The following is a 55,515-nucleotide window of genomic DNA, read 5'->3' as shown; positions in this document are numbered from 1 at the left end:
GGAGCCATGGCTGTCTGACCGGCCGCGAGCGTGACCCATGATCGCCCTCGACATCTCCTCTTCGCACTTGATCTGCCGGAACCGATCGCGCGCCCGGTGCCGCCCGCTGTAGAGGCTCTTGCCCTTCTTGACCGTCCGCCCCGTCGCGTCCCTCTCGTCTTCCGTGTTGACGCCGATCGCGAACAGCTTCGAGTTGACGGCGACGAGAAGCTGATCCAGCGGCGTCGAGAACAGCGGACCGACGATCCGCGGGGGAAGGAGCGGCTTGCCCTCCGAGTTAACGGCGTCGAGAACGGCTTGCGGGATGGGCAGCCGTCGCTGGCCGTAGTCGGCTCCGCCCCGCTTGTTGTCCTTGTCGCTCTCGATCATCACCGAGCGCGTCACGTGATGCGCGACCACCGCGCCCGTGTGTGCGTCGATCTCGTCCTCCTCGGTCATCTCGTCGCTGCGGATGCTGTCGAGGCCGACTGGCCGAACGGACGAGGCGATGTGCCACGTGACGAGGAGCCACTCCTCGTCGCGGAAGGCGGACCGATTCGCCTTGATGGTGCGAAGATCGGCCTCGCTGTAGGGCGGACGGCGGAGGCCGTTGGTGGCGATGTCGTGCCCCTCGAAGAGGTTGACCTTGTACAGCGGGGCGTCCGACTTCCTGATGTTGTGGTTCACGGCCGCGCGGAGGTACGCGATCATCTTCTTGATGCGCTCGCCGCCGTTCGGCCCGCGGGCCTCGAACTCCGCCGCGATCAGCTTGGTCACGTCGGACCGGACGCTGGTCGCGATGGTGCGGCCACCGTTGACTTCCTTGAAGCGCACGAGGCCGCGTTCCGCCAGAGCGCGGTCGTCCTTGCTCAACCCGGCGGCCTCGACGTAGGCCGTCAACATCTCGGCATCCACGTCCCTCCGGACGACCTTGTGCAACTCTTCCCTCGCCTTCTTCGCTTCGAGGAAGGCGGGCTCGTTCCTGACGGCGTTCTCGTCGAACCGGATGACGGTTCGTCGGCGGTTCCGTTCGTGCGTTACCCGGCCGTCCGGATGCATGTGGATGATCGTGTCTTCCGTCGCGACCGACACCGTTCCATCTGCGAGAACCTTCTTCGTGTTCGGCTCCATCTGCCAGACGGACGTGAACTCGCCCCACGACTTCTCGTCGTCGGTGCGCGCCGCGTGAAACAGGAGAAGCTCCTTGTGGCGCAGGATGTACCGCTGGGCGAGCGCCTCGGCTTCGCGACGATCGCTCGTCCCGAGGGACCGCTCCTCCTCCTTCGGCCAGTCCTCGCGGTCGTAGTACAGGCAGGCGCTCTCCCGCAGGGCGGGCGGGTACTGGAATCGCAGCGACCAACGGTTGCCACGAAGCTTCAGGTAGTCGCGTTCGCCTCGGGCACGTTTCGGGGTGGACATCGGAGCCTTGTATCGCTAGAAGCACGCCATCGAGCGGCCCCGGTAGGGACACCGGCTAGGGACGCCCGTTAGGGACACCTTTAGGGACAAAGCGGCGGCGACGCCAGCTTCTTGTTCTGATTGGGAGTTCCGCCGCGGAGAGGTGGCAGAGCGGTTGAATGCACCGCACTCGAAATGCGGCATGGGCGCAAGTCCATCGGGGGTTCGAATCCCTCCCTCTCCGCCAGGCTTGCTAAAAGCTCAATCATTTCGGTAAGTTGCTGTCCCGCAACGGTTTCGTACGGCCCGCTTGGTACAAACGGGTGGTACAAATGCCCCTGCCGATGGCCCGTCCCTGGAAGCACCACAACGGCGTCTACTACGCTCGCAAGGGCGTGCCAGCTCACCTGCGCCCGCTGGTCGGCAAGTGGACCGTGATGGTCAGCCTCGGGACGAAGGACCCCGACGAAGCCCGCCGGCTGCACCCCGAGGCGATCCACGAAATTGATGAATGGCTGGCCGCGCTTGAGGCCGGCCCGAAGGCGCTGAGCGAGCGAGAGGCCCACGAACTCGCCTCCCCTGTCCGCGACGACTGGATAGCCCTCCACCGCGACAATCCGAGCCGCAACCCATGGCGGACCGATCTCTTCGAGCGCCTGTGGCGGAATAGGAGGGCCGGCCTGTGGGGTCGGCCGGACCTGATTCATCAGGTGCTCCACGGCGAGTACGCCGACCGCGGGGAGGACGGGATGGAGGTGCTCTGCTTCGAGCAGGCCGATCATCTCATCGAAAAGAAGGGCTTGGTCGTCGACAAGGACGGTCGCCGCACCCTCGCCAAGGCGGTCGGGGCGTCACTCCAGCGCGCCAGCCTGACCCTGGAGCGATTCGCGCTTGGCGATGTGGGTGACGAAGCACCGCCTGTGCGACCCCGCTCTGCAGCCTCTGTGCCCGCCACCAAGGCTTCGCCCTCGAAGGTCGAGTTCGATGAGCTCGTGGAAGGCTGGGCCGCCGAGCGCAAACCGGCCGAGAAGACGCTTTACGATTGGAAGCGCGTGATGGTGCAGCTCGCCGAATTTCTTGGGCATCGCGACGCAGCCCGGGTCACGAGTGAGGATCTGATCGCCTGGAAGAACAGCCTCGTCGGGTCCGGGCTTGCCGCTAAAACCATCCGCGAGAGTCGTTTGGCGCCCGTTCGGGCGATTCTGCGATGGGGCGTCGACAACCGCCGGCTCACCGACAATGCGGCCGAGCGGATCACGATCAGCGTCAAGCAGAAACCGGGTCAGGGTAAGCGTGGCTTCAAGGACGCTGAGGCCGCCCAGATCCTGCAGGCGGCGGCCACAGAGAGCGATCCCGTGAAGCGGTGGGTGCCACTCGTCTGCGCCTACTCGGGTGCGCGGCTGTCGGAGGTATGCCAGCTTCGCGTCCAGGATATCAGCGAGGTCGACGGAATCCCCGTCATGCACTTCGATGCCGAGGCCGGGTCGCTGAAGAATGTCGGCTCGGAGCGGACGGTGCCACTGCACTCCGCGCTCATCGCGGCCGGCTTCCTCGATTTTGTACGCCGCCAGAAGGCTGGGCCGTTGTTCCCAGATTTGCCGCCGGACAAGTTCGGCAAGCGCGGCGGCAACGGCACCAAGATCCTCGGTCGATGGGTACGCGGGCTCGGCCTGACCGATCCACGCCTCGCCCCGAATCACTCATGGCGGCACCGCTTTAAAACCCTTGCGCGGAATCATGGGCTTGCTGGCGATGTGACTGATGCGAGCACTGGACACGCGCATCGCTCTGTTGGGGATGGATATGGCGAGTATGACGTTCGTGCGATGAAGAGGGAAATCGAGAAAATTCCTACGCTATAGCTACGAGTCGTGATCCGAGTTATATCAAAAAATTATTATGTATTGATGGACAGCGTCTGTGATGTTAATATTATCTTATGTCATTTGAGCTCGTCTTCGTCACGGCTCAGCGCACATTTGAACAGGTGGCGTACCAAAACATACCCTTTACGGACTTACGAGCTGCTGCGGCTGGCTGATAGAAGGAGGTAGAAGGTAGCCGTGCGATGGTTGCAAAACACACGTCGGCATCCCGACAGTTCCAGACCTTCGACGATCGCGGCCGGAATGGGTGCTTGCCCCTCGGGAGCGGATCTTCAAAATTAGTCGGCTGCGCGCCTTACGCTCGGACGTTACCGAGCCCTGAATGAATTTCCATAGCCGAAGCTCACAGTTGACTTCGGTATCGGCCCGACACCGATCACCTCGGGGCACGCGATTCAGGAGCCCAAGTTCCGACAAAGGCTCGCCATTTAGGGCTTGCCGAAGCCGTAGAGCACTGACGGGTTGTCGACGAGGATGCGCCGCCGGGCGGCCTCGCTCGGCGCCCACTCGGCGAGGAGATCGAACAGGCCGGCATCGTCCGGCATGTGCTTCTCGCCGCGATGCGGCCAGTCGCTGCCCCAGACCATCCGCTCCGGCGCCGCCTTCGCGAAGAGCCTGGCAACCCCGGTGGCATCCGCGTAGTCCGGCGGCCCGCTCGTGGTGTTGAGATAGGCGGCCGACAGCTTCATCCAGGTCCGCCCGCCGTCGAGAAGCTTGCGGACGACCGGGACGGCGCGGTGGTTCAGCCCCTGCCCGGGCAGCAGGCGGGCGAGGTGGTCGATGACGAGCGGGGTCGGCAACCGCGCCAGCACCTCGGCATGGTCGGCGATCTGGTCGCCGGTCATGTAGACCTGGACGTGCCAGCCGAGAGGCTGGACCTTCCGGGCCATCGCCTCCAGCCGCTCCGCCGTGGTGACGCCCCAGGATTGCGGGGTCACGAAGTTGACCCGGATGCCGACCGCGCCCCGTGCGGCCATGTCCTTGAGCTCGGCCTGGGTGACGTCGAGATCGACGACCACGACGGCGCGGGCGGAGGCGCCGAGCTGCGCCACGCCGTCGAGGGTGGCGCGGTTGTCGATGCCGTAGGTCGACGGGGTGACGACGACCGTGCGGCTGGTCCCGATCCGCTGCTGGAACAGGCGGTAGGCCGCGACGTCGCTGTCGGCGACCGGCTGGCCCTTCCAGTGCGGCGAGGCGGGAAAGCGCGTCGAGAAGATGTGGATGTGAGAGTCGCAGGCGTGGGCCGGCACCGCGGACTTCGGCGGCTCGGTGCCGGCCGAGAACGGCACGGCGATCTGGGCGAGGGCATCGCCGATGGGCAAGGTGGCGGCGGCCAGAGCGCCGGCGGTCTTTAGCATGTCGCGTCGCGACGGATTGAACACAGCCGTCATGGTGACCTCCCTCCTGTTCTTCTCTGCCGTTTGGAGATTGAGCGCAGCACCCCTCTCCCGTGCGGGAGAGGGAATCCTGCGACTTGTCTTTATTGCGCCGCTTCGTCCGAGAACCCGTCAGAATCCGTAGAGCCGGGCCGGGTTCGAGACGAGGATCTTGGCCTGCACGGCAGGATCGGGCGCCCACTCCGCCAGGAGGCCGAGGAGGCCGGCATCGTCCGGCTTGCCCTCGGCCGGCGCGGTCGGGTGCGGCCAGTCGGTGCCCCAGACCAGCCGCTCGGGCGCGAGCGCGACGAAGGCGCGCGCCAGCCGGCCGCGATCGGCGTAAAGCGGCGGGCCGGACTTCGACATGATGTAGGCGCCGGTGAGCTTCACCCAGGCGCCCCGGTTCGCGATCAGGTCGGCGATCACCCGGAAGGCCGAATGGTCGGGGCCGGCAGGCTCGGGCAGATGGCCCATGTGGTCGAACACCACCGGGACCGGCAGCCGATCGAGCGCGTCGCGCAGCTCGACGATCTTCTCGCCCTCGGAAACGAGCTGGATGTGCCAACCGAGATCGGCGATCTTGCGGGCAACGGGCTCCAGATCAGTGATCGGCGCGCCACCCGGCAGCCGCGTCCCGAAGCGCACGCCGCGGATGCCGGCCTCGTCGAGGCGGCGCAGCTCGTCGGCGGTGACACTCGCATCGAGCATCGCGACGCCGCGGGCGCTCGGCCCGAAGGCCTTCACCGATTCCACCAGCAATCGGTTGTCGGTGCCGTAGGTCGAGGGCTGCACCACGACGTTGCGGGTGAGGCCGAGCCGGCGCTGGAGCGCGCGGTAATCCTCGATGCTCGCATCCGGCGGCCGCAGGGTCGCGGCCGGCGCCGGGGGGAAGCGGGCATCGTAGATGTGGTGGTGGCAATCGGTGGCGTTCGCCGGGACCGTGATCCGGGGCTTCTCGGTGCCGCTGGACCAGCGCACGGCCTGGGCCGCAGCCGGCGTGCCGCCGAGGGCGAACCCGGCCGCAACGGATCCGGTCGCCAGTAGCGCGAGGTGGTCGCGCCGCGTCATCGTGCTCATCGACACTCTCAGGCGTGGGAGAAGAGGGGCTGGCCGGGAGCCGGCATCGGCGCGGTCAGGATGCTGCCTGTGGCCGATTCGGTGATGAACAGGGTCTTTCGGTCCGGGCCGCCATACGCGACGTTGGTGGTCGAGAAGCCGGCGGGCGACTTCACCCGCAGCAGCGGCTCGGCCACCGGCGACAGGCGCCAGATCGAGCCGAAGCCGGTATGGGCGACGATCAGGCAGCCCTCCTCGTCGAGCGCGATGCCGTCCGGCCCGCCCATCCCGCCATGGAGCTGCGCGAACACCCCGACCTTCGAGACCAGCCCGCTGGTGGAGAGCGGGATGCGCCAGATCTGCTGCGCCCGGGTCACGGCGACGAACAGGCTCTTCATGGCGGTGTCGATCACGATGCCGTTGGGGCTCGGCACGGTGTCGATCAGGCAGGTCAGCTCGCCGGAGGGGCGCAGGCGGTAGACACGGCCCGTCGGGTCCTGGAGGCCGGTCTGGCCCTGGTCGGTGAAGTAGAGGTCGCCGTTGGCCGCGAAGGTGAGGTCGTTGACGCCCCGGAATCCTTCCGAGCCGGCGGTCTCGAGGAACGGCGTCACCGATCCCGTATCGGGATCGAGCAGCATGAGGCCGTTTTTGTAGCAGGTGATGAAGATCCGCCCGTCCTGGTGGATCTTCAGCCCGTTCGGCCAGCCGTCATACTCGGCGACGAGGTCCCAGGTCCCGTCCGGGGCGATCCGGAAGATGCGCCCGTGCGGGATGTCGGTGACGTAGAGCCGGCCCTGGCGGTCGAAGACCGGTCCTTCGAGGAAGGAATCGATCGCCTCGCCGCCCCGGTTGGCGGTGGCCCAGGCGGTGGGCTTTCGTACGCGGTAGCGGTCCGGCAGGCGGGTGAAGATCTCGGCGGTGACGGAAGGCGGGGGAGAGAAGTACATCGGGGGCCTCGCGAGCGTCGGGATCAGGCCGGGACCGCCTGCGCCCGCACGGTGCGGGCGTGCGAGCGGCTGATCATCACGACGCTGACCGCGGCGGCCAGGTCGAGGAGCGCCACCGGCAGGAGCCCGAGGGCGAAGCTGCCGGTCGCGGTCTTCACCAGGCCGACGACGTTCACCATCAGGCCGCCGCCGATTAGGTTGGCGATGGCGTTGATGCCGGCGAGCCCCGCCGCCAGCGTCCCGGCCGAGAGCCAGCCGGAGGAGAGCGCCCAGAACGGCCCCTTGAAGGCGTAGGCGCCCACCAGCGCGCAGGACACCGCGACGATCGTCAGGGGCAGGCCGCCCGCGAGGTTGAGGAAGGCGAGGCCGCAGCCGGCGAGCAGCAGCGGGATCGCGGTGTGCCAGGTGCGCTCGGCCTGGCGGTCCGAGTGGCGGCCCCACAGGATCATCAGCACCGTGGCGATGCCGTAGGGCACCGAGTTGACGAAGCCGGTCTGGAGGTTGGTGAGCCCGAACGCCTTGATGATCTGCGGCTGCCAGACCGAGAGCGTGCTGCCGGTGGCCGAGGCCCCGGCGCAGACCAGCGCCATGGTGAGGAAGTACTTGTTGCGCGCCAGCGCCCAGAGCGAGAGGTGGCCGACCGGGGTCTTGCCCGCCGCCTCCTCGGCGAGGCGGCCGACCAGCCAGGCCCGCTGCTCGGGCGCGAGCCAGGTCGCGTCCTTCGGCTTGTCGGTCAGCACGAACAGGCAGGCGATGCCGAGCAGCACCGTCGGCAGGCCCTCCAGCACGAACAGCCACTGCCAGCCGCGCAGGCCGAGGAGACCGTCGAGTTCGAGCAGCGAGACCGAGAGCGGCGAGCCGAGGAAGGTCGCGAGCGGGATCGAGACCGTGAAGGTGGCGAGCACCCGGGCCCGGTACCGGCTCGGCAGCCAGTAGGTGAGGTAGAGGATCGCGCCGGGGAAGAACCCGGCCTCCGCCGCCCCCAGGATGAACCGCATCGCGTAGAGCGAGTGCGGCCCGGTCACCAGGGCCATCGCCATGGTGACGCAGCCCCAGGTGATCATGATCCGGGCGATCCAGCGCCGCGCCCCGACCTTCTGCAAGGCCAGGTTGCTCGGCACCTCGACCAGGAAGTACGAGACGAAGAACAGGCTCGCGGCGAAGCCGAACATCGCCGGGGTGAGCCCGAGATCGTGGTTCATCTGCAGGGCGGCGAAGCCCACGTTCACCCGGTCGAGCAGGGCGAAGAAGTAGCAGACCATCAGGAACGGCACGAGGCGCAGGATTACCCGGCGCATGGTCGTTGCCTCAAGGGTCTGCGGCTCGTCTGTTGCGGCGCTCACGTCCCGTCCTCCCGATTCTTGGTTTCGTGCGTCGTTCAGATGCCTTCGCAGCCGGCCTTCTCGAGCTCGCGCTCGACCCAGGACCGGTCGACGGTGCCGGCCTTGATCGCCGCCATGGTCTTGGCCTCGCCCTGCTGCTTCTTGTCGGCCGCAGCGAAGACCGTTTCCGTGAGGTCGTACGGCACGCAGACGAAGCCATCGTCGTCACCGACGATCAGGTCGCCGGGCTCGATTACCATCCCGTCGATGGCGATCGTGCAGTTCACCTCGCCGGGACCGCTCTTGTACGGGCCGCGATGGGTCACCCCGGCGGCGTAGACCGGGAAAGAATTCGCCTTGATCCAACCGGAGTCGCGGACGGCGCCGTTGATGATCATGCCCGCACAGCCGACCTGCTGGGCATGCGAGAGCATGAGCTCGCCGACGATCGCGTTGGTCAGGTCGCTGCCGGCGTCGACGACGATGACGTCGCCCGGCTTCACGCGGTTGAGGGCGGCATGGACCATGAGGTTGTCGCCCGGGCGCGCCTTGACGGTCATGGCGACACCGCAGAGCACGCCGCCGGCATGCATCGGCCGCAGCCGCGGCCCGCCATGGGTCATGCGCCCCATCGAGTCGCTGATGTTGGCGACCGCGATGGCCTTGAACCTCTCGACCGTAGCGGCGTCGACGGTGCGGGTGCGGGAATGGATCTTGAAGCCGATGGACATGGGACTATTCCGGTGTTCTTCGGGTTATCGATGCTTTGCTCATCCAACTCACCACCTCATCCTGAGGTGCGACCGGAGGGAGCCTCGAAGGAGGGCTCCAGAAATCTCAGCGGTCTCTGGAACCCTCCTTCGAGTTCAGTCGATCTTTGATCGACTGACACCTCAGGATGAGGTGAGGGATTTGGACGAACTGTACTGATGCGTCAGATGCTTGAGCGAACGGTTGCTCACGCTTGACGGGCAGGCTTCAACCCCGCCTTCTCCGCCATCGCCTCCAGCGCCTCCTGGTAGGTGGCCGGCACGACGCCCTTGAAATGGTCCTTCAGCTCCAGGCTCGCCTTCCAGCGCAGGCGCTGGGCGATGGCCCGGGCCATGATCGGCTCGACGCCGGAATCGGCGACCGCCTCGGCCGACATCTCCAGCTCCTCGGCCCGGCGCTTGGCGTGGATGACGCCCGACGGGGTCAGGCTCTTCACCGTGTCCATCCAGGGACGGTCCAGGGTCTTGGAAGCCGAGGCGAGCACGACCTCGTCGATGCCGTACTGGCGCGCGGCGAGCAGCATCTCGTCGTGCAAGGCCTCGATGCCCTTGATGAGCACCGAGCGCAGGATCTTGATGCCGGACGCCGTGCCGAGCGCCGGGCCCATGAAGGCGATCTGCATCCCCCAGGGCACCAGCAGGTCGCGCACCCGCTCGCCGGCCGGGCCGCTCGACAGCATCCGCATCGAGTAGCCGTGCAGCGGCGTGCCCTCGATCGCGCCGTCGCCGAGGAGCGCCCCGGTGGCCGCGAGGCGCGCGGCGACGCCCTGCTTCACCTTCGGGGTCGCCGAGGCGAAGTCGAGGAAGGTGTGGCGGCCCGTCAGCACCGGCGCGAAGGCCTCGGCGCTCTCGAGCGAGGCGACGCCCGGCGTCACGCTGACGATCAGGTCGGCGGCCTCGGCGAGTTCGGCGTTCGAGCGCACGAGCGTGACCCCGGCCTCCCGCGCCCGGCCCTGGATCAGGTCGGCATAGGGCCCGTCGAAGGCGTACTTGTCGTAGCAGGTGATGCGCTCGAGGCCGGCGCCGCGCAGGCCGGCGCCGAGGGTGCTGCCGATCTCGCCGTAGCCGACGAGGCCAAACCGGAATTGCGTGCGCTCTGCCATGATGGTCTCCTGTCTCAGATGGTCTCGGAATGGCGCGCCGGGCCGAGGCGGGGCGCGGGGATTGGTTTCGCGAGGTGGTCGCGCAGGATCTCGACCGGGTGCGGCAGCCGCACGGCGTCGACGATCTTCACTTGCGAGCGGCACGAATAGCCGTCGGCGAGGAGGCGGCCGGTCCGGCCGCTCTCGGCCACGGGCTTCGCCCAGCTGAGGCCGTAGATGCGCTCGGAGGTCGCCCGGTTCTCGGCCTCGTGGCCGTAGGTGCCGGCCATGCCGCAGCAGCCCGAGGGCAGCACGGCGAGGTTCAACCCGAAGGCCCGGAAGACCTGCGTCCAGGCCGCCACGGCGGGTTGCGCCGTCGCCCGCTCGGTGCAGTGCGGCAGCAGCCGGTAGGGCTCGCCGTCCGCCGCGGCGGCGCGCGTATCGAGGCGCGCGGCGAGCCATTCCTGCACCAGCGCGACCCGCGGCAGGTCGCGCCCCGGCAGCGCCTGCTTGTACTCGGAGCGGTAGGTCAGGGTCATCGACGGGTCGAGGCCGATGAGGGGCACGCCGGTCGCGGCGAGCCGGCCGAGATCCTCGACATTGCGGGCAGCGACCCTCTCGAATTCCCCGAGGAAGCCGTGGACGTGCAGCGGCTTGCCGTTGGGGCGGAACGGCGCGAGCCAGGGCCGGATCCCTAAGCTCATCAGCAGGTCGAGGAGGGCCAGCAGGACCGGCGTGTCGTAGTGGCTGGTGAAGGCGTCCTGCACCACGATCACGCTCGACAGCCGCTCGGCCGGCGAGAGCCGCGCCAGAGCGTCCGGCTCGGCCAAGGCGACGCCGCGCCGCGCCGTCTCACGCCCGAGATCGATCCCGGACAAGTTCGGCGCATGGACGAGGCCGACCGCCCTCCCCGCTCCGAGCCGCATCGCCGCGTTGACGAGGCGCGGGGCCTTGGCGAGCCAGGGCGCCAGCGGCTCCAGGGCCGCGATGGCGTGGTGGCGCAGGGGCCGCAGGTAGCGGCCGTGATAGAGTTCCAGGAACTTCGCCCGGAAGGTCGGGACGTCGACCTTGATCGGGCACAAGCCCGTGCAGGACTTGCAGGCGAGGCACCCGGCCATCGCCTCATGGACCTCGTGCGAGAAGTCGTCGTCGCGCCGGCGCAACGTCGCGGCGAGGCGGGCGGGAAACCCGAGCCAGCCCGCCCGGGACCGTGACGCCCGCGCCTCCGCCAGCGGGTCGACCCCTTGCACGGCGAGCCGCCGCAGCCACTCGCGCATCAGCTGGGCGCGGCCCTTGGGCGAGTGCCGGCGCTCGCGCGTGCCCTTCCAGGACGGGCACATCGCCTCGTCCGGGTCCCAGGAATAGCAGGCGCCGTTGCCGTTGCAGTGCAGGGCCTCGTCGTAACCGGCCCGCACCTCGGCCGGGATCGCCCGGTCGCGGTCGCCCTTCGTCGGCACGCCGTCCACCGTGAGCAGTTGCCCGCCCGCCGGTGCCGCGATCTTGCCGGCGTTGAACTGGTTCCTCGGGTCGAAGACGGCCTTCACCGCCTGGAGCGCGGGATAGAGCGGGCCGAAGAACCGGGGCGAGAACTCCGAGCGCACGCCCTTGCCGTGCTCGCCCCAGAGCAGCCCGCCGTATTTCCGCGTCAGCCCGACCACCTCCTCGGTGACCGCGCGCACAAGGCCCTCGGCGCCCGGCGCCTTCATGTCGATCGTCGGCCGGACATGCAGGACGCCGGCATCGACGTGGCCGAACATGCCGTAATCGAGGTCGCGCCGGTCGAGGGCCGCCCGGAACTCGGCGATGAAATCGGCGAGGTTCTCCGGCGGGACCGCGGTATCTTCGACGAAGGCGATCGGACGCGCCTCGCCCTTCTGGTTGCCGAGAAGGCCGACCGCCTTCTTGCGCATGGTCCAGATCCGGCCGACATCGGCCTCGCCCCGCGCCACCGTGTAGCCGCGCCGCCCCGCCTCCGGTCCGTCTCCGTCGAGCATGGCCGTCAGGCGGGCGAGCGCTGCTTCAACCGCGGCCTCGCTGTCGCCGACGAACTCGACGAGGTTGACGCCGCGCGCCCGCTCGCCCGCGTCCTCGGGGAAGAAGGCGGCGACGCCGTCCCAGATCGAATCGCCCTGGGCCAGTGCCAGCACCTTGGAATCGACCGTCTCGATCGACGCCGGCGCGAGGCTGCTGAGCGCCCGCGCGTCGCGCAACGCCGCGTCGAAGCTGCCGTAGCGCAGGTTGACGAGCGCCACGTGGCTCGGCAGCGGCAGGACGGCGAGCGTCGCCTCGGCCAGGAACCCTAGCGTGCCTTCCGAGCCGCACAGGACGGCGTTGAGGTCGAAGCGCCCGTCGGAACGCCGGATGTGGGCGAGGTCGTAGCCGGTCAGGCAGCGGTTGAGGGGCGGGAAAATCTCGGCGATCAGCGCGGCATTCTCGCGCTGGATCCGGTCGACCTCGCGGTGGATCGCCCCGGCCCGGTCGGGCCGCGCCTGCACCGCCGCGAGCCCGGCCGCGTCGAGGGATTCGGAGTGCCAGACCGTGCCGTCGGAGAGGATCGTGGTCAGCGCCAGCACGTGGTCGCGGGTCTTGCCGTAGAGGCAGGAGCCCTGGCCGCAGGCGTCGGTCGAGACCATGCCGCCGATCGTGGCGCGGTTCGAGGTCGAGAGCTCGGGGGCGAAGAACAGCCCGTGGACTTTGAGCGCCGCGTTGAGCTGGTCCTTCACCACGCCGGCCTCGACCCGGACCGTGCGGGCCTCGGGATCGATGGCCAGGATGCGGTTCATGTGCCGCGACAGGTCGACCACGATTCCGTCGGTGAGGGACTGGCCGTTGGTGCCGGTGCCACCGCCCCGGGGTGCGATCCGCACCTCGGCGAAGCGATCCTCGGCCAGGAGCTTGGCGATCCGCACGAGGTCGTCGCGGTCGCGCGGGAAGGCGATGGCTTGCGGGGTGAGCTGGTAGATCGAGTTGTCGGTCGCCAGCACGGTGCGGTCGGCGCGCGACAGCGACAGATCGCCGGCAAAGCCCCGCGCCCGCAGCTCGGCGCAGAAGGCTGCGGAGAGCGATGCCGTCTCGGGAGCGGAGGTCAGGCGCGGGATCATGATGATCGGACCTTGGCGTCTGGATCTTGGGTGAGCGGGTGTCGGTAGATCGGGCTCAGACCCGGCGAGCCGGTGAGGCGATCGTCAGGCTCGTTCGACCCGCAGGCCGGCGCGGCCGCGGCGCGCGCAGCGGACGGACGGGACCGGCAGGACGCGCCGCATCCCCTCGCGGCGACCGGTCTGCCCGTCGACCACGGAGGGTGATGCGAATGCCGGCTGCGCCGATCCTGCCCGCGTCATGACGCCTGCTCCCTGATATTTTGCAACGTCGTTTCGTTTTCAATAGAGGCGTCGCCCGGTCGGGTCAAGCGTCCGGTGCTCGCTCACGGCCTCCCGGAAGCCGCAGGGATAGCCGCCACCGGGGCGGCCTGCCTGACGCGTCCCGCCACGCCGCATGCCGCTTGGCTGAGAAAAAGGCGCGGAAATCAATGACCTAGCGCATCACCGGATTGCGCCGTGCTCGGGCGATGCTCTAGGGGAGGCAGCCGCATCGGCGGACCATGAGCGAGCGCGAGAGCATGTCGAAAGAGGCCCGACCGAGACCCAAGCTCGAAGGCGTCGCGTCGGCCGAGCGGGTGCTGACCATCCTGGCCGCGTTCCAGCGCGGCGACGACGCGCTCGAGCTGACGGAAATCGCCCGGCGCACGGAACTCGTGAAGAGCACCATCATGCGGCTGTGCATCTCGCTCGAGAAGTTCGGCTTCATCGAGCGGCTGGATGACGGGCGCTATCGCCTCGGCGTCGAGGCGGCGCGGATCGGTTCGGTCTACCAGCAATCCTTCGCGCTGGAGCAGCGGGTCGTCCCGGTGCTGGAGCGCCTGGCCGCCGAGTCGATGGAGACGGCGTCGTTCTACATCCGCCGCGGCAACCAGCGCCTGTGCCTGTTCCGGGCCGACTCGCCCTACCCCCTGCGGATGAACGTGCGGCCGGGCGACATGCGGCCGATGGATCAGTCGGCGATCGCCCAGGTGCTGGCGACCTTCGGCGATCGGGTGGACCCGCCGGGAGATCGGGAGCTTCCCTTCTACACCTCGGGCGTCACCGACCCGCACGTCGCCTCCCTGGCGATGCCGGTCTTCGGCGCCGGGCGCAGGCTGATCGGGGCACTGGCCCTGTCGGGCCCATCCTCGCGCCTCACCAAGGAACGGGCTGATACCCTCGCGCCACGGCTTCGCGAGGCCGCCGAGCGACTGTCGACGGAATTGGGCGCAGATATTTAAAATAAGTATCCAGAGCGGCGCTCGATCACATTGCAATCGGGCACGGCTCCAAGTCTTTGATTGTTGCCGCATTGTCGTCACCCAACCGGCGGCCACTTGGTCGAAAAGAGCGTCAGGCTCGTGGCCGGATCGCGCGTTCAAGCCCCCGTATGGGCCCCCTCCGGGGCCCCGGCCGACTCCGTCCTGGCGCTCAAGACCACGGTGACAGCCCCAACCGCCGAGAGCGCGACGAGCGGCAGGACGGCGAGTGCAAAGCTTCCGGTCGCGTCCTTGATGGTGCCGATGAGGACGTTGCCGAATAACGGGACGGCGCTTCCGAGCGCATTGATCATCGCGATGCCGGCCGCCGCGTCCCGCGCCGACAGCCGTTCCGTCGCCAGACCCCAGAACGGGCCCTTCATGGAGTAGGTGCCGACGAGCGCCAGGGACAGGATCACCAGGAACACGCCGACCGAACCGCCGGCCAGGGAGGCACAGCCGAGCGCCGCGGCCGACAAGCCGACGGGAAGAGCCGTGTGCCACACACGCTCCCGGGTCCGGTCCGAGCGGCGCGCCCACACCACCATCGCGATGGACGCGATCGCGAAGGGAATGCCGTTCACCAGCCCGACCTGGAAATTGGTCAGCCCGAAGGTCTTGATCATCTGCGGCGTCCAGACCGACAGGCCCTGGCTGGTGCCCGCGGTTCCACAGTAAGCCAGAGCGAGGATCAGCACGGTCTTGTTGAACAGGGCGTCGCGCAACCGGGGATGTTCGGACCTCGGCGTGCGCGACGCTTCGAGCGCGAGTTGTTCATTGAGCCAGTCCCGTTCGGCGGGTGCGAGCCAGCGCGCCTTCTCGGGTCTGTCCGACAGGAACACCAGCGCGATGAGCCCCAGGATCACGGCCGGAATGGCTTCGACGATGAACAGCCACTGCCATCCCCGTAGCCCAAGGCTGCCGTCGAGCTGCAGCAGGGCGCCCGACAGGGGCGAGCCGATCAAGCCGGACAGGGGAATCGAGACGCTGAACAGCGCGACCATGCGGGCGCGATACGCGGACGGGAACCAGTAGGTCAGATAGAGGATAACGCCCGGGAAGAACCCGGCTTCCGCCGCGCCGAGCAGGAAGCGAACCGAGTAGAACGAATATGGTCCGACGATGAACGCCATACCGATGGCGACCATGCCCCAGGTGATCATGATGCGCGCGAGCCAAAGCCGGGGAGATCCCAGCTTCACCATGGCGAGATTGCTGGGAACCTCGAACAGCACGTACGAGACGAAGAATATTCCCGCGCCAAGGCCGAACTGCGCCGATGTCAGCCCGAGATCATGGTTCATCTCCAGGGCGGCAAAACCTGCATTCACACGGTCGATGTAGGAGATGATGTAACTGACCATGAGAAACGGAATGATGCGCCACGCGACTTTCCGCATCGTGGTTGCTTCGAGCGCGGATGCTGGAACGACAGTCATCGGTTCCTCCCTACAGTCTGTTTATTTGTGAGATGGTCGCCAGAGGCGACCACGACGAAATGCTGTTGCAAACCGCGATGCGACATGGGCCGGCCCCACGGTTTTCGGCCGTCGCCTCGGAGGAACTCGCGCCCTGGCCGTTGGTGGATAGCTCCGGCGGAAGCGGATGAGGCTTGCGTGACCCGCACGGCGCGGGCACGTTTTACCCTCTCCTGCAGGTAACGGCCCCTCGGAGACCGGATGCAGGCCGGGTCGAACAAGTGTATCTCATAAAACTTTTACTGCGCTGACGCGATCACAGCGATGATCTATTCCGCCTCACGCGAAATCCGGTACACATCGCACGCCGTCCCGGCGAACAAGGCCGCCTTCTCGGCCTCCGAATAGCCGGTAGCCAGACGCTTGAACGCGTTCCAGACGCAGCCATAGCTGGCCATGCCCTTGTCCACGGGAAAGTTGCTCTCGAACAGGCAGCGGGTGGGCTTGAACAGGGCGATGCAGGTGTCCACGAACGGCCGCCAGGCCTGCGCGAGTTCCTCGGAGGACGGCGGCAGGGCAGCCTCGTGGAAGCGGAATCCGCTGACCTGCATCGCCAGCCCGCCGAGCTTCATGCGGATGTTGGGTCGCTCGGACAGACGCTGCATGCCGGCGCGCCACTCCGCGAAGACATCGTCCGGGCGTCCAGCGTGCCGACCGGTGCCGACCGGTCCGCCCGCATGGTTCACGACGACCAGCAATTCGGGCACGGAGGCAGCCAGGTCGGCGATCTCGTCGAGCTGGGTGTGGTAGGCCCACACGTCCAGGCTCAGCCCGGCTTCGGCCACGCGCCGGGCGCCGCTCCGGAAGCGAGGGTCGTGCATCAGGCCGCGGGGCGGCAACACGATGCTGGACCGGACCTCCGGATCGTCATGCCAGGCCACCGGCATTCGGATTCCACGCAGACGGCCCTCCCCCGCTTCGGCGAGCGCGTCCAAGACCGGGGCGACCGCATCGCCCAAGGTCAGGTCGGCCGAGCCGACGATGGCGGCGCAGGCCTGAACGGGGCCGCTCGCCGCCTCCCGGGCGACGGAGCTGGCGAACGCGACCTCTCCTACGGGACGCAACTCCTCCGGGCCGTCTACCCGGTACATCGATCGGGCTTGCACGTAGACGGTTCGGGTGATGCGGTGCCCGGAATGCGCGATATCCGACAGCAATTCGGGCAGTAGGTAACGACCGCTCGTTTGCGGCCGGTCCCACAGGTGATGATGCGCGTCCACGATCTCGCGCGCCGGTTCGATCGGCAGCTCCTGCCGTGAGGCGAGCCAATCCAGGCGTACCTCCAGATGCGGCGGTGCGATGATCCGGGTCGGGTCGATGTCGGCGGTCATGCTTCACCCTCGTTCTTGCGCCGAATGATTCCGCACGGCTCTGCTGCTGCCGGGCGGTCGAGATCCACAAGACAAGTCCGGGTCATGTTCGGTCACCTTGCCGAATCTTTGCCGTTCCAGGCTCGCGTGAGCCCGAATGGTTCCTGCCCCGGCCTGTCAAGGGAGATCGACGATCTCCACCCAGTTGGCTCCCTCGCCGCCGGGGTAACGGCCGACTTCCGACAGGCGGCCGGTCTCCTGATCGATCCGGTGGACGACGACCACGTTCGACTTCTCCCCCGAGGCGACGAGGAAGCGTCCCCGTGGGTCGATCTTGATGCCCCGCGGCTGCGATGCCGTGGAGACATTCCCGAGATAACGAAGCTTGCCGGTCGCCGGATCGACCGAGAACATCGCGAGCTTGCTGCTCGTTCTCTCCGTCGTGTAGAGGAAGCGTCCGTCCGGCGTCATCTGGATATCCGCGGCCGACATCGCGCGCTTTGCGTCCGCCGGAGGTGCCTCGGCGCGGGCGGCCAGACGTGCCGCCGTGATGGGACCTTGAACGACGCCGCGAACGAGGTTGGATTCGGGCGGGACCGACTCGACGGTCCCCATCGGCGTCAAGGTTCCGCGCTCCTGGTCCAGGGCGAACTGGGCCACCGTTCCGGCTAGTTCGTGCAGCACGTAGACGAAGCGATTGTCCGGTGAGAAGACGAAGTGGCGCGGTCCTTCGCCAGGCGTCGTCTTGACGATCGGGGGATCGTTGGGAGTCAGGGCTCCGGTCGCGGCGTCGAACCGGAACTGGACGATCTGGTCGCTTCCCAGATTGCTGGCGAAGACGAACCGGTTGGTGCGGTCGGCCTGGATGGCATGCGCGTTGTTGCCGGTCGGCACGACCTGGATCGCGTCGCGGGTGACCTTGCCGTCGTCGTCGATCGGGCTGACCGCGACCTTGTTGCCGGCATACGACGCGGTGAACAGGAAATGGCCGGCGCGGTCCGTCGCCACGTAGGGCATGCTGCCCGGCAAGGATGCCTCGGCCACCTTCGCCAGAGCGCCGGATTGGCCGTCGATGGCGTAGGTCAGGACGCGGGTCGGATCCGACCGGACGACCGCGTAGAGGTGATGCTTGTCCGGCGAGACCGCCAACGGCATCACGATCTTGGCAGCGGGGGTCTTTGCCTGCGGGGTCAAGGCCCCGCCGACGGGATCCATCGTGAAGACGTCGATGTCACCGTCGACCGAGTTCGAGATGTACATCATCGTCCTGGCCAGAGCCGGCGCCGCGGCTAGCGGCGCGAGGGCCAGACCTGTCGCGAGCAGGTATTTCAGTCCCACAACCATCGCGTTCCTCCTCGAACTCGGTATCCTATCGGTCCGTCGACGATCGGCATGGTCCGGCATGTTGACGTGTGACGTGTCGGGCCGTGGATCGGCACCGATCCCGTTCTTCGCGACTTTCGTGTTCTCTGCGCCGAACCGCCGTTCATGTCGCCCGCGGACGCCGGCGCCATGGCGTGGACGGTCCTTGTCAACCTGGGGAGAGCGGTCGATCGCTCCGCCACAGAAAGCTGTCATCCAGCTCGGACAGGCTGTTGATCCCGAGCAGCGCCATGTCGCGGTGGATTTCTTCCTTGAGGAGGGCGATGGCGCGGTTCACGCCCCGCCTGCCGAAGGCCGAGGCGGCATAGAGGAACGGCCGGCCGACGAACACGAAGTCGGCCCCGAGCGCCAGGGCCTTCAACACGTCCGTTCCTCGGGTGATCCCGCCGTCGATCATGATGGCGGCCCGCCCGTCGAGCGCCTCGACCACGGATGGCAGGGCGTCGAGGGGAGCCATGGTCCCGTCGAGCTGACGCCCGCCGTGGTTCGAGACGACGATGCCGTCCGCCCCGCAGTCCACGGCCGCCCGCGCGTCGTCCGCGCGGATGATGCCCTTGACCACGAGCTTGCCGGACCAGCGCGCGCGGATGCGCGCGAGGTGCTCCCAGTTGAGGTGATCGCGCTTGCCGAAATCGCGCATCACTGATCGCGCGACGATCGGTGCGCCGCGCGTCGCGTAGGAGTTCTCGAAATGCGGCACGCCGTGGTGGACGAGCGTGCGCAGGAACGTCCCGACCGTCCAGACCGGGTGCGACACGCCCTCCCAGGCCAGCCGGAGGCTCGGCCGCAGCGGCGTCGAGAATCCGGCACGGATGTTGTTCTCCCGGTTGGCGAGCGTCGCCGTGTCGACGGTGAGGACCAGCGTGCCGAAGCCTGCGGCCGCGACGCGGTCGACGAGCGCGTCGATCCGGTCCGGTTCTCCGGGCAAGTAGGCCTGGAACCACGACGACGGGGCGGCCGCCGCGACCTCCTCGAGGCGGATGAGCGACGACCCGCTCATGATCATCGGGATCTGCGCGGCTTCCGCGGCCTGCGCCAGGACCAGGTCGCCCCGATACGCCATCAGGGCGCTGATGCCCATCGGCGAGATCCCGAACGGAGCGGCGTAGTCCCTGCCGAGCAGGGATCGGCGCTGGCTTCGCCGCGACACGTCTGTCAGGACGCGGGGCCTGAAGCCGTAGTGCCGGTACGAGCCGCTGTTATGCGCGAGCGACGCATTGGTCTCGCTCGCGCCGGCGATGTAGCCGAAGAGTGGCCGAGGCAGCCGGCGCCTGGCATGCGCCTCGAAATCGCCGAGGCACAGGACGTCGGGCAGATCCTTGACCGGATTGGACGGCGAGGCCTTCCGGGTCTCGCGAGGACGAGAAACAGGCTGCATCGTGCCGTCCGCGACAGCTCCCTTGTCCATCCCTATCCCTCCAAAGCTTTGTTATTGTTTGTTGTTGTGACGATATTCGATGCCGTGCCCATCCGAGGCGATGGTCACGTTCTGAATGGAGCGCATGCCGTCCGGGGCGGGATGGCAGCCGTTGCACGCGCATGCTGCCGGCTTGATCGGCGGGACCGCGGTAGCCGCGCCGAGGAGGCGAGCGTCGTCCGTTTCCATCACCATGACCGGTCCTCCATGCGATCCGACAGACGCGACCGGCGACCCCGTCGCGTGCGATCCGGCGTCGGTGGATCGTACCCGTCCCGGCGTATCATTCGCACCGGATGCCGCGATTTTTGAAATCGCAATTTCAATTTCGATATGGGATTTCGGTGCCGGGATCAAGCGACGACAGGCCCGGGCGCGACCATCCGTAGCCGCGGCGTGAGGTCGAACCGCGCGGCGGGTCCGGACGGGTGCCGAGCTTGTGGCGGGTGGCGATGCGGCGCGAATGCGGACTATATCCGGGCGGCCGGGAACCGCCGCTGGACCGGGGAGGACGTCGCGCGCATGCAGGGTGAGAGCTTCGAGGAGGATTCCGCGGGCAAGGCGTACAAGGTCAAGACCCGTCCGAAACTGGAAGGGGTGGCCTCCGCGGGTCGGCTGCTGACCGTCCTGACCGCGTTCCGGCGCGGCGACGCGGCTTTGGACCTGGCCGAACTCGCCGAGCGCACGCGCCTCGTCAAAAGCACGATCATGCGCCTGTGCATCTCGCTGGAGGAGTTCGGCCTGATCCAGCGTACCGACGACGGCAAGTATCACCTCGGCATGGAGGTCGCCCGGCTGGGATCCATCTATCTCGAAGGGTATGGGCTGGGACAGCGCGTCATCCCCGCGCTCGAGGAGCTCGTCGCCGCCACCCAGGAAACCGGGTTCTTCTACGTCCGGCGGGGCAACCAGCGCCTGTGCGTGTTTCGCGTGACCTCGCCGTCCCGGCTCCGGATCGACGTCCGCCCCGGGGACCTGCGTCCGCTGGACCAATCGTCGACGGCGCAAGTCCTTCGCCTGTTCGACACCCCGGACAGCGGGGCCGACCTCGACGATGCGCCGATCTACACGAGCGGAACGACCGATCCGCACATCGCGTCGATGTCGATGCCGGTCTTCGACGCCGAGGGTCGTCTGCTCGGGGCCATGACGGTCTCGGGTCCGCTGTCCCGCTTCACGCCCGAGAAGGCCGCGGCGGCGCGGGACACGCTTCGCCGGCTGGCGTCGAGCGTCTCCGGCCCGTCGGGCGGCTCGGGCGCCGGACCGGTGGCCTGACCCGGTCGCGCGACCTCTGCGGCATGCACGGCTGAAACAGCCCCCTATCGCATCGCGATCGAGGGCTGATCCAGATCTTCGATTTTCCGATATTGCGCCGACGAACCGTCATCCGCTTCGTCGGGCGGGGCTCTCAGTGGTTCTGCATGCCCCACTTGCGGATCGTCATCGTCTCGATGGTGCGGAAGACGAGGCCCTCGACCGCGAGGCCGATCAGGATCACCGTGAGCAGGCCGGCGAAGACGCTGGCGGTCTCGAGGGCGTTGCGCGCCTCGAAGATGTACCAGCCGAGGCCGGCCGCGTTGCCGGACACGCCGAAGACCAGCTCGGCCGCGATCAGCGTGCGCCAGGCGAAGGCCCAGCCGATCTTGAGGCCGGCGAGGATCGACGGGAAGGCCGCCGGGATGAGGATGAACACGACCATGCGCAGGCCGCCGAGCCCGTAGTTGCGCCCGGCCATGCGCTGGGTCTGGCTCACCGACAGGAAGCCCGTGAAGGTGTTCAGCGACACCGCCCAGAGCACGGAATGGACGATCACGAACACGATCGAGGTCGTGCCGAGGCCGAACCAGAGCAGCGCCAGCGGCAGGATGGCGATGGCGGGCAGCGGGTTGAACATCGCCGTCAGCGTCGCGAGGATGTCGGTGCCGATCCGGGTCGCCACCGCCAGCGTCGTCATCACGGCGGAGATCGCGATGGCGGTGGCGTAGCCGATGAGGAGCACCTGGAGCGAGGTGATCGCGGCGCTCGGCAGGCGCCCCGAGGCGACGTCCGACCACCAGGCGACCAGGGTGTCGCTGAAGGAGGGGAACATCAGCGGGTTGGAGAGCATGCGGGCATAGACCTCCCACACGATCGCCAGCGCCACGAGCACCAGGGCGCGGCGCACCGCGGTGATCGCGAACACGCCCTCCCAGAAGCCGATCGGGCGGCTGATGTCGCCGATCTCGCTGACATCCGTGGTGGTGCGTTCGATGTCGGGGCGGGCGATGCCGCGGGCCCCGGTCTGCGCGAGCTCAGCCATGCGCGGTCTCCTCGTTGCCGAACAGCATGCCGTTGATCTTGCGGTTGAAGGCCATGAAGTCGGCGTCCCCCTGGTGCTCGTGGCTGTAGGCGGTGGCGTCGAGCTCGGCCCGCACCTGCCCCGGATGCGGGGTCAGCACGAGGATGCGCGAGCCCAGGACGATCGCCTCCTCGATCGAGTGGGTGACGAAGAGCAGCGTGAAGCGCACGTCGTCCCAGAGCTGGAGCAACTCCTCCTGCATGCGGCGCCGGGTGAGCGCGTCGAGGGCGGCGAAGGGCTCATCCATCAGCAAGATCTGCGGCTCCATCGCGAGGGCGCGGGCGATGGCCACGCGCTGCTTCATGCCGCCCGAGAGCTGGTGGGGGTGGACGTCCTGGAAGCGGCCGAGCCCGACCTTCTCCGTCGCGCGCCGCGCCCGGTCGCGGATCTCGCTGCCCGGGAAGCGCCCGGTGCGCCGCATCGGGAACATCACGTTCTCGATCACGGTCATCCAGGGCATGAGCTGGTCGAATTCCTGGAAGACCATCATGCGGTCGGGTCCCGGCCGGTCGATGACCCGGCCTTCGAGTCGCATGTCGCCCTCGGTCGGGGTCATGAACCCGGCGACGCACTTGAGCAGCGTGGACTTCCCGCAGCCCGAGGGGCCGAGCAGGATGAAGCGGTCCTCGCGCGCCACGTCGAAGGAGACGCGGTAGGTCGCGGTGACGAGGCGGTCGCGCGTCTTGTACTGGAGGGTGACGCCGTTGACGGAGAGGAGCGTCGCTCCGGCGGGGGCCGCGGCGGGCAACGGGTTCGGACGAACGGCGAGCATCAGGCGCCTGCTCCCTGGGTGATCGGACCGACGAAGACGTCCTGCCAGCGGGCGGGCGCTTCCTTGAGCTCGCCGCTGCGCTTCATGAAGCCCGCGAAGGCCATGATCCCGCGCGGTTCCACCGTGAAGGTCTGGGCGCGCACCGCGGCGGCGACCTCGTCGGCCGAGAGGGCGGTCTTCTCGACCTCCCGGTAGATCTGCGCCACGCGGTTCGGGTCGTCGCGGATCACGTCCATCGCCTCCTTGAGGGCGGCCACGATGGTAGCGACCGCGGCCGGGTTGGCGGCGGCGAACTTGCCGGTCGTGGCGAGCAGGGCTCCCGAATACGGACCGCCGATGATCTCCCGGCCGTTCACCACCTTCGTGCACTTGCCCGAGGCTTCGAGGGTGCTGATGAAGGGGGGCGCCGCGAAGTAGAGCGAGATCGAGGACTTGGAGATCAGGGCCGTCGTCGCGTCGGGATGGGGCAGCGCCACCATCTGCTTGTCGAAGCGCCCGGACTGGCCCGGGCCGTAGAGCTTCTCGGCGGCCATGCGCAGCAGGATCGCCTGGGGCGACGTGGTCGCGGTCACGGCGATGCGGTCCGTCGGCTTGATGTCGGCGATCGACCGGATGGCGGGGTCGTTGGTGTAGAGCGTCAGGACGCCCTCGTTGCAGGCCGCGATGCCGCGCAGGTCGTAGGAGCCGCGGGTCTTGAGCCAGGCGGCCAGCAGCGCGGTCGGGCCGTAGGCGCCGACGTCGAAGGTGCCGCTGAAGATGCCGTCGTTGATCGCGGGCGAGCCGCTGACACGGCGCACGTCGAAGGTGGTGTCGGCGATGCCGTTCGCCTTCGCGTGCTTGGCGAAGAGGCCGAGCTTGTCGGCGACCGTGGTGGCGAGGTGACTCGTCCCGAACTGGATCGCGATCGAGACCGTCTTCTTGGCTTGAGCCCGCGCCGGACCGGCGCCGGCGAGCGCCCCGGCTGCAACCAGACCCAGCAATCCCTCTCGTCGTGTGAGGCCGGCCATGTCTCCCCCTTCGTCGCGTCTCGTCGTCATGGTGAATTCCGGCCGTGTCGGCCGCCGCTCCCGGGCGCGGGCGAGGCACCCTCGGGGCCCGGCCCCGTGCCGGTGCGGATCGTCGCGTCTCGCTGCGGTCAGGCCGCCGTCGCGGCGCGTCGCCGCGGCCATCGGTCGGAGCGCGTGCTCCGGCACGGACCGGGCATCGGCGCCCTGCGTGACGAGCGAGTTGGCCTGGGAGCTGAAGCCGGCCCTACATCGGTGAGGTGTGCGGCGCGCACGATGACGGCCTCGATCCCCTCCGCGGCGGCGATGTCGGCAGGCGGCGTGGACGGCGCCATGGGCAGGTCGCGCAACCCGGATTCCTCCGCCGGGCGATATGCCGGCGCTGCGAGCGGGGTTCCCGTGACGAGATTCGTCGCATGCATGGTCACACCTCCCCTCTCGAGAGGGCACCGCGGGACGGAGGATGTCTCGGGAGAAGGGCGCACTGCGCCGCCACCTCGGCCGGTCGTTTTCCTCCGCGGACCTCGCGTGCCCGTCATTCTTCGGGTCGGCGCAGGGCGCCCACCACTCGTTGGCTGCATAAGAGCATATTGAAACACCGTTGCAAAGAATGTTTCGCAACGGTGTTCTGTTTTTTGTGCGGCTTGCGCTAACGACCCGCGTCTCGCCCCAGGGCGCGTGTGAGCCTCGCGGCGCTCTCGACGAGGAGAGGGGCGATCGCCGCGACGTGTCCTTCGGTCAGGCGCGAGGCCGGGCCCGAGATGGCGAGCGCGCCGACCAGGCGCCCGCCCGCCCCGAAGACCGGGACGGCGGAGGACGATACGTGGGGATCGGTCACGCCGTGCGAGTGGAACGGCAGCGTCACGGCCGGCGCGGGGTCATCGGTGGTATCGAAGCGAGCGAGCACCTGGGCGATCGAGGATTGATCCATCGGCCGCAGGTCGCCGGGACGGACATGCATGCGCAGAGGCGACGGCGAGTCGACGCGGAACAGGCAGACCCGATGCTCGCCACGCCGGATGTAGAACGAGGCCGTCTCGCCGGACGCCGCCACGAGGCGTTCGAGCACCGGGACAACGTGCGCCTCCAGGGCGAAGGATTGCAGGTAGACGGAGCCGAGCCGCGCGATCTCGGTGCCGAGCCGGTAGCGCCCGTCCGGGATCCGCTCGATGAGGCCGAAGCGCTCCAGCGAGACGCACAGGCGCATGATCGTGCTCTTGACGAGGTCCGTGCGCGCGGCGAGCTCGGCCAGGTCCAGGGCGTCGTCGCCGCGCCGGAAGGCGGTGAGCACGGTGAGCAACCGGTCGGCGGAGGCGACGCCCTCCACCTTGGGACGGGCACGCATCCGGCCGTTCGCGGTTCCGGCCGCCATCCGTGACCTCAATACGTCAACCGGCATGGGAATTTTTACCTGCTGACTTGGTGGCTGAAGACATGGCTGCTCCTGTGACGATGGGTCGGCGCGGAGCACCGGACCCGTCTCCGGCTAGACCACGAACGGGCGTCCCGGGCCCGGGGGCTGTCCGGGGAAAATCCCGTCAAAAAATCAAGCGCGGGATCCACTCTCCCGTATGGGAGAGGGGTAGGGGTGAGGGTGAAACGCTTCCGCAGTAAAGCTCGAACTGTCGTGCTGGCAGCGGAACGGTTTGAGCGAGATTCAGGACCGTAGCACCCTCACCCCCGGCCCCTCTCCCACACGGGAGAGGGGGGACCCGCGCTCTTCTCGTCTCGAACGTTTCCCCGGACAGCCCTGCGGGGCCAGGTAGGGAGCACGGCCCCGGCACGGGCCTGAATCCGTCAGGGGACGCCCGAGATCACCGCGGCATCGAGGCGGTAGATGCGGCAGGCCGTGCCGTGGAAGAGCGCCGCCGTCTCGGCGGGCGAGGCCCCCGCGGCGAGGCGCTTGAAGGCGTTCCACAGCACGCCGTAGGAGACCATGCCCTTGTCGACCGGGAAGTTGCTCTCGAACAGGCAGCGCTGCGGTCCGAAGAGGTCGAGGCAGGCCCCGATCACCGGTCGCCACGCCTCGGCGAGGTCGAGGGAGCCCGGCGGTCGGGCGCGCTCGTGGAAGGCGTGGCCGCCGACCCGCATCGCCAGCCCGCCGAGCTTCACGACGAGGTTTGGTCGGCGCGACAGCGCCGCCATGCCGACCTGCCATTCGGCGAAGGCCTCGGCCCGACGGCCCGCGTAGGGACCGACGCCGATCGGACCGCCGCAATGGTCGAGGACGATCGTCGTGTCCGGGCAGGCATCGGCCAGGGCCGCGACCTCGGCGAGCTGGGTGTGATAGGCCCAGACGTCGAGGGTCAGCCCGCGCCGGCCGAGGCGGCGGGCGCCCTCGCGGAACCCCGCATGGGCGAGCAGGCCGGGCTTCGGCGGCACCGGGTTCGAGACGACCTCGGGATGGGCGTGCCAGGCGGTCTGGTTGCGGATGCCCCGCAGGCGGTCGCCGCCGGCGCGCTCGAGGGCGTCGAGGACCGGTTCCACCGCGTCGCCGAGAGTCAGATCGGCGCAGGCGACGATCGCCGCGCAGGCCGCGCGGCGGCCGTAGAGCCCGCTCGCGGCCTGCGCCGCGACCCCGTTGGCGAACTCGACCTCGCCCACGGGCCGGAGCGACTCAGGCCCGTCCGGCCGATACATCGACCGGCTCTGCACGAAGACCGTGGCCCGCACGTCGTGGCCGGCCTTCATGTCGGCGAGCAAATCGTCGAACAGGTACCGACCCTCGGGCCGATCCCAGAGGTGATGGTGGGCGTCGACGATCGGCAGATCGGGCTCGAGGGCGGGCTCCCGGGTCAGCGCGAGCCAGTCGGGCCGCACGCCGAGATGCGGCGTGCCGGAGGGGGCGGCGGCCATTTCAGATCGCGATGAAGCAGCGGGACCGCGCCGCCACCACCGCCGATACCGGCCGGCGGCGTCCCAGGGTCTGACATGCGACCATCGTCGTCCTCCCGAAGCCGAGCGCGCCGTTCATCGCCACCGCGAGAGCACGCATTGACAGACGAGTTGTAGCCCGCCAGTTTGTTTTTGCAACGGTGTTCTAAAAATTCAAGGGAGGAACCATGTCCCATCTCCGCATGCGCGGGATCACCCGTCGCAGCGCCGCGACGCTGCTGGCGGCCGGCCTCGCGGCCCTGGCCTGCGCATCCCCTGCCTCCGCCGCCGAGACGAAGCTGGTGACCATCGCGATCCAGTACGGATACGCCTACCTGCCGGTCGTCGTGGCCGAGAAGCTCGGGTTCTTCGAGCGCCAGCTCGCCGCCGCGGGCGCCGCCGGCCGGACGGTGGCGATCCAGAAGATCAGCGGCGCCCCCGCCATCAACGACGCGATGATCAGCGGCACCGTGGATATCGGAGCCTACGGCCTGCCCGGCATGCTGATCGCCGCCGAGAAGACGCGCGGCTCCATCGCCGTGCGCGGCCTCGCAGCGCTCGTGGCCGGCGACAACGGGCTCTACGTCAATCGCCCCGACATCAAGTCGATGGCGGACTTCAAGCCCGACGACCGCATCGCCGTGACCTCGACGACCGGGCAGCAAGGCCTCCTGGTGCGCATGGCGGCCGAGAAGGCCTTCGGCGAGGGGGGCGCCCGCCGGTTCGACCGGATGATGGTGCAGCTCCCGCACCCGGATGCGACGGCCTCGCTGCTCGCGGGCGGAACGATCGTCGGCTACGCGGCCCCGCATCCCTACAGCGACATCGTCGAGAAGAGCGGCAAGGCGCATCGGCTGTTCTACTTCTCGGAGTATCTCGGGGAGAAGGTCACGAGCGGCCTGCTCGCGACGACGGGCGCCTTCATGAAGAACAACGAGGCCGCGGCCCGCGGCGTCGTGGCGGCCATCGCCGAGGCGCAGGACTACATCCGCAAGGAGCCGCGCAAGGCCGCCGAGATCTTCCTCGCCTCGGAGAAGTCGTCCCTCACCCTCGACGAGACCGAGGCGGTGCTCAAAGCCGCGTCGGGCGAGTGGGGGATCCAGCCGCAGGGCGTGATGCGCTTCGCGACCTTCATGACGCGCAACGGCCTGCTGAAGGCCGCGCCCGCGAAGTGGCAGGACGTCTTCGTCGGCCCGGTGGTGGACGGCTCCGGCACGTAGGCCGGCGATCGCGGCGCCGAAGAGCGCCAAACAATCCGCTGCGCCTCGCGGCCAGGCGCGGCGGATGTCGGAGACGGACTTCTTCGCGCGCGGGTGCCGGGGCCTGAGGATGAAGTCCTCGGGCCGGGCGCGCTCCAGCACCGCCCCGTCCTCCATGGCGATCACCCGGTCGGCGACCTCGTGGGCAAGCCCCTCTCATGGGTGACGAAGACCATCCGTAACTGGTCCGCCTCGCGTGCCGCCGTCTCAGGCATACGGTGCATCCGCATCGGGGCGAACTTCATTCCTTACTGAAAAGTTGGCATTTGGATGGTATTTCGAGGTCGCTCCGGGCACATCGAAGCGATGCCGGACACGGCTCAACCAAAACAATATAGTTCTGCGGGATTGTCGACCAGGATGCGGTCGCGCTGCCGCCCGCTGCCGGCCCATTCGGCCAGAAGATCGAATAGAACTGCGTCATCAGGCTTGTGCGGTTCGGTCACGTGCGGCCAGTCGCTGCCCCAGACCAGACGTTCGGGCGCCAGCCCGACGAAGGACCGGGCGATGCGTGTGGCGTCGGCGTAATCCGGCGGTCCCTGCTCCGTGTTGAGGTAGGCGCCTGAGAGCTTCACCCAGGTGCGCCGGCCATCGATCAGGCGGGCGATGACCCCGAAGGCCGGGTGGTCCGGCCCTTCCCGCGGCGGCAGACGGCCCATGTGGTCGATCACGATCGGACAGGGCAGCTCTGCGAGCAGGTCCGCATGAGCGAGGATCTGCGCGCCCGACATGTGAATCTGGGCGTGCCAGCCGAGATCGGCGATGCGGCGCGCCAGCGGCCGGATCATCGCCACGGTGGTGACGGTGTCGGCCGGGTTCCAGACGCTGAAGCGCAGGCCCCGAACGCCGCCGGCATCGAGGCGCCGCAACTCGGCGTCCTGGACCTCGGGATGCACGACCGCGACGCCCCGTCCGTCCGGCCCCAGGCGGGCCAGGGCGTCGAGGAGGCAGGCCGGGTCGGTGCGGTGGTACTTCGCCTGCACGATGACGCCGCGCGTGGTCCCGAGCCGGGCCTGGATCGCGCGGTAATCCGCGAAGGTCGTACCATCCGGCCGGGTGGTCTCCGGTGTCGGAAAGCGCGGGTCGAGGACGTGGAAATGGGCGTCGCAGGCCTTCGGGACCGTCCCGCTGCGCGGTAGCCCCATCCCGGCGGAATTCGGGAAGGCGCCCGTCTCGGCGGTCCCAACGGTCGAGTCCGGCATCGTTCCCCCTCCCCGCTCACGCCAGCAGGAGCAGCGCGGCGCCGTAGACGGTCCCGGCCACCGCGAAGGTGACGACGGTGAAGCCGAGCACCCGCTGGATCCCGATCCCCGCCATCGCCACAACGGGCAGTGCCCAGAAGGGCTGCATCATGTTGGAGACCTGTTCGCCCATCGCGACCGCCATGGTGGTGGCCGGAAGCGACGCATGCAGCGAGACCGCCGCGGGGATCGCGAACGGCCCCTGCACCGCCCAGTGCCCTCCCCCGCTCGGCACCAGGAAGGTGATGAACAGCGACGCGAAGTAGGTCCAGAACGGCAAGGTGTGCTGGGTCGCGATCGTCACGAAGAACTTCGAGATCATCGCGGCGAGGCCGGTCGTGTCCATGATTCCCATGATGCCGCCGTAGATCGGATACTGGAGCATCATCGAGCCGGTCTGCTTCGCGGCGTTCTTCATCGCGTCGACATAGGCGACCGGACGGCCGTGCAGGGCGATGCCGGCGATGAGGAAGATCAGGATGACGGCGTTGGCATCGAGCGAGACGCCCTTGCTCGTCCAGGTCACCGCGAGGTCGGCGACGCCGAGGGCGACGAGGACGAGGCTCAGCGTCCGCGAGCGATTCAGCCGCGCCGCCAGGCTGTCGGGCAGGGCCGGACCCTTGGTCGGGGCCGGCTCGTCCTGCGGGACGTAGATCTGCGCCTCGCTGTCCCGCGGCCGGAGCCACACGAACACGACCGGCACGAGGATGACGACGACGAGGGTAGGAATCAGGTTGAACGCGGTGAAGACCGTCTCGCTGAACGGCAGAAGCACGCCCGTGAGCTTCTCGACGATGTTGAGCGCGTTGCCGTGCGTGGCCTGAGACAGGGCGATCGAACTCGACACGCCGCTGGCCCAGATCACCCAGCCCGAATAGGCCGCCGCGACGAGCCAGCCGAAATCGAGGCGCACGCGCTTGGCGACCTCCCGGGCCAGGATCGCCCCGATGACGAGGCCGAAGCCCCAGTTGAGCCAGGAGGCGGTGGCGGCGACCAGGAAGGTCATGACGACGGCCTGGTTGGGCGTCGACACCCGCCGCACCAGTGCCCGCAATCCCCGCTGGACGAGGGGAGCATGGGCGAGCGCGTGCCCGGTCGCCAGGATCAGGATCATCTGGAAGGCGAAGCCCAGGATGCCGAACACTCCGGCGTACCAGGAGGTAACCACGATGGCGGGGCCCCCGTTCGGCGCGACGAGCAGGGCGGCCAGCACGACGAGGGCGGTCAGCCCGATCGCGAGGACGAAGGGGTCCGGGATGATCCGCTCGAACACGTAGACCGTGCCCGCAACGAAGCTCCGCCGCTCGGCGGCCGTGGCCGTGGGTTGATCCGTCATGACGTTTCCTCCTCGATTTTTTCGTCTTCGGGCGGCGCCGTGCGGGGTTCCCGGCGTCCGTGAGGCCGGATCGCCATTGGTGCCCACGGCCGGTGTCAGGTCATCCGCAGACCACGCCGTCGCGGACGAGCGCATCGAAAGCTTCGCCGGCGACGCCGATCTCCGCGAGCAGGTCCCGGTTGTGCTCGCCCAGCCGCGGGGCGGGCGTGCGGATCGTGCCGGGCGTGCCCCCGAGCCGCGGCACGACGTGGTGCATGGGAAGCCGCCCCATCTCCGGGTCGGGGTAGTCGGCGACCACCTCGCGGGCGACGACGTGCGGATCCTTGACGATCTGCGAGGCATCGTAGATCGGCCCGATCGTGACCTCGGCCGCCTCGAAGAACGCGACGGTCTCGGCCTGCGTGCGGGCGCCGATGAACGCCCCGATGATGGCGTCGAGCTCGTCGGCGTGGCGCAGCCGGTCGGCGTTGGTCCGGAAGCGGGGATCGTCGACGAGATCGGGCCGGCCGATCGCCCGAAACAGCCGCTCGGTCATCTTCTGGATCGAGCCCGACAGGCCGACATAGAGCCCGTCGCTGCAGCGATAGGCGTTGCGGGGCGCCGAGTTGGTCGAGCGCGAGCCCGTGCGCGGCTTGACTTTGCCGGTGAGCCGGTAGTTGGCCACCTGCGGGCTGAGGATGGCGAAGAGCGGATCGAGCAGCGGCAGGTCGATCACCTGGCCGCGGCCGCCATTCACCTCGACCTCACGCAAGCCGATCATCGCCGCCGACGCTCCGTAGAGCCCGGCCACCCCATCGGCGAGGTACATCGGCGGCAGCACCGGCTCGCGGTCGCCGAACCCGTTCATCGAAGCGAAGCCGGAGAAGCCCTCGATTACCGTGCCGAAGCCGGGCCTTTGCGCGTAGGGCCCGTCCTGGCCCCATCCCGAGATGCGGATGATCGTCAGGCCGGGATTCAGGGCGTGCAGCGCCGCGGGTGACAGACCCATCGTCTCCAGCACGCCCGGCCGGAAGCTTTCGACGAAGACCTGGCACGACGGCACGAGCTTGCGGATCAGGTCGACCGCGCGCGGATCGCGCATCGACAGGCAAAGGCTCTTCTTGTTGCGAGCGTAGATCTTCCAGTGAGTCTCGATGCCCTCGCTCTTCCAGGCGCGCAGCGTGTCACCCTCGGGTGGCTCCACCTTGATCACCTCGGCGCCGAAGTCGCCGAGAATCTGGGTGAGGACGTTACCGGCGAACAGGCGGGAGAGGTCGAGGACGCGGACACCGTCGAGGGTGCCCTTGGCACCGGGCTGGTAGTCGCGCTGGGCGAGATCGCTCATGAGGTCATGCCTCCATGCCGGGTTGCAGATCGGCCAGCGCCACTGTGGCGCGGGCGCGGCTGAGGAAGGGCGGGTCGACCATCTGGCCGTCGACGAGGACCGCCCCGAGCCCGCGCGCCTCGGCGTCCGCCGCCGCGTCCAGGATGCGGCGCGCCCACGCGATCTCGGCCTGGCTCGGCAGGAAGGCCGCGTTGGCAATGGCGACCTGGCTCGGGTGGATGCAGCTCTTGCCGGCAAAGCCGTGCCGGCGGGCGGCCTCGCACTCGGTGCGATAGCCCTCCGGGTCCTTCACGCCGGCGAAGGCACCGTCATAGGCCGGCAAGCCCGCCTCCGCCGCAGCGAGCCGGACGGTGAGGCGGATGTGGGCGAGCGCCGCCTGATCCGCCCGATCGATGCCGCAGGGCTCCAGCAGGTCGGCGTAGCCGATCTGCAGGCCCGCCACCCGGGGATGGGCGGTCGCCAGCTCCGCGGCCCGGCGCAAGCCCCGCGGGCTCTCGATGTTGACGAGCAGACGGATGCGCCCGGCCTCCCTGATGCCGTCAAGATGCCGGGCGGCGTCCGTGACGGCCTCCGGCTCCTCGACCATCGGCAGGTTGATCATGTCCGTACGGGGGAGCGCCACCGCCGCGAGGTCCGCGGCGAATTGGGCGGTGCCGGCGGCGTTCACCCGCACGATCACGACCTTGCCGAGATCGCCCGGCGCCGCGCGGAGATAGGCCGAGAGGGTGTCCCGCGCCTCCGCCTTGCGGGCGGCCGGCACGGAGTCCTCCAGATCGAAGGACAGGGCGTCGGCCGCGCCCGCCGCGGCCTTGGCGAACAGCTCCGGGCGCGATCCCGGCACGAACAGCTTGCTGCGCATCAGCATGGCGAACCTCCCGATCGCATCACAGAACCTTGAAGTGGGCCATCGCCACGATGGCGGCGGTGACGGTGAGGGCCCCGCCGATGCGGGTGGCGACCTGGGCGAACGGCATCAGCTCCATCCGCTCGGCGGCGGTGAGGATCATCACGTCGCCGGTCCCGCCGAGCCCGCTGTGGCAGGCATTCACGATCGCCGTCTCGATCGGGTACATCTTCAGCAGGCGCCCGACGTAATAGCCGGTGGCGACCAGCGCGATCACGGTGGCGACGATCGTGACGAGGTTGGCCGGATGAAACGCCTCGACCAGCTCATGCCAGGGGGTGAGCGCCACCGCCGTGCAGAACAGCAACGGGTAGGTCACCGCGATCACGAAGAAGCGGAACACCACGCGCGTGCCTTCCGCCAATGGAGCGGGCACACCGTTGAGGATCTTGACCGCCACGATGAGGAACAGCATCGCCACCGGAGCCGGCAGGCCGATGAGCGAGTGGATCAGCGTGCCCAGGATGTAGATCGCGACGCCGGTGATGCCGCCGGCCGCGACCGTGGCCACGTCGATGGACGTGGTGTTGCTGTGCGCCGCATCGTGCTTCTCAGGGTCTCCCACCTCGCCCGGACCGGGCTGGAGCTGGCCGTTTCCGGTGAGGTCCGGACGGCGCCTGCCCAGCGTGTTGAGCGCCCCGCAGACGACGATCGCCACGAGGTTGCCGAAGAACACCAGAGGCAGGATCTGGCCGAGCATCCGGCCCTGGTCGGCGCCGAGCGCCTCGGCGTAGCCGACCGACAGCGGGATCGCCCCCTCGCCGACGCCCCCGGCCATCACCGGCACGACCACGTAGAGGATCGAACGCCAGAAACCGATGCCGACGAGCCAGCCGACGCACCCGCCGACCGTGATCCCCGCGAGCGAGCCGAGGCCGAGCGGGATGAAGATCTTGGCGAAGCCCTGGATCAGCACCCGCCGGTCCATGCTCAGGATCGAGCCGACCACGACGGCGGTGATGAAAAGGTAGATGAAGTTCGTCGACTTGGTGAAGGCGGTGACCGACTGCACCAGCGGCGCGGGCAGGAGCTGGTGCGCCACGAGGAACGACGGCAGGAAGATCGTCACGAGCGACGAGCCGCCGATCGCTCGCAGGAACGGGATTCGCCGGCCGATCTCGGCGCAGGTGAATCCGCCCGCGACGATCACGCCGACCATCACGGTGACCTCGCCGGAGATCTTGCCCTTGATCGAAAAGGCAGTGATCAGGACGAGCAGCAGGACGTAGACGGGCAGCGGAATGATGCCGATCCGCGTCTCCATCGCCTGCGTCCAGAGCGTCTTTCGTGATCTGGTCGGCTGCTCGACTGCGGACGCAGCCGAGGATCCGGAGGCGATGGGCAGGCTCATGGTTTCCTCCGCGATATGATTCTTTGCTGTTGTCGGGTCGGGTTCTCCCGCGCCCCTCGCACCCGGATCGTTGGCCGAACGAGGTCGAGGCGCCGGGTACGGCGACACCCCTTGTCATCGGCGCGATAGCTCGAGTAAAACGAATTTATCGCATCAATTCATGATTGGTTGGCATGAAGCTGCCCGCAGACGGCGTTCAGGCCTTCGTGCTGATCGCGGAGCTCGGCAGCTATCATCGGGCCGCCGAGGCACTCGGGTTGACGCAGACGGCGCTCACCCGGCGCATCCAGAAGCTCGAAGGCTTCCTCGGACTGACCCTGTTCGACCGCACCACGCGCGCAGTGCGGCTCAGCTCGGTCGGAAGCGAGTTCCTTCCCCTCGCGACGCGCCTCATCGCCGATTTTACGCAGGGTATCGAGCGCCTGCGCGCAACCTCGCGCCTCTCGGTCGGCGATGTGACGGTGGCCATGCTTCAGTCGGTCGCGTTCCGGCAGTTGCCCGACGTGCTGAACGCCTACGCGCGCGACTATCCGCAGAACCGGGTTCAGATCCTCGAACGCTCGGGTGTGCTTGTAACCGAGGCCGTGCGTCAGGGCGAGGCCGATTTCGGCATCCATATCCAGCAGGACGATGATGCGGATCTCATCGAGGATCAGCTGATGCGCGACCCGCTCGTTCTGGTTTGTCACCGGGGCCATGCGCTCGCCGGCACCGAGGCGATCCGGTGGGCGGACTTGAGTGGCATCGATCTCATCACACTGGGCGGCGCGAGCGGCAACAGGCGCCTCGTCGAAGCGGAGCTGACGGCCGCGGGTCTTCCGGGGCGTGGGCGTTTCGTCGTCGAGAGCACACCGACGGCGATCGCCCTCGTGTCAGCCGGCGTCGGGGCAGCGATCCTGCCGGCGGCGTCTAGGGCGACCTCAGTCGTCGAAGAGTTCGTCGAGGTACTGCTGACCGAGCCCGTGATCCATCGCACGATCAGTCTCGTGCGACGGCGCAACGTCTCCCTGACGCCGGCCGCGTCGGCCTTCTACACCGTGTTAAAGACTCGTCTGTCCGTCGTGTTTGCTTGAACTGTCTTCCGCGGATAGCTATGGATCAGATGGGCGTCTTCACCTTCGAATCTTGCTCGAGACACCAAAAAATGGCTTCGCAAGGCCGTCGGCCTGTCATCGTGGACTCACGCGAGACACCACATACGCGCTTAGTACAAAGCGCTGCGTCGAAACAGAAAATTCAACGACAGGCGGCTGATCGCCAGCTTCGGCAGCTGCACCTTGCGAGACAGCCTCACAAAAACGTAAGTGTCATTGCATATTTCACGAAATCGAATATGTGAGTAATACTCGCCAGCGGACATGCGCACCTCGCGATGTCGTTGGCCGTTGAGAGCTCTTAGTTGCAACGAGCCATGCTTACAGGGCGGCATTCTGCCGTCCACCGAAGGACAAGCCTGCACCGTTGACCGAGCAGTAATTGCGCAATCGCGCCATCTGGTTTGAACGTTCATTGCGTGACGGGTTACGACATGCCGATAGCGTGACTGCCGCACGCAGATCCACTTCTCCTTGCCAAGAGGATGTCTCAGCCGGCAGCCTCAGAAAATCCGCAAGGGGTTATGAGCGTGGATTGGTTGGGCACAGCTGAGTGTTTGCGTAGGGTCATAAGTGGCGGTTCGGGGCGGCTTTTCACAAGGTACGCTGAAAGCGCAATGCCGACACCTGCCGCTCTCAATAAAAGACGGTATGTAGCCGAATTCTTAAGTGATAAAATGCCTAAAATTGCTGAAAAAATTATATGCATTGATTTATCTGTATTTCTATGTCATAGTGCTGTTGTTGATTGACTGACCGGTGCGCCGCACTGGCGCTGATCAACGTTAGCCACGGAATCCTTTGATGCACCAGCGACCACCCTCCCACGCCCGGCGTCGATCGCCGCCGCTGCCCCATCAGCGCGATCTCCACTTCAGCCTCTCCGCCAAGGCCCCCACTCCGGGGGCCTTCTTCGTTTCAGGAGCCTGCTGATGAGCGCCAAACCTGCTTCCCAGGTCGTCGCCGAAGTGCCGCTGCGGCCCATGACACCGGCACTCGTCCTGTTCGGCCGTGATGATGGCGGCCGGCCCCGGGCTGCCTGGTTCGATACCAGCGAAGCCAAGCTCGCGGCTCACGCAGCCGAGGTGATGAACCTCCGCATGGTGCAGCTCGCCGACGATGAACAGCGCGCCTTCGCTGATCAGTTCACCCACGGCCGGGTCTTCGGCAGCGGCCGCGCTTTCGTGCCCTACGTCCGACGAGACCTCTTCCCCCGCCTCCTCGAGCTCGCCGGCGTTCGAGCAGACCCCGACGCCCCGAACCCGGCCACAGGGGCCAAGGAAGGCCCACCAGCGGCCGCGAACACACCAGTGAGTGCGAAGCCCCGTCCACCGGCCGCCCCTCCGCCGCCCGCTCCGCCCGGCCCATTCGTCGGACACAAGCTGCCTCGCGACCGCGACGAGATCGGCCTCGGCAGCGTCGTGCTCGCCCACGAGGGGCCCGACGAGGGCTGGTGGGAGGCGGAGGTGATCGGGATCAACGGCACCGTCCACTCGCTGCGCTGGCGCGACTACCCGACCCAGCCCACCATCCTGCGCCGTGCCGACGAACTCGCGCTGCTGCCGCCCGGCAAAGCCTAGCCGTTCCGCGTCCCGCACCTGAGCCACAGAGCTGGCTCGGGTGCCCAGCGGCAGGCCGCCCGGCGCCGTAGCCTACCTCCCTTCCGACATTCGAGGCTCTCATGCTGACCACCGTCCTCGACGTGGATCGCACCCGCGCGCTCAACGACATCCTCCGCCGCTCTCTCTCGGGCGGCCTGCTGATGCTGACCGCTGGCGTCATCGCCCTCGGCCGCGAGCGCCAGCAGACCATTCTCGACGCCATCGCCGCTTACGACGACTTCACGCCCGACAACGATCCCCGCGGCGAACACGACTTCGGTGCGCTCGAGGTTGCGGGCGAGCGGGTGTTCTTCAAGATCGACTACTACGACCGCGCGATGACGGGGCACTCCCCGGATCCGGCCGACAGCAGCATCACGACGCGGATGCTGACAGTCATGCTGGCCGGGGAGTACTGACGTGGCCAAACGCAGACTGGCGGCTTCGGCCGTCCCTACCCCCGGGCCATGGATGGTGCGCGGTGAGGCCGAACCAGGCGCATTGCCCGCGCAAACCATGCTCGGAGTTGAGCCGGCGGTCGAGGATCGCCCAGGTGGCTGGCCCTACTTCATTCGGCGGGACGCGCCCGTCGAGCCCGGCGGCTGCCCGCTGCATATCGCGACCGGTATCCAGCGCCTCGCCGACGCTCGGCTAGTCGCCGCTGCGCCGGATCTCGCGGAACGGCTGCTCGCGCTGCTCACTGCGCCAGCCCTCGGATCGCGCGACCTCGACGCCCGGACCCGCGCGGCGATCGACGCAGCTTGGGCGCTTCTCGTTCGGGTCTCACCGCAACTGGAGATCGGTGCATGAGGCGCCCGACGCGACAAGCGCACCCGGCGTTCCCGACTCGGTTTCGATGTTCAGCCGGACTTTGTGCGCCGCCCGGCCTGCAATGGCATCGGCGGCACGGCCCCGGCTTCGGGTTCGATGAACGGCGTCGCGACTGGCATCGCGAGGGCGACCGCCATCGCCTCCTACGTCGAGATCGTCACGTTCTCCGAGCCGCGCTCGACCTGCCCGACATAGGCGCGGTCGATGCCAGCCGCGAGCGCCGGCCGCTCCGGCGACAAGCCTCGGGCGACGCGCAGGCATCACAAATTCCAGCCGATGAGTGCTCACGCCTCCACCGCGCGAGAGAGCCAGAACCGCGGCCTGACAAACGGCTGATCAACAGTCCGACACTACTCGCACCCAAGGGCTTGGCTGCAGGCCGTCGACCCACTTCAAGGAACCTCCGTCATGCTGCTGTCCGCCTCCGGGGCCTACTTCCTTGTTGCCTTGATCGCTGCCGTGGTGAGCTACATCGTGGCTCACCGAAAGGGCCTCAACGCCGTCGGCTGGGCGTGGGCCTCGCTGCTGTTGATCGTCCCCGCGGCGATCCTGCCGTTTGTGCGCTCGCGGCAGAAGCCGGAGCAGTCGAGTGGCGTCCCAGACGAGACCTGGCGGGCCCTCCTTGCCTACGATCCCGACTTCAAGGCGACCGTGGTGCAGCTCGCTCCCTACGGGGCGCCTGCCCTCGACGAACTGCGGCGGGCGTGGGCGGCGGTACCCGACAAAGGGGCGTTGCCGGCGATGGTCTCGGCCATCGAAGCACGATGGTCGGGCTACACGGCCGCGGGGCTGACGCACATCGAGACCAGGAACGGGGTCGCGGTGCTGCAGGACGCGGCTGGCCGGTACCATGTCGGTGAGCGTCAGACCGCTGACCTTGGCACGGCGCGCCTCATCGCTTCTGCGAACGCGCGACGTGCGCGCACGTCCTCGGTGATCGGCATCATCATCGGAGCAACAGCTCTGGTCGCCGCATTGACCAGTGGTGGTACGGTGAGCGCCCAAGCCGAGGCGGCCGGGATGGCGCTACCAAATTGCAGGCCCTCCACTCGCTACGTCAGCTGACTATATGTATTCGAAGTAAAAACGGGGCACGCATGATGCGTGCCCCGTCTTACTATCTGCAATCATTGCATCCAAACAGAACCGGGCTCTAACAGCGATACCGGTGATTCACTCAGGAAAATTTGGCACGTCGATCAGAAGGCTCTCGATGTAGGTGATGAGATCGTCCTCATCCATCGTCTCCGGGGTCATGCCAACCCCAGCCAACGCCATCGCCAAAGCTTCCGGTTCCAAAAACGTGCGGGCTTCTCGAATGGCGACGGCGAGCAGTTTGCTTGTTACCGTCAATGAGTCTGCGCGTCGCAACCAGCTGCCGGCAACCCACTCCTGCAGCTCTGAGCGTGCTGCGATGACGGCCTGGGTGGGAGGGGCGATCGGATCCTGGCGTCGAGGCGCCTTGGTGCGACGGACGCCGCGAGCGTGGGGTTCGCCTTTGGTGTCCTTGCTGGTAGTTGGACGCGCGGTTCGCGGGTTCTTTTGTACAGGTTTTTGTGTTGAGCGGGCCATGCTTGACTCCTTTCTGTATGTCGATCGGTTCATAGCGGCTACTTGTTAAATAGCTCTAAGCTATAAATACAAGTGGATGAGGCCGCAGCATCGATCTATTTTCTGTCGGCAGCGTCAGTATATGTCGATTGATCTAGACAGAAATAGCTCATGCGAAACAGCGCTGACAAAGCCTCCTCATCATAGGCAATTTACCGGGTATGCAAACGTCGGCTGATCTTAATACGGCAGATTTCATTGAGGCCCTGCCGGCCCCTGTAGTTGGGGGCCGGCAGCCAGCCTCACTTCGAGGTCGGCACCGTGAACACGATGCACTTCACCTTGGCATTGGACCAGCGTGGCGTCGTCACCGCCCACTCGTAGCCCCGGCCCACGGGGTACTTCCCCGCGTCCGTCTTCACCAGCGCGCCTTGCTCGTCGAGCCACGCAAGGACAGCGTGGAGATGAGCCCGTTTGGTGCCAAACCAGCGGACAAACTCGGTGGAGCGGATCGCCACCACCTCATGCGGACCGTCGGCCATCCGGAAGCCGGCATCCATCTTGGACTGGGCGTCCTGCTTCCGCGGGAGGGTGGTATCGCTCAGGCGTTGGTGCAGGATCGCCTTGGCCTCCTCCAGGATCGTGTCCCGCAACCGGCTGACCTTGAGGCCGTCGCGGAAGCAACCTTTGACCGCCTTTCGAGCGGCGCGCTTACGCCAAGGCGACGGCAGCAAACCCATATCGATGGCTATGCAGATACCCGCATAGATAGCTCCGAAGTTGCGGGCAGCATGGTTCACGGCCCCGTCGACATCCTTCAGGAACAAGCTGGCCACAAACTCATCGACATAATATTGGGCGCGAGCCTTGAGTTTGTCACCAAGGTCGATCAGTCCGCGCAAGTAGGCGTCGAACACAACGCCATGGTTCGCCTCACATGCCTCTCGCATCTTGGCCATTTGCCGGTGAGCCCAACGGGTGAAACCTTCATCCGTCATGCCCGGCGGCCGCTGGTCGAAGATCGTCGCGTTGCCGCTATGCACGGCCGGCACGTCGAGACAGCGCGGCTCCTCACCGCCCTGACGCGTTGTCCCGACCCGCATGGCTAGCGCCTCGACCGCATGCTCGGAGGACAGCACGTAGACCAGCGACCAACCCGAGGCGGCTACGTCGCTCGCGTAAATCGACACATCCGCCCGTGTCTTGTCCTTGCCCTCGCTGAAGCCGTAAATCATCGGGCTGATTTTGTTGTAAGCGTCTCGTCCGAGCAGGCCGGCCTCGTTGATGAACAATACGATGTCGTTGCAGGTGATAGCGATCTGATCAAGCCCGACGATGGTCGCCTTGAAGCTCGGTAACGCCCGCTCCGTGCCCAAGCCGATGATCGAGCCACCGGCGATCTGCGCGGTAGACTTGCCGACCTTCGTCTTGCCGTACAAGTTGATGCCGAATGACTGCATTCCGAGCACGCGCAGGAGCGGGCCGGCGAAGGCTGCCCCGAGCATCAGCGTGGCTCGCGTCGACCACCGCGCCCGGCGAGCGACACCCTTCTGCCACCCCTCGACGGTGCCGGCGCTCGTGAACACGATCTGACGCTTCTTACCGGGCTGAGGCCGCGGCGGCAGGACCTCCACGATGCCCGGGATAGCTCCGACAACATGGGTCGGGCGAACGAACAGGTTCTGCTCACCCCGGTACCATCCGGGCTGAGCAGCATGGCGCAGGTAGCGCGGCGGTCGCGTCTCGATGGCGGCGTCGACCGCATCCAGCGACGCCTTGTTCGTCAGCCCCGCGTTGTGCTTTCGCAACTCGGCCATGACCTTTGCGGACTTCTCCGACTCTTCGGACGGCACATCCGCGGTCACGGGCTCGCCGAGATCGGATTGAGCCTCGAAGCGATCATAGGCGGTGTTGGTCGCCTCATCGACGACCCGAGCCGTTTTGATGACACTCGGTTGCCGCGGGACCCTGCGCCAGTTGGGGTTGATCGTCTTGCGCTTGGGAACACGCCCAGGCTTGTAAACGACGAGGGCTTTGCTTGGCATGTTAATCTCCTAGTCAGCGTGCCGCCCGTGCCACCCGTGCCGGGTGGCGTTGCACGTAGGTTCTTGGGGGGTGGCACGCCCGGCACGGGTGGCACGCTGTCTGAGTGAGCTATGGCCGGGCGGTTCACGGTGAAATCGGCGTGCTGCAGTTCACACCGTTTCCCAACTCCCATTCATTCTGATCGGCACGATCCTCGAGGAGGCGGGCGTCAAAGTAAGCTGATGAGTGGGGCTGGATACTTACAACTCAGCAACTACAACAGTAGTTCCCCAGCAATTTGCTCATAGAGCATGATGTAGCAGCAACGGAAATTTTTGCTGCTGCTGTGCTAGGCGCAATTTCAATCTTCGATGTCGTGCACTTCGTGGTGAGAGAGGCGCGTACTTCGAGGTTGGAGACGCACTTCCTACCGGAGGGGGTGCACGGGACCGGGGCCAGAGCCTAAAAACCATAGGGCTGGCCCTCCTCTAGGTCGTCGGGACGAGTCTCAGGCGCCCCGTGTTGATCGGTTTGAAGTCCAGGCCGAGCAGGATGATCCGCCCCGTCAGCCCCGCTCGATCGAGCGCCCGGACCGCCTGGATCCGCTGCTCGACGGTGAGGGAACGATTACGCGTGGTGCGCACCAGCCCCCGCTTCGCATCCGCCCGCAGGATGGTCTGCCGCCGCTGAAACTCCGGCTTGTGCGCGTAGGCGACCGCTGCGAGGTTGCCGTCCCAAGGTTTGGTACGCACCGGTCGCCGGATCGCCTCGGAGGCCGGGATCAGCCGCTTCAGCGCCGCCTGCGCCGCCGGGGCTTCCTCCGCCCGGATCAAGCCGTAGAGGTGCACCGAGGCATGGTCGGCGAACCGCTCGTCCTTGGGCAGCGCGTCGCGGTGGTCCTCGTTGAAGCTCACGTCGAGGCCCAACACCCCGACGGTCACGCCCGCCGCCCGTAACAGCGTCTCCGCCTGCGCACGGGCCCCGACGAAGTCAGCTTCCCCATCCCGGCGGCTGACCGGCAGGATAATCGACACCGTCACCCAGGCTCCCTTTGGCCCACCGGCGGTGTGGTGACCCACGGTCCGCACCAGCAGACGCTGCAGGGCATGGGCGCAGTCCGGGCAGGCCGGGTGGAGGCAGCGCCGCTGCAGCCGGCCGCGCCGGCACCCCGCGATGATCTGGCCCACGGCCGCCAGGTCGGGGTGCGCCTGTCCGTGCTTGCGCAGCCAGCGGCGGCGACGCTTCTTCTGGATCCGGATCTCGGCCCGACGCGGGCTGCGTTTGCCGCGCTGCCCCCGTCCAACGGTCCAGGTCACCGCCTCGGTGTTGAAGCCCACCCCCGCGGCCATCGCGACCGCGACCGCGCGCTCGGTGGTGGGAAGGGCCAGTGGCCCTCCCCCCTTGGTGTTACGGTCAGCCATGGGCGACCTCCGCCGCCTGAGCGGCGTCGGACTCGGCCATCCGGAGCTCGTCGGCGAGGAGCAGCAGCGACCTCCACAGGCGCTCCACCAGCACGCTCCGCGCGCCCGGCTCGGTCAGGGCGGCCAGCAGGGTCGGGTACACCACCTCGGGTAACTCGACCGCCTCCTCGGCCGGGCCATCGGCCCCGAGCAGACGCAGCTCGAGCCGGGGCGCCTCGCTGTCCGAGGAGCCCAGGCCCTCAGAGGCGGGAGCCTCGGCCCGCGCCCGCGGTGCCGTACCCGCCGCGAGCTTCGCCGCCCGCCGCTGCGCGGCCACCTCCCGCTTGCACTCCGCCACCGTGACGTTCTCGACCCAGGCGGGGAACCCCTCGACCGTGATCTGCTCGGACTGCGCGAACAGCAGGACCGTCGCCCAGTCCGAGCACAGCTTCTCCTCGTGGGTATCGTCCGGGCGAGCAGCGAGCTTAATCGCGATGAGCGCCGAGTTTTTCTCTGTCGCCTTTGTCGTCTTGATGCTGCCCTCACGAGCGACACGGACGATCTGATCGGGGTCGTTGTGGATCAGGAGGTGCAGCCCGTAGCTCGGCAGCAGCAGCTCGTTGACCCGGCGCTTCCAGCTGTCGCCGAAGAAGCCGTCATCACCCCCGATCGCCTGGCAGGCCGCGCAGGCCTCGTTGATCGCCACGATCGTGCTGTGCTCGTCCGTGGGAGCGGTCAGGGGGCGGTCGACCAGGTTTTCGTTCAGAACGAGAAGGTCAGGCGCTCGGTTGCTGTTCTCGTCAGCGGGCAGGCTCGGGATCGTGTCCAACATGGTGCAGCCTCCAGCCCTCGAATTGAGGGCCTGGCCGTCGTACCGCACCGCTCTCGGCGAGGTGGTTCGCCTAGAGCGCAAACCACCTGCTAAGTATCTGTTTCTACTGTCTCAATCGCCTCACGCAGCTCCTCAGAGAGGGGCGAAATCGGTACTTCGACGGCGGGGACCGGCTGTGTGAGATCGAGGGCCAGGAGCCTGTAGCCGCGCCCCTCCAGCCGCGCCTTGATGAATTCGTACTGACCGAAAATCCGACGCAAACCGTCCACGTCGTTGGCCTCCGCCAACAGCTTGCGGGCAAAGGAGGCCTTCTCTACTTCTCTTGGTCGGAAAACTCCGCCGTGAAAATGCCGCAGCCAGACAAAGCCAGCGATAAAATCGCCCTTATCCTTGTACTTCTGAGCGGTTGATAGACCGCGCAATCCCTTATAATATCGTCTTATAATATCATGCGCCTCCGTTCCTGCTTTTGGTGTAAATACACGCTTAGCTGTGGTCCATCCACCTTTCAGCTTTGATCCTTCGATCATCTCCCAGCGGAGAGAGACATCGTATAACGGTACGTATCTCCGCTGCTGACGACGGCGATTTCGCAGTTTGATGTCCAGGACGCGGGGCCGGTGGCCGGTCGCGATTTTCTTGAGGCCAGCCGGCGTCCTTAACACACGACCGAGCACGTCTCTCGCATCTGAATCGTCTAAAATATTTAATCGAGAATTTCCACCAATACATCGCGTCTTATGCATATACCATAGCAACTTCATTGCGCTACAAACACAGGCTGAGGCGAGCAAATCGCTGGATATCGCAAGCCACCGATCTGGAAACTCCTTTTTCTGACGCTGTCGGTCGTTTAGTTTTCGCCCAAACAAGATCGCGATTTGCAGTTCATATAAGCGGATAGCGCGCAAGTATGGTGAATTGCTGATATCGAGTATGTAGTTGCCTGCAGCTGAGACGTCATAGAGGCGGTATAAACCACTTTGCGATTTTGCCATGCCATCCTCGAGCCTTGCAATGCGCATAACCGGCTGCTGAGCCTAAATCTTGGATCCAATTACGTCCTACAACCCGCCGCATGCGCTTACCCTGAAAGTGCTCGCGATCCATGGCAGCAGCAAGCTGTCCTGGTAGGTCGAGCTTAACCACAGGAGGTGATAGGCTGCCGCCGCACTGAGGCCCAGGGAGCCGGGGAGCAGGGATGCCGATCCGGCCGGAGCACCGCTTCTTCTACCCCATCGACTGGCCCCAGCTCTCCGACGCGATCCGCTTCCGTCGGGCACAGGGGCGGTGCGAAGCGTGCGCCCGTCCACACCTGCAGCGGGTTTTCCACCTCGGCGACGGTCGGTGGTGGGATGCCGAGGTCTCGGGCTGGCGCGATGGCCAGGGCCGTCGGCTCCGGCACCGACTGCGCAACGAAGACCTACTCGCCCGGGTCCGGGTCACGCGGGTGGTGCTGGCGGCCGCGCACCGCGATCACGACACGGCCAATAACGAGAGCGCCAACCTCGCGGCCTTCTGCCAACGCTGCCACATGCTGCACGATCGCGATGAGCATCAGAGGCGGCGCTGGCGGACGCTGTTCCGGCGCAAGGCGTTGGGTGACCTGTTCCAAGGTCCCTACCCCATCACTGCAACAGCGCCGGAAATCTTTAAGCCAAGATCGCGCTGACGTTTACGGCGCCAGCCGCGCTCAAATGCGAGCAGCATCTGCGCCGAAAAGCTAATTTCCCGACACGGTAAAGTGATTGCGTGTGCAAACACTGCCAGCTTGCCTTGGAAGATGCCACAAGCTGGCGCGCGATGCTTCGCGCTAAGATGCACGTCTACGGGCGAGCATATGGTTTGGTGTGTCGAAATAGAGTCGATTGAGCACACCAGCTCAGTGAGCACAGCGACACAGAGCACATTCCCCCTCCCGTCTCACCCAGGAAGCACAGGCATGACTTCACTTTCCTCCCTCCCTACCCTCTCCAGGAGTGACCAGATCAATCGATTGACCCATGGCTATGGGCAGCTCGCCGTGGACCTCGTCGCCGAGGGCTGGGCCCCCTACCTCCTCGTCCTGAAGTTTCGCCACTTAGGCGGGCGCCGCGACACCGTCCTTGCCCAGATGCATCACGAAGCGGAGCGGGCGCACGGGTGGCTGTGCGAGCGGGTGTGGCGCAACGCGAATGCGCCGAGCCGCCGGCCTTGGCGGCCGTACTGGATCCTCGCTCCCGACTACCCCGTCGCGAAGCGCGCGAAGGTCAGCGTCCGCTCCCTGGTCCCCAATGACGGGCTGCATTTGCAGGGCATAGCGGTCATGCCCCCGTGCGGCCGCCTCCACGAACCGCTCAACGAGCACCTGGGCGACCGCGGCGCGCGCTACTGCCCCCGAGGTGGCCCCCTCACGTCGATCACTGCCACGCCCATCGAGACGGGTGATGTCCCGTACGTGAACACCTACAACTTTAAGGCTTTCCCCCGGGGCCGGGCCAGCTTCGACGACATCCTCGTGCTACCCCCCTCCTCGGCTGAGCTCGACAGCGCGCCGCAACCGGCAACGGACCCCTGGCGGCACCCCGTCTTTGTGCGGGAATAAGGGGATCCCCATTCAGCTTGATATTAGGGGGGGGCTGCAGAGGCTGGAATGAAGCTGGTCAGCGTTCGGACAGCGGACGTCTGCAGTGCGCCATATGCGGACTTCCGGCGTACAGCAGCACATGAGCTGCTTGCCACTTGTGAGCGGACATTGCAATCGTCGGCGAATATTTTCGAAAGTGAATGCTGATGACAGCGTCGCCGTCATCCTGATTGAATCCTTGCTGGGCTCAAGGTCGAGTGGCAGTCGCCCGATCACGGCACCGCGGCAGTGATACGGCCGAGGAAGTCCCGAGTCAGTCGCGCGACGTCGTCCGTAGCTTCGTCCAATGCGAAGTGCCCGGCATCAAGGAGATGAAGTTCCGCGTTCGGCATATCACGCAGATAGGCCTCTGCTCCTGGCACGATGAAGGAGGGGTCGTAGCGCCCCCAGAGGATGAGGGCCGGCCGCGGATGCTTGCGCATCCAGGCTTGCCAGGCCGGATAGGATGCGACGTTCGTGCGATAGTCGTAGAGGAGTGCCGCCTGGATCTCCCGCTCGCCCGGGCGACCCAGGATGGCGTGCTCGTCCCTCCATGTGTCCGGGTTGTAGCGCTCGGGATTGGGGCTCGTCCCGAGGTGGCGCTGCTTGGCACCCTCGAGCGAGGTAAAGGCGTCGACCTGCTCGGGATGGGACGTGGGATCGGCCCAGTACCGGGCGATGGCCTGCCACTTGGCGCCGAGGCCCTCCGTGTAGGCGTTGGCATTCTGGATGATCAGCGCGCTCACCCGCTCGGGGCGGGCCATCGCCATGCGGAAGCCGACCGGACCTCCATAATCCTGCATGAAGAGCGTGTATCGTTCGAGACCGAGGTGAGCGACCAATCCCGCCATCGTCGCCGCCAAGTTGTCGAACGTGTAGGCGTATTGCGCGGGCGATGGCGCGTCGCTCTGACCGAATCCCGGGTAGTCGGGGGCGATCAGGTGGTAGCGGTCGGCGAGCAGTGGTAGCAGCGTATCCCATTGCCGCGACGACGACGGGTAGCCGTGCAGTAGCAGGATAGTGGGGGCGTCCCGTGGACCGGCCTCGCGGTAAAAGATGCCGACACCGTCGACCGCGACGCGATGGTACGTCGTCGTGGCCGCAATCGAGGGAAGCGGCTGCGGAGAGCTCTGTCCAAGCATCAGGGCAGTGGCGGCTGCAAGGATTGTCCCTGTCGTCATGGTTCGCCTCCTCGGAAGGTCTCACGGTCTGGTTGGTGAAGAACGACGGGGACGTAGGCTGGCACGCCGAGCCCCCCGCCCCACGTTCACTACCAGCCCCCAGCGGGGCATCGGATCGCGCCTGGCACGCTCAACGGAAAGCGTCCTTTCCGGGACGATTGTCTTGCCCGAACCGGCGGAAAGTCAGGATGGAGCGAGCTACGCCGTCCTGACAATCGTCTTCAGGCATGCAGGAAGTCCGCGATGGCCTCCGCGATGACAGCGGCATGCGTTTCCAGGGCGAAGTGCCCCGTGTCGAGGAAGCGGACCTGCGCATCCGGGATGTCGCGCCGGAACGCCTCCGCGCCGGCCGGCAGGAAGAACGGGTCGTTCCGGCCCCAGATCGCCAGCAACCTCGGCCGGTGCGTGCGGAAATAGGTCTGGAAGGCGGGGTAGAGCGCCACGTTGCTGGCGTAGTCGCCGAACAGGTCGAGCTGGATCTCGTCGACCTCCGGCCGCTGGATGTACCAGGCGTCGAGGGCGCTCCCATCCGGCGAGACCAGCGACGTGTCGGGCACGCCGTGCTCGTACTGCCAGCGGATCGAGGCAGGGGTCAGCAATTCGCGCAGGGCCTGCCGGTTGGCATCGCCCCGGTCCTGCCAGTAACGCTGGATCGGATTCCAACCCTCGCTCAGCCCCTCCTCGTAGGCGTTGCCGTTCTGCGAGATGAGGGCGGTCACCCGCTCCGGGTGCGCCATGGCCACGCGAAAGCCGGTGGGTGCGCCGTAGTCGAAGACGTAGAGCGCGTAGGTCTTCAGCCGCACCACCTCCGTGAAGCGGCCGATGACCTTCGCGAGGGCGTCGAAGGTGTAGGTGAAGCTATCGCGCGGCTTGACCTCCGACAGGCCGAAGCCCGGCAGGTCGGGGGCGACGAGATGGAAGCGGTCCGCGAGCAGAGGGATCAGGTCGCGGAACATGTGGCCGGATGAGGGGAAGCCGTGCAGCAGCAGGAGCGCCGGCTTCGCGGGGTCGCCGGCCTCCCGGTAGAAGATCGAGACGCCGTCGACGTCGGCGGTGCGATAGGTGATCCGGGTCATCGTTTGCCCTCCGGTGCGGGCGTTGCAGCCTGTGCTGCACGCCGTCGGTACGGCCTGGATACCGGCTTGCACCGCTCGGTATAATCAGGCTTATCCGAGAATGACTGTTGCCGGAAATGAGAGAACGCGATGGATCGGCTGGAGGCTATGACGCTCCTGGTCGCGGCCGTGGACACGGGGAGCCTGTCGGCCGCCGGGCGCAAGCTCGGCATCCCGCTGCCGAGCGTCAGCCGCAAGATCGCCGATCTGGAAGCCCATCTCGGAGCCCGGCTCCTCGTCCGCACCACCCGGAAGCTCACGCCGACCGATGCGGGGGCCGCCTACATCGAGGCGTGCCGGCGCCTGCTCGGCGAGGTCGAGGAGACCGAGCGCGCGGTGAAGGGCGAGTACACCGAGCCCCGCGGCGAGTTGACGATGACGGCCCCGCTGGTCCTGGGGCGCCTCCACGTCCTGCCGGTGGTCACCGCCTTCCTGTCCCGGTTCCCCGACATCACCGTGCGCTTCGTCCTGACCGACCGGGCCCTGGACCTGGTGGAGGATCACGTCGACCTGGCTGTCCGCATCTCGCACCTGCCGGACAGCGACCTGGTGACGGCGCAGCTGGGCACGGTCACCCGCGTGGTCTGCGGCTGCCCGACCTTCCTCGCCGCCCACGGAACGCCCCGCACGCTGGCCGACCTCGCCGAGATGCCGTGCGTGACCTTCAGCGACCTGGCCGCCGGTCCGGCCTGGCATTTCGCCACGCCCGACAGGACGGCCGTCCAGGCCGTCCGGGTGCGCTCGCGCCTGCACGTCAACACGGCGGAGGCAGCCCTCGACGCGGCGGCGGCCGGCGTCGGCCTCACCCAGGTGCTGTCTTACCAGGCGGCACCTCTGGTCGCCGCCGGGCGGCAGGTCCTCGTGCTGCGGTCGTTCGAGCTCGACCCAGTCCCGGTCAGCGTCGTCCATGTCGGGCGTGGACGCCTTCCGCTCAAGCTGCGGGCGTTCCTCGACTTCGCGACGCCGCGCATTCGCGCATCCCTGGGTGCCATCGTCGCGTACGCGTAGGAGCCGGTGCGCCGTTCGACTCGAGACGATCGTTTCTCGGGCGATCGAACAGCCGGACACGTCATGGGCATGACAACGTCGCACCCTCGAACAGACCTGTTCGAAGGCGCGAGGGTATGAAACGGCGGCTGCAAGAACCCCAGAACGGTTCTGAACGGGCGAGCGTCAGGCCTGGGCGGCCATGCGCCTCGCCACGTCGGCGGCGCTGATGCCCTCGAGCGCCAGGCCGTAGCCGGTGCCCTCCTCGACGAGCCGGCGCAGGCGCTGCGTCAGCGCGATCCGGGTGTAGCGTCCGGTGAGCGGCGGCAGCGCGGCGATGCCGTCGGCGATCTCGTGCGCCCGCGCCAGCAGCCGGTCCCGCGGGACGATCTCGTTGACGACGCCCCAATCCTGGGCGGTCCGCGCATCGAGGATCTGCCGCGTCAGCAGGAAGTACCGCCCGCGGATCGAGCCGATCACCTCCGGCCACAGGATATGCATCCCGTCGCCCGGCACGATGCCGAACTCGAAGTGCGGCTTATCCTGGAACACCGTCTCGGGCGTCGCCAGGATGATGTCGGTCAGGAGCGCGTACTCGCTATGCAGCAGCACCGGGCCGTTGAGCGCGGTGATCATCGGCACCTCGATGTCGAGGATGTTCCCGAGCACCTTGCGGCCTTCGCGAAAAATCTTGTCGTAGCCCTGGGGCGTGAAGAAGTCGAAGCCCTCGGGGCTGATCGCGTCCATGAACGCGTCGCCCGATCCGGTCAGGATCACCGCGCGGATGTCGCGGTCCTCGCCGATGGCGTGGAACAGGTCGACGAACTGCTCGTGGGTGTGGCCGTCGAAGACGAGCTTGCCGCCCTCGGTGTGCAGCACGACTTCCAGGACGCCGTTCGGCTTGCGGGTCAGGCGGGCATTGGGGAAGGCGTCGCGGTAGCTGTCGAAGCGGGCCATGGGTGCGGTCCTCGTTGTCGTGCCGGCCCTGGTCCGGTCGGCGTGAGGACGAGTTAAGGACTTACACCCGGAGACGGATGACGGCGCGGAGCGATAAAGCCTATGCCGCCGCGGAATGGGCCTTCGCTTCCGCCATCACCGCCTCGACGAAGCCGGCGAAGAGCCGGGCCTTGGTGCTGGCCATGCGCCCGGTGGGGAAGACTGCCCACAGGTCGATGGCGGGCAGGCTCCAGGGCAGGAGCAGCTGCCGCACCGCACCGCTCGCGATCTCGGGGGCGAACATCCAGTCGGACGCGATGGTGAGGCCGATGTCCGTGAGGACCGCCGCGCGCAGGCCCTCGGCCGCGCTGACCCGGACGCGCCCGCGTACCGCCACGGAGACCTCGGTGCCCTCCCGGGTAAAGGCCCAGATCTCGGGCTGCTGGCTGTAGATCACCGCTTCGTGCTCGGCGAGGTCCGCGGGCGCGTGCGGCTCGCCCGCTCGGGCGAGGTAGCCGGGGGTGGCGAGCACTGAGCGGGCGCCGGTCGCGAGCCGGCGCGCCACGGCGGCGGAGTCCGGCAGCGCCCCCATGCGCAGGGACAGGTCGACCCCCTCGCTCACGAGGTCGATCACCCGGTCGTCGAGGATCACCTCGATGTCGAGGTCGGGATGCTGGCCGAGGAAGCGCGGCAGCATTGGCACGACGTGGAGCCGCGCGAAGGTGGTCGCCGCGGACACCCGCAGGCGGCCCGCGAGCCCGGCTCCCGCGCCGCGGGCGGCGAGCTCGGCCTCGTCGGCTTCGGCGATGGCCGCCCGCGCCCGCTCGTAGAAGCGCAAGCCCGCTTCCGTCGGGCTCAGGCCATGGGTCGAGCGCAGGAGCAGGCTGACCTGCAGCCGGTTCTCCAGCTGCGCGATTGTCTTCGAGACGGCGGGCTGGCCGACGTTCAGGAGCCGGGCGGCGCCCGAGAACGAGCCGGCCTCCACCACCCGCACGAAGGTGGCCATCGCCTGGTAGCGGTCCACTCGATTTCTCCTCGAAGGTCATTCCCCGTGGGAATGAGCGTTATCGCCCCGGGCCGGCTGCCCTGTCCATCGCCCGAGGAGCATCACGGTGACCGTACCCACCGCGACGCCGCGGTGACCCGTCCGGAGCCCGGTTGCCATGTTCGAGGTATACGCCTTCGCCACGCCCAACAGCATCAAGGTGCCGATCGCCCTGGAGGAACTCGGTCTCCCCTACCGCCTGCACGGGGTGAACGTGCGCCGCGGCGAGCAGAAAGCCCCCGGCTTCGTCGCGTTGAACCCGAACGCGAAGGTGCCGGTCTTGGTCGATCCCGCGGCAGCCGGGGGCGGTCTGGTCCTGACCGAGTCCGCCGCGATCCTCGTCTACCTGGCCGAGACGACCGGCCGGCTACTGCCGGCCACTGGCGAGGGCCGGGCGCAGGTGTTCGAGCAGCTGTTCTTCCACGCCTCCGGGCTCGGGCCGGCCTTCGGCCAAGCCGGCTTCTTCCAGCGCCAGGCTTCCGAGCCGCAGCCGCTTGCCATCGCGCGCTTCTCGGCCGAGGCGAGGCGGACGCTGGCCGTGCTCGATGGCGTGCTGGCCGAGCGGCGCTTCGTCGCCGGCGACGCGTTCACGGTGGCCGACATCGCGCATTTCGGCTGGCTCTGGCGGCGCGAATTCGCGGGCGTCAATCTCGAAGACACGCCGCACGTCGCGCGCTGGTACGAGGCCGTGGCGGCGCGCCCCTCTGTGCAGCGCGCGGTCGAGCGGGTGAACGCCCTCGTCCCGCAGGCCTGACCGGCATCCGTCCACTCGCCGCGGGCCGCCCCGCAGCGGACATGACCCCGACGCGGATGGCTGCCGCGAGCCGTCCTGCCCCAACTCTTCATCGAGGAGCCGATCCATGACCCTTCAAGCCAAGCTCGACGCGTTCAAGGCCGACTTCCAGGCTGGCAAGCCGCCCTACAACGTCCCGCCCTCGGTGATCGCGACGATGCAAAGGGCCACCGCGGAACTGATCGCCTCCGGAGCGGCCGCCCGCGCCCTGAAGGCCGGCGACCGGGCGCCCGCCTTCACCCTCGACGATCCCGACGGGCGTTCCATCGCCTCCGCCGACCTGCTGGCCCAGGGGTCACTGGTGATCAGCTTCTACCGGGGCGTGTGGTGCCCCTACTGCAACATGGAGCTGCAGTCGCTCCAGGAGGTGCTGCCGGAGTTCCGGAAGCTCGGGGCGAGCCTCGTGGCGATCTCGCCGCAGAACGGAGCCAACAGCCGCAAATCGGTCCGCCAGAACGGGCTCGCCTTCCCGATCCTGTCGGACCCGCACAACACAGTCGCTGCCGCCTTCGGCCTGCGCTTCGCGCTGCCCGACTATCTGGTCGACCTCTACAAGAGCCTGAAGAACGACCTGCCGGCCTTCAACGGTGACGAAAGCTGGACCCTGCCGATGCCCGGGCGCTTCGTAATCGGGCAGGACGGGACGATCCTCTACGCCGAGGTGAACCCGGACTACACCCGCCGGCCTGAGCCCGAGGACATGCTGCCGGTGCTGCGCCGCGCGCTCGTCGCCGCCTGACCCGAAGCGCCCGGGCCGAGTGGGGCGGCCGGGCGATCAAGCCAACAGGAGACCTGAGATGTCCCGGACCTTCCTCGTCACCGGTGCCAGCAAGGGCATCGGGCTTGCCCTCGCGCACCGCCTCGCGGGCGACGGCCATCACGTCGTCGGCCTCGCGCGCCACCGCACCGAGGGCTTTCCCGGCACGCTGGTGGCGGCCGACCTCGCCGACGACGCCGCGACCGCCGCGGTTCTCGCCGACCTGTCGCAGCGCCACGCCTTCGACGGCGTGATCAATAATGTCGGCATCGTGCGGCCGCAGCGGCTCGGCGCGGTCGAGCTTCCGGCGCTCGACGAGGTGCTGCGCGTCAACCTCCACCCCGCGCTCCAGGCCGTGCAGGCGGCCCTGCCGGGGATGCGGCAGCGCGGCTGGGGCCGGGTCATCAACATTTCCAGCCTCACGGTCCTCGGCAGCGTCGAGCGCACGGCCTATGCGGCCGCGAAGGCGGCGCTCGTGAGCTTCACCCGCTCCTGGGCGCTCGAACTCGCGGCGACCGGGATCACCGTCAACGCGGTGGCGCCGGGTCCGACCGAGACGGAGCTGTTTCGCGCCAACAACCCGCCGGGCAGCGAGGGCGAGCAGCGCTACCTCGCCGGCGTGCCGATGGGGCGGTTCGGCCGGCCCGACGAGATCGCCGCGGCGATCGCCTTCCTGCTATCGGACGGGGCGGCGTTCATGACCGGCCAGACGCTCCACGTCGATGGCGGCGCCTCGATCGGCAAGGCGGCGTTCTAAGCATCATTCGCCGAAGCGGTCACCGGTTCGGCGACGAAAATGATGCGAAAACAGGAATCTAAGCAGAGTTGCCCCGTGCAACTCTGCTTGGACATCCATCAGCGCGTCGCGGCCGCATCGAGCTCGTTCTCCCCGCCGAGCAGCGTCAGGCACCATTCCGTGAACACCCTGACCTTGGCGGCCCGGTGCTGCCGCGACGGGTAAATCGCGTAGAGGGGGAAGGTCTCGCCCGGCCAGTCTGGGAAGATCTCTACGAGCCGGCCCTGGGCGAGGATGTGCCGGGTACCGAGTTGCATGACCTGGGCGATGCCCGCTCCTTCGCAACAAGCACCGATCATCGTCTCGACGTCCGACACCATCAGCTGGGCCGGCTGGCGCACCGGCAGCACCTCGTCGCCGCGGCGGAACTCCCACGCGAACGGCCGGCCGGTGAGCGGGTCCTGGTAGTCGATGCAGGCGTGATCGAGGAGATCGCGCGGATGCGCCGGGCGGCCGTGCGCCGCGAGGTAGGCGGGCGAGGCGACCGTCAGGATCCGGGACTCAAGGAGCTTGCGGGCGAAAAACCCCATGACCGGCGGCTCCCCGAACCGGAGCGCCATGTCGAAGCCGTCGGCGACGAGGTCGCCGATCTGGTCGCGCATGATGAGTTCGAGCCGCAGCTCGCGGTGGGCCGCGAGGAAGCGCGCCAGTTCGCGCGACAGGACGAGGCGCGAGAAGAAAGGGTCGACGTTGACCCTCAGGCGCCCGCGCACCGTCCGGGCGCTGCCTGCCGCGTCGAGCGCCGCCTCCTCAATACCATCGAGGAGCGGCCCGACCCGCTCCCAGAACCGCCGCCCTTCGTCGGTGAGCCGCAGGGTCCGGGTGGTGCGGTCGAGGAGCCGCACGCCGACGCGGACCTCCAGTCGCTGAATGGCGCGCCCCACGCCCGACTGGGTCAGCCCGAGCGCCTCGGCGGCCCGGGTCATGGTCCCAGCCTCGACCACCGCCATGAGCACCGTCACGCCGGCCAGCAGCCGGCCATCGTAGGGCATCGGTCCATGACTCCAGATCGTTCCATGACTGCAAGTCCGGAATGTTCTGACAGATCGGCGCTAATCTCGGAAGCGGCTTTGCGGCATGGAATCCGGAGCAGATCCGAAGGAGGTTCGCATGACACAGCCTGCCACGGTGCTCGTCGTCGGTGCCTCGCGCGGCCTCGGCCTCGCGCTCGCGGAGGAATGGCTCGGGCGCGGCTGGCACGTGATCGCCACGGCCCGCGGGCGCTCCGCCGGGCTCGATGCGCTGGCCGCCCGCTTTCCCGGCAGCCTCGAGGTCGAGAGCGTCGACATCAACCAGGCCGCCACCGTCGAGGCGCTCCGCCGGCGGCTCGACGGGCGGCGCCTCGACGTTCTGTTCGTCAATGCGGGCATCGCGCGGGCCATCGAGGCGAGCCCGGCCAGCGCGAGCGAGGCGGACTTCCTCGACATGATGCTGACCAACGCGTTCTCGCCCGTGCGCGCGGCCGAACTGTTGCGCGACCTGGTGCCGGCCGGGGGCACCGTCGCGATCATGACCTCGGAACTCGGCAGCATCGCGAACGCCACGGGCGGGTGGCAGCTCTACTCCTCCAGCAAGGCCGCGCTCAACATGCTGATGAAGGGCTACGCGGCCAAGCACGCCGACGGCGGGCATGCGGTGCTGCTGGTCGCCCCGGGCTGGGTGCGGACCGAGATGGGCGGCAGCGATGCGCTGCTCTCGATCGAGGAGAGCATCCCGCGCGTCGTCGACATGATCGAGGCGAACCGGGGCCGCGCGGGCCTGCGCTACGTCGACCGGTTCGGCGCGCAGCTTCCCTGGTGACGGGCGCCCTCGACACGAAC

General features: G+C 67.7%; 49 protein-coding genes and 1 tRNA gene (1 of these 50 cut by a window edge). 17 read left to right on the top strand and 33 right to left on the bottom strand.

The features are described from left to right. On the bottom strand, positions 1 to 1,398 hold the 5' portion of the coding sequence (locus ABZT49_RS13775) for a hypothetical protein (RefSeq protein ID WP_355286607.1). 60 nt of this gene lie to the left of the window's left edge; 1,398 of the gene's 1,458 nt are visible here — the first part of the coding sequence; it begins with the start codon at positions 1,396 to 1,398; its stop codon lies off the left edge, out of view. A gap of 136 nt (positions 1,399 to 1,534) precedes the next feature. On the opposite strand from ABZT49_RS13775, the gene ABZT49_RS13770 reads away from it, so the two are divergent. Together ABZT49_RS13770 and ABZT49_RS13765 are read left to right on the top strand one after the other, a co-directional pair. Further along, a tRNA-Ser gene (locus ABZT49_RS13770) sits at positions 1,535 to 1,624 on the top strand. Positions 1,625 to 1,709: 85 nt separating this feature from the next. Continuing rightward, positions 1,710 to 3,239: a site-specific integrase gene (locus tag ABZT49_RS13765; protein WP_355286606.1), complete on the top strand. Its 1,530-nt coding sequence runs from the start codon at positions 1,710 to 1,712 to the stop codon at positions 3,237 to 3,239. A 452-nt stretch (positions 3,240 to 3,691) separates the two neighbouring features. Here the strand turns inward: ABZT49_RS13765 and ABZT49_RS13760 are convergent, their stop codons facing one another. The 7 genes from ABZT49_RS13760 to ABZT49_RS13730 form a co-directional block, all read right to left on the bottom strand. Continuing rightward, positions 3,692 to 4,654 (bottom strand): amidohydrolase family protein, encoded by a 963-nt coding sequence (locus tag ABZT49_RS13760; protein ID WP_355286605.1) that lies wholly within the window; start codon positions 4,652 to 4,654, stop codon positions 3,692 to 3,694. A gap of 117 nt (positions 4,655 to 4,771) precedes the next feature. Next, complete coding sequence (locus ABZT49_RS13755) at positions 4,772 to 5,716, bottom strand: amidohydrolase family protein (RefSeq protein WP_355286604.1); 945 nt, start codon at positions 5,714 to 5,716, stop codon at positions 4,772 to 4,774. Positions 5,717 to 5,724: 8 nt separating this feature from the next. Further along, positions 5,725 to 6,642 carry an SMP-30/gluconolactonase/LRE family protein gene (locus ABZT49_RS13750; protein ID WP_355286603.1) on the bottom strand — a complete coding sequence of 306 codons (918 nt, stop codon included), beginning with the start codon at positions 6,640 to 6,642 and terminating at the stop codon, positions 5,725 to 5,727. Between the two features lie 23 nt (positions 6,643 to 6,665). Continuing rightward, entirely contained in the window at positions 6,666 to 7,940 is a 1,275-nt protein-coding gene (locus ABZT49_RS13745) for an MFS transporter (protein WP_355286640.1), read from the bottom strand. Between the two features lie 80 nt (positions 7,941 to 8,020). Further along, entirely contained in the window at positions 8,021 to 8,695 is a 675-nt protein-coding gene (locus tag ABZT49_RS13740; RefSeq protein ID WP_355286602.1) for an RraA family protein, read from the bottom strand. Positions 8,696 to 8,922: 227 nt separating this feature from the next. Further along, positions 8,923 to 9,837 (bottom strand): DUF1932 domain-containing protein, encoded by a 915-nt coding sequence (locus ABZT49_RS13735; RefSeq protein ID WP_355286601.1) that lies wholly within the window; start codon positions 9,835 to 9,837, stop codon positions 8,923 to 8,925. Positions 9,838 to 9,851: 14 nt separating this feature from the next. Beyond that, a complete protein-coding gene (locus ABZT49_RS13730; RefSeq protein ID WP_355286600.1) occupies positions 9,852 to 12,917 on the bottom strand; it encodes an FAD-binding and (Fe-S)-binding domain-containing protein in 3,066 nt (1,021 codons plus the stop codon). Between the two features lie 518 nt (positions 12,918 to 13,435). Here ABZT49_RS13730 and ABZT49_RS13725 point away from each other — a divergent pair. After that, positions 13,436 to 14,137, top strand: a complete 702-nt coding sequence (locus ABZT49_RS13725) for an IclR family transcriptional regulator (protein WP_407943500.1) — start codon at positions 13,436 to 13,438, stop codon at positions 14,135 to 14,137. A gap of 137 nt (positions 14,138 to 14,274) precedes the next feature. Here the strand turns inward: ABZT49_RS13725 and ABZT49_RS13720 are convergent, their stop codons facing one another. The 5 genes from ABZT49_RS13720 to ABZT49_RS13700 form a co-directional block, all read right to left on the bottom strand. Then, complete coding sequence (locus ABZT49_RS13720) at positions 14,275 to 15,594, bottom strand: MFS transporter (RefSeq protein WP_355286598.1); 1,320 nt, start codon at positions 15,592 to 15,594, stop codon at positions 14,275 to 14,277. Between the two features lie 308 nt (positions 15,595 to 15,902). Continuing rightward, on the bottom strand, positions 15,903 to 16,964 hold the full coding sequence (locus ABZT49_RS13715; RefSeq protein ID WP_355286597.1) for an amidohydrolase family protein: 1,062 nt from the start codon (positions 16,962 to 16,964) through the stop codon (positions 15,903 to 15,905). Between the two features lie 156 nt (positions 16,965 to 17,120). Continuing rightward, complete coding sequence (locus ABZT49_RS13710) at positions 17,121 to 18,287, bottom strand: lactonase family protein (protein ID WP_355286596.1); 1,167 nt, start codon at positions 18,285 to 18,287, stop codon at positions 17,121 to 17,123. Between the two features lie 187 nt (positions 18,288 to 18,474). Continuing rightward, positions 18,475 to 19,734, bottom strand: a complete 1,260-nt coding sequence (locus ABZT49_RS13705; protein WP_355286595.1) for an alpha-hydroxy acid oxidase — start codon at positions 19,732 to 19,734, stop codon at positions 18,475 to 18,477. 21 nt (positions 19,735 to 19,755) lie between these two features. Beyond that, a complete protein-coding gene (locus ABZT49_RS13700) occupies positions 19,756 to 19,938 on the bottom strand; it encodes a hypothetical protein (protein ID WP_355286594.1) in 183 nt (60 codons plus the stop codon). Between the two features lie 327 nt (positions 19,939 to 20,265). Between ABZT49_RS13700 and ABZT49_RS13695 the strand changes: the two genes are divergently transcribed. Then, positions 20,266 to 21,018: a helix-turn-helix domain-containing protein gene (locus ABZT49_RS13695; protein ID WP_355286593.1), complete on the top strand. Its 753-nt coding sequence runs from the start codon at positions 20,266 to 20,268 to the stop codon at positions 21,016 to 21,018. A gap of 133 nt (positions 21,019 to 21,151) precedes the next feature. Here the strand turns inward: ABZT49_RS13695 and ABZT49_RS13690 are convergent, their stop codons facing one another. From ABZT49_RS13690 to ABZT49_RS13670, 5 genes are all read right to left on the bottom strand, one after another. Continuing rightward, positions 21,152 to 22,042 carry an ABC transporter permease gene (locus tag ABZT49_RS13690; protein ID WP_355286592.1) on the bottom strand — a complete coding sequence of 297 codons (891 nt, stop codon included), beginning with the start codon at positions 22,040 to 22,042 and terminating at the stop codon, positions 21,152 to 21,154. Continuing rightward, a complete protein-coding gene (locus ABZT49_RS13685) occupies positions 22,035 to 22,853 on the bottom strand; it encodes an ABC transporter ATP-binding protein (RefSeq protein WP_355286591.1) in 819 nt (272 codons plus the stop codon). The genes ABZT49_RS13690 and ABZT49_RS13685 overlap by 8 nt, the downstream gene beginning before the upstream one ends. Next, complete coding sequence (locus tag ABZT49_RS13680) at positions 22,853 to 23,890, bottom strand: ABC transporter substrate-binding protein (RefSeq protein WP_355286590.1); 1,038 nt, start codon at positions 23,888 to 23,890, stop codon at positions 22,853 to 22,855. Before ABZT49_RS13680 ends, ABZT49_RS13685 begins: the two co-directional genes overlap by 1 nt. A gap of 616 nt (positions 23,891 to 24,506) precedes the next feature. Beyond that, a complete protein-coding gene (locus ABZT49_RS13675; protein ID WP_355286589.1) occupies positions 24,507 to 25,202 on the bottom strand; it encodes an IclR family transcriptional regulator in 696 nt (231 codons plus the stop codon). Between the two features lie 452 nt (positions 25,203 to 25,654). After that, positions 25,655 to 26,713, bottom strand: coding sequence for an amidohydrolase family protein (locus tag ABZT49_RS13670; RefSeq protein WP_355286588.1), 1,059 nt, complete (start codon positions 26,711 to 26,713; stop codon positions 25,655 to 25,657). 206 nt (positions 26,714 to 26,919) lie between these two features. Here ABZT49_RS13670 and ABZT49_RS13665 point away from each other — a divergent pair, with 206 nt between their 5' ends. Continuing rightward, a complete protein-coding gene (locus tag ABZT49_RS13665; RefSeq protein ID WP_355286587.1) occupies positions 26,920 to 27,951 on the top strand; it encodes an ABC transporter substrate-binding protein in 1,032 nt (343 codons plus the stop codon). 359 nt (positions 27,952 to 28,310) lie between these two features. Here the strand turns inward: ABZT49_RS13665 and ABZT49_RS13660 are convergent, their stop codons facing one another. The 5 genes from ABZT49_RS13660 to ABZT49_RS13640 all read right to left on the bottom strand — a co-directional run bounded on the left by ABZT49_RS13660 (position 28,311) and on the right by ABZT49_RS13640 (position 34,146). Next, a complete protein-coding gene (locus tag ABZT49_RS13660) occupies positions 28,311 to 29,192 on the bottom strand; it encodes an amidohydrolase family protein (protein ID WP_355286586.1) in 882 nt (293 codons plus the stop codon). A 16-nt stretch (positions 29,193 to 29,208) separates the two neighbouring features. Next, positions 29,209 to 30,567 (bottom strand): TIGR00366 family protein, encoded by a 1,359-nt coding sequence (locus ABZT49_RS13655; RefSeq protein ID WP_355286585.1) that lies wholly within the window; start codon positions 30,565 to 30,567, stop codon positions 29,209 to 29,211. A gap of 100 nt (positions 30,568 to 30,667) precedes the next feature. Continuing rightward, positions 30,668 to 31,891 (bottom strand): CoA transferase, encoded by a 1,224-nt coding sequence (locus ABZT49_RS13650; protein WP_355286584.1) that lies wholly within the window; start codon positions 31,889 to 31,891, stop codon positions 30,668 to 30,670. Between the two features lie 4 nt (positions 31,892 to 31,895). Beyond that, a complete protein-coding gene (locus ABZT49_RS13645; protein WP_355286583.1) occupies positions 31,896 to 32,756 on the bottom strand; it encodes a CoA ester lyase in 861 nt (286 codons plus the stop codon). 19 nt (positions 32,757 to 32,775) lie between these two features. Continuing rightward, complete coding sequence (locus ABZT49_RS13640) at positions 32,776 to 34,146, bottom strand: 2-hydroxycarboxylate transporter family protein (RefSeq protein ID WP_355286582.1); 1,371 nt, start codon at positions 34,144 to 34,146, stop codon at positions 32,776 to 32,778. A gap of 173 nt (positions 34,147 to 34,319) precedes the next feature. On the opposite strand from ABZT49_RS13640, the gene ABZT49_RS13635 reads away from it, so the two are divergent. The 5 genes from ABZT49_RS13635 to ABZT49_RS13610 all read left to right on the top strand — a co-directional run bounded on the left by ABZT49_RS13635 (position 34,320) and on the right by ABZT49_RS13610 (position 38,737). Next, positions 34,320 to 35,219: a LysR family transcriptional regulator gene (locus ABZT49_RS13635; RefSeq protein ID WP_355286581.1), complete on the top strand. Its 900-nt coding sequence runs from the start codon at positions 34,320 to 34,322 to the stop codon at positions 35,217 to 35,219. 953 nt (positions 35,220 to 36,172) lie between these two features. Beyond that, positions 36,173 to 36,820 carry a hypothetical protein gene (locus ABZT49_RS13630; protein WP_355286580.1) on the top strand — a complete coding sequence of 216 codons (648 nt, stop codon included), beginning with the start codon at positions 36,173 to 36,175 and terminating at the stop codon, positions 36,818 to 36,820. 104 nt (positions 36,821 to 36,924) lie between these two features. Continuing rightward, entirely contained in the window at positions 36,925 to 37,260 is a 336-nt protein-coding gene (locus ABZT49_RS13625) for a DUF3768 domain-containing protein (RefSeq protein WP_355286639.1), read from the top strand. A 1-nt stretch (position 37,261) separates the two neighbouring features. Beyond that, entirely contained in the window at positions 37,262 to 37,651 is a 390-nt protein-coding gene (locus tag ABZT49_RS13620) for a hypothetical protein (protein ID WP_355286579.1), read from the top strand. Positions 37,652 to 38,080: 429 nt separating this feature from the next. Beyond that, positions 38,081 to 38,737, top strand: coding sequence for a hypothetical protein (locus ABZT49_RS13610; RefSeq protein WP_355286578.1), 657 nt, complete (start codon positions 38,081 to 38,083; stop codon positions 38,735 to 38,737). Positions 38,738 to 38,845: 108 nt separating this feature from the next. On the opposite strand, the gene ABZT49_RS13605 is transcribed toward ABZT49_RS13610, so the two are convergent. The 5 genes from ABZT49_RS13605 to ABZT49_RS13585 all read right to left on the bottom strand — a co-directional run bounded on the left by ABZT49_RS13605 (position 38,846) and on the right by ABZT49_RS13585 (position 44,478). Next, positions 38,846 to 39,244, bottom strand: coding sequence for a hypothetical protein (locus ABZT49_RS13605; protein WP_355286577.1), 399 nt, complete (start codon positions 39,242 to 39,244; stop codon positions 38,846 to 38,848). Between the two features lie 281 nt (positions 39,245 to 39,525). Next, the gene (locus tag ABZT49_RS13600; protein ID WP_355286576.1) at positions 39,526 to 41,268 is read right to left on the bottom strand and encodes a DUF927 domain-containing protein; all 1,743 of its coding nucleotides are present in this window, start codon (positions 41,266 to 41,268) and stop codon (positions 39,526 to 39,528) included. Between the two features lie 468 nt (positions 41,269 to 41,736). Further along, on the bottom strand, positions 41,737 to 42,669 hold the full coding sequence (locus ABZT49_RS13595; protein WP_355286575.1) for a hypothetical protein: 933 nt from the start codon (positions 42,667 to 42,669) through the stop codon (positions 41,737 to 41,739). Further along, the gene (locus ABZT49_RS13590) at positions 42,662 to 43,480 is read right to left on the bottom strand and encodes a hypothetical protein (RefSeq protein ID WP_355286574.1); all 819 of its coding nucleotides are present in this window, start codon (positions 43,478 to 43,480) and stop codon (positions 42,662 to 42,664) included. The genes ABZT49_RS13595 and ABZT49_RS13590 overlap by 8 nt, the downstream gene beginning before the upstream one ends. Positions 43,481 to 43,569: 89 nt before the next feature. Beyond that, positions 43,570 to 44,478 (bottom strand): hypothetical protein, encoded by a 909-nt coding sequence (locus ABZT49_RS13585; protein WP_355286573.1) that lies wholly within the window; start codon positions 44,476 to 44,478, stop codon positions 43,570 to 43,572. 203 nt (positions 44,479 to 44,681) lie between these two features. Between ABZT49_RS13585 and ABZT49_RS13580 the strand changes: the two genes are divergently transcribed. Together ABZT49_RS13580 and ABZT49_RS13575 are read left to right on the top strand one after the other, a co-directional pair. Then, positions 44,682 to 45,152 (top strand): hypothetical protein, encoded by a 471-nt coding sequence (locus tag ABZT49_RS13580; RefSeq protein WP_355286572.1) that lies wholly within the window; start codon positions 44,682 to 44,684, stop codon positions 45,150 to 45,152. A gap of 270 nt (positions 45,153 to 45,422) precedes the next feature. Next, positions 45,423 to 46,064: a hypothetical protein gene (locus ABZT49_RS13575; RefSeq protein WP_355286571.1), complete on the top strand. Its 642-nt coding sequence runs from the start codon at positions 45,423 to 45,425 to the stop codon at positions 46,062 to 46,064. A 254-nt stretch (positions 46,065 to 46,318) separates the two neighbouring features. On the opposite strand, the gene ABZT49_RS13570 is transcribed toward ABZT49_RS13575, so the two are convergent. Next, the gene (locus ABZT49_RS13570) at positions 46,319 to 47,266 is read right to left on the bottom strand and encodes an alpha/beta fold hydrolase (RefSeq protein WP_091748287.1); all 948 of its coding nucleotides are present in this window, start codon (positions 47,264 to 47,266) and stop codon (positions 46,319 to 46,321) included. Between the two features lie 221 nt (positions 47,267 to 47,487). Then, positions 47,488 to 48,342, bottom strand: a complete 855-nt coding sequence (locus ABZT49_RS13565) for an alpha/beta fold hydrolase (protein ID WP_091748284.1) — start codon at positions 48,340 to 48,342, stop codon at positions 47,488 to 47,490. A 129-nt stretch (positions 48,343 to 48,471) separates the two neighbouring features. Here ABZT49_RS13565 and ABZT49_RS13560 point away from each other — a divergent pair, with 129 nt between their 5' ends. Next, on the top strand, positions 48,472 to 49,389 hold the full coding sequence (locus ABZT49_RS13560; RefSeq protein WP_060851045.1) for a LysR family transcriptional regulator: 918 nt from the start codon (positions 48,472 to 48,474) through the stop codon (positions 49,387 to 49,389). A 165-nt stretch (positions 49,390 to 49,554) separates the two neighbouring features. On the opposite strand, the gene ABZT49_RS13555 is transcribed toward ABZT49_RS13560, so the two are convergent. Next, positions 49,555 to 50,325 carry an enoyl-CoA hydratase/isomerase family protein gene (locus ABZT49_RS13555; RefSeq protein ID WP_355286570.1) on the bottom strand — a complete coding sequence of 257 codons (771 nt, stop codon included), beginning with the start codon at positions 50,323 to 50,325 and terminating at the stop codon, positions 49,555 to 49,557. Between the two features lie 100 nt (positions 50,326 to 50,425). Continuing rightward, on the bottom strand, positions 50,426 to 51,328 hold the full coding sequence (locus ABZT49_RS13550) for a LysR family transcriptional regulator (protein WP_091748278.1): 903 nt from the start codon (positions 51,326 to 51,328) through the stop codon (positions 50,426 to 50,428). A gap of 139 nt (positions 51,329 to 51,467) precedes the next feature. Between ABZT49_RS13550 and ABZT49_RS13545 the strand changes: the two genes are divergently transcribed. From ABZT49_RS13545 to ABZT49_RS13535, 3 genes are all read left to right on the top strand, one after another. Further along, positions 51,468 to 52,103 carry a glutathione S-transferase family protein gene (locus ABZT49_RS13545; RefSeq protein WP_091748275.1) on the top strand — a complete coding sequence of 212 codons (636 nt, stop codon included), beginning with the start codon at positions 51,468 to 51,470 and terminating at the stop codon, positions 52,101 to 52,103. 106 nt (positions 52,104 to 52,209) lie between these two features. Beyond that, on the top strand, positions 52,210 to 52,881 hold the full coding sequence (locus ABZT49_RS13540) for a peroxiredoxin-like family protein (protein ID WP_355286569.1): 672 nt from the start codon (positions 52,210 to 52,212) through the stop codon (positions 52,879 to 52,881). A 58-nt stretch (positions 52,882 to 52,939) separates the two neighbouring features. Continuing rightward, positions 52,940 to 53,656, top strand: coding sequence for an SDR family oxidoreductase (locus tag ABZT49_RS13535; RefSeq protein ID WP_091748269.1), 717 nt, complete (start codon positions 52,940 to 52,942; stop codon positions 53,654 to 53,656). 98 nt (positions 53,657 to 53,754) lie between these two features. On the opposite strand, the gene ABZT49_RS13530 is transcribed toward ABZT49_RS13535, so the two are convergent. Then, positions 53,755 to 54,687 (bottom strand): LysR family transcriptional regulator, encoded by a 933-nt coding sequence (locus ABZT49_RS13530; protein WP_091748266.1) that lies wholly within the window; start codon positions 54,685 to 54,687, stop codon positions 53,755 to 53,757. A gap of 118 nt (positions 54,688 to 54,805) precedes the next feature. On the opposite strand from ABZT49_RS13530, the gene ABZT49_RS13525 reads away from it, so the two are divergent. Continuing rightward, the gene (locus ABZT49_RS13525) at positions 54,806 to 55,495 is read left to right on the top strand and encodes an SDR family NAD(P)-dependent oxidoreductase (protein WP_091748263.1); all 690 of its coding nucleotides are present in this window, start codon (positions 54,806 to 54,808) and stop codon (positions 55,493 to 55,495) included. The last annotated feature ends 20 nt before the right edge of the window (positions 55,496 to 55,515 follow it).

The organism is Methylobacterium sp. EM32 (assembly GCF_040593685.1).
Lineage (GTDB): Bacteria > Pseudomonadota > Alphaproteobacteria > Rhizobiales > Beijerinckiaceae > Methylobacterium.
This window is presented reverse-complemented; position numbering and strand designations above follow the sequence as displayed.

Excerpts from the sequence above, each read along its gene's own strand:
- ABZT49_RS13535 (WP_091748269.1), top strand. The coding sequence starts at position 52,940 with ATGTCCCGGACCTTCCTCGTCACCGGTGCCAGCAAGGGCATCGGGCTT.
- ABZT49_RS13665 (WP_355286587.1), top strand. The coding sequence starts at position 26,920 with ATGTCCCATCTCCGCATGCGCGGGATCACCCGTCGCAGCGCCGCGACG.
- ABZT49_RS13705 (WP_355286595.1), bottom strand. The coding sequence starts at position 19,734 with ATGGACAAGGGAGCTGTCGCGGACGGCACGATGCAGCCTGTTTCTCGT.
- ABZT49_RS13700 (WP_355286594.1), bottom strand. The coding sequence starts at position 19,938 with ATGGTGATGGAAACGGACGACGCTCGCCTCCTCGGCGCGGCTACCGCG.
- ABZT49_RS13595 (WP_355286575.1), bottom strand. The coding sequence starts at position 42,669 with ATGGCTGACCGTAACACCAAGGGGGGAGGGCCACTGGCCCTTCCCACC.
- ABZT49_RS13575 (WP_355286571.1), top strand. The coding sequence starts at position 45,423 with ATGACTTCACTTTCCTCCCTCCCTACCCTCTCCAGGAGTGACCAGATC.
- ABZT49_RS13600 (WP_355286576.1), bottom strand. The coding sequence starts at position 41,268 with ATGCCAAGCAAAGCCCTCGTCGTTTACAAGCCTGGGCGTGTTCCCAAG.
- ABZT49_RS13750 (WP_355286603.1), bottom strand. The coding sequence starts at position 6,642 with ATGTACTTCTCTCCCCCGCCTTCCGTCACCGCCGAGATCTTCACCCGC.
- ABZT49_RS13610 (WP_355286578.1), top strand. The coding sequence starts at position 38,081 with ATGCTGCTGTCCGCCTCCGGGGCCTACTTCCTTGTTGCCTTGATCGCT.
- ABZT49_RS13675 (WP_355286589.1), bottom strand. The coding sequence starts at position 25,202 with ATGCGTGCCCGTCCCAAGGTGGAGGGCGTCGCCTCCGCCGACCGGTTG.
- ABZT49_RS13630 (WP_355286580.1), top strand. The coding sequence starts at position 36,173 with ATGAGCGCCAAACCTGCTTCCCAGGTCGTCGCCGAAGTGCCGCTGCGG.
- ABZT49_RS13545 (WP_091748275.1), top strand. The coding sequence starts at position 51,468 with ATGTTCGAGGTATACGCCTTCGCCACGCCCAACAGCATCAAGGTGCCG.
- ABZT49_RS13740 (WP_355286602.1), bottom strand. The coding sequence starts at position 8,695 with ATGTCCATCGGCTTCAAGATCCATTCCCGCACCCGCACCGTCGACGCC.
- ABZT49_RS13690 (WP_355286592.1), bottom strand. The coding sequence starts at position 22,042 with ATGGCTGAGCTCGCGCAGACCGGGGCCCGCGGCATCGCCCGCCCCGAC.
- ABZT49_RS13670 (WP_355286588.1), bottom strand. The coding sequence starts at position 26,713 with ATGGCCGCCGCCCCCTCCGGCACGCCGCATCTCGGCGTGCGGCCCGAC.
- ABZT49_RS13680 (WP_355286590.1), bottom strand. The coding sequence starts at position 23,890 with ATGACGACGAGACGCGACGAAGGGGGAGACATGGCCGGCCTCACACGA.
- ABZT49_RS13565 (WP_091748284.1), bottom strand. The coding sequence starts at position 48,342 with ATGACCCGGATCACCTATCGCACCGCCGACGTCGACGGCGTCTCGATC.
- ABZT49_RS13720 (WP_355286598.1), bottom strand. The coding sequence starts at position 15,594 with ATGACTGTCGTTCCAGCATCCGCGCTCGAAGCAACCACGATGCGGAAA.
- ABZT49_RS13745 (WP_355286640.1), bottom strand. The coding sequence starts at position 7,940 with ATGCGCCGGGTAATCCTGCGCCTCGTGCCGTTCCTGATGGTCTGCTAC.
- ABZT49_RS13755 (WP_355286604.1), bottom strand. The coding sequence starts at position 5,716 with ATGAGCACGATGACGCGGCGCGACCACCTCGCGCTACTGGCGACCGGA.
- ABZT49_RS13765 (WP_355286606.1), top strand. The coding sequence starts at position 1,710 with ATGCCCCTGCCGATGGCCCGTCCCTGGAAGCACCACAACGGCGTCTAC.
- ABZT49_RS13580 (WP_355286572.1), top strand. The coding sequence starts at position 44,682 with ATGCCGATCCGGCCGGAGCACCGCTTCTTCTACCCCATCGACTGGCCC.
- ABZT49_RS13660 (WP_355286586.1), bottom strand. The coding sequence starts at position 29,192 with ATGCCGGACTCGACCGTTGGGACCGCCGAGACGGGCGCCTTCCCGAAT.
- ABZT49_RS13715 (WP_355286597.1), bottom strand. The coding sequence starts at position 16,964 with ATGACCGCCGACATCGACCCGACCCGGATCATCGCACCGCCGCATCTG.
- ABZT49_RS13735 (WP_355286601.1), bottom strand. The coding sequence starts at position 9,837 with ATGGCAGAGCGCACGCAATTCCGGTTTGGCCTCGTCGGCTACGGCGAG.
- ABZT49_RS13730 (WP_355286600.1), bottom strand. The coding sequence starts at position 12,917 with ATGATCCCGCGCCTGACCTCCGCTCCCGAGACGGCATCGCTCTCCGCA.
- ABZT49_RS13605 (WP_355286577.1), bottom strand. The coding sequence starts at position 39,244 with ATGGCCCGCTCAACACAAAAACCTGTACAAAAGAACCCGCGAACCGCG.
- ABZT49_RS13645 (WP_355286583.1), bottom strand. The coding sequence starts at position 32,756 with ATGCTGATGCGCAGCAAGCTGTTCGTGCCGGGATCGCGCCCGGAGCTG.
- ABZT49_RS13640 (WP_355286582.1), bottom strand. The coding sequence starts at position 34,146 with ATGAGCCTGCCCATCGCCTCCGGATCCTCGGCTGCGTCCGCAGTCGAG.
- ABZT49_RS13540 (WP_355286569.1), top strand. The coding sequence starts at position 52,210 with ATGACCCTTCAAGCCAAGCTCGACGCGTTCAAGGCCGACTTCCAGGCT.
- ABZT49_RS13525 (WP_091748263.1), top strand. The coding sequence starts at position 54,806 with ATGACACAGCCTGCCACGGTGCTCGTCGTCGGTGCCTCGCGCGGCCTC.
- ABZT49_RS13685 (WP_355286591.1), bottom strand. The coding sequence starts at position 22,853 with ATGCTCGCCGTTCGTCCGAACCCGTTGCCCGCCGCGGCCCCCGCCGGA.
- ABZT49_RS13530 (WP_091748266.1), bottom strand. The coding sequence starts at position 54,687 with ATGCCCTACGATGGCCGGCTGCTGGCCGGCGTGACGGTGCTCATGGCG.
- ABZT49_RS13590 (WP_355286574.1), bottom strand. The coding sequence starts at position 43,480 with ATGTTGGACACGATCCCGAGCCTGCCCGCTGACGAGAACAGCAACCGA.
- ABZT49_RS13650 (WP_355286584.1), bottom strand. The coding sequence starts at position 31,891 with ATGAGCGATCTCGCCCAGCGCGACTACCAGCCCGGTGCCAAGGGCACC.
- ABZT49_RS13695 (WP_355286593.1), top strand. The coding sequence starts at position 20,266 with ATGCAGGGTGAGAGCTTCGAGGAGGATTCCGCGGGCAAGGCGTACAAG.
- ABZT49_RS13655 (WP_355286585.1), bottom strand. The coding sequence starts at position 30,567 with ATGACGGATCAACCCACGGCCACGGCCGCCGAGCGGCGGAGCTTCGTT.
- ABZT49_RS13760 (WP_355286605.1), bottom strand. The coding sequence starts at position 4,654 with ATGACGGCTGTGTTCAATCCGTCGCGACGCGACATGCTAAAGACCGCC.
- ABZT49_RS13635 (WP_355286581.1), top strand. The coding sequence starts at position 34,320 with ATGAAGCTGCCCGCAGACGGCGTTCAGGCCTTCGTGCTGATCGCGGAG.
- ABZT49_RS13570 (WP_091748287.1), bottom strand. The coding sequence starts at position 47,266 with ATGACGACAGGGACAATCCTTGCAGCCGCCACTGCCCTGATGCTTGGA.
- ABZT49_RS13710 (WP_355286596.1), bottom strand. The coding sequence starts at position 18,287 with ATGGTTGTGGGACTGAAATACCTGCTCGCGACAGGTCTGGCCCTCGCG.
- ABZT49_RS13555 (WP_355286570.1), bottom strand. The coding sequence starts at position 50,325 with ATGGCCCGCTTCGACAGCTACCGCGACGCCTTCCCCAATGCCCGCCTG.
- ABZT49_RS13725 (WP_407943500.1), top strand. The coding sequence starts at position 13,436 with ATGTCGAAAGAGGCCCGACCGAGACCCAAGCTCGAAGGCGTCGCGTCG.
- ABZT49_RS13560 (WP_060851045.1), top strand. The coding sequence starts at position 48,472 with ATGGATCGGCTGGAGGCTATGACGCTCCTGGTCGCGGCCGTGGACACG.
- ABZT49_RS13585 (WP_355286573.1), bottom strand. The coding sequence starts at position 44,478 with ATGGCAAAATCGCAAAGTGGTTTATACCGCCTCTATGACGTCTCAGCT.